General features: G+C 62.7%; 54 protein-coding genes and 1 riboswitch (2 of these 55 running past the window's edge). Of the genes, 15 read left to right on the plus strand and 39 right to left on the minus strand.

The genetic code is table 11. The features are described from left to right. From GSQ88_RS29435 to GSQ88_RS29460, 6 genes are all read right to left on the minus strand, one after another. A protein-coding gene (locus tag GSQ88_RS29435) for an ATPase domain-containing protein (protein WP_159011297.1) crosses the window boundary here: on the minus strand, positions 1-891 show its 5' portion. 609 nt of this gene lie to the left of the window's left edge; 891 of the gene's 1,500 nt are visible here — the first part of the coding sequence; its start codon is at positions 889-891; its stop codon lies off the left edge, out of view. Positions 892-969: 78 nt separating this feature from the next. Beyond that, the gene (locus tag GSQ88_RS29440; RefSeq protein ID WP_159011298.1) at positions 970-1,455 is read right to left on the minus strand and encodes a GFA family protein; all 486 of its coding nucleotides are present in this window, start codon (positions 1,453-1,455) and stop codon (positions 970-972) included. A gap of 114 nt (positions 1,456-1,569) precedes the next feature. Next, positions 1,570-2,343, minus strand: a complete 774-nt coding sequence (locus tag GSQ88_RS29445) for a thioesterase family protein (protein ID WP_159011299.1) — start codon at positions 2,341-2,343, stop codon at positions 1,570-1,572. A gap of 36 nt (positions 2,344-2,379) precedes the next feature. After that, positions 2,380-3,015: a uracil phosphoribosyltransferase gene (gene upp, locus GSQ88_RS29450; protein ID WP_159011300.1), complete on the minus strand. Its 636-nt coding sequence runs from the start codon at positions 3,013-3,015 to the stop codon at positions 2,380-2,382. Then, positions 3,012-4,085: an LLM class flavin-dependent oxidoreductase gene (locus tag GSQ88_RS29455; protein WP_159011301.1), complete on the minus strand. Its 1,074-nt coding sequence runs from the start codon at positions 4,083-4,085 to the stop codon at positions 3,012-3,014. The genes upp and GSQ88_RS29455 overlap by 4 nt, the downstream gene beginning before the upstream one ends. Before the next feature lie 34 nt (positions 4,086-4,119). Further along, positions 4,120-5,082: a LysR family transcriptional regulator gene (locus tag GSQ88_RS29460; RefSeq protein WP_159011302.1), complete on the minus strand. Its 963-nt coding sequence runs from the start codon at positions 5,080-5,082 to the stop codon at positions 4,120-4,122. Between the two features lie 118 nt (positions 5,083-5,200). Here GSQ88_RS29460 and GSQ88_RS29465 point away from each other — a divergent pair, with 118 nt between their 5' ends. Both GSQ88_RS29465 and GSQ88_RS29470 read left to right on the plus strand, forming a co-directional pair. After that, entirely contained in the window at positions 5,201-6,049 is an 849-nt protein-coding gene (locus GSQ88_RS29465) for an oxidoreductase (RefSeq protein ID WP_159011303.1), read from the plus strand. Between the two features lie 19 nt (positions 6,050-6,068). Then, complete coding sequence (locus GSQ88_RS29470) at positions 6,069-6,440, plus strand: nuclear transport factor 2 family protein (RefSeq protein WP_159011304.1); 372 nt, start codon at positions 6,069-6,071, stop codon at positions 6,438-6,440. Positions 6,441-6,447: 7 nt separating this feature from the next. On the opposite strand, the gene GSQ88_RS29475 is transcribed toward GSQ88_RS29470, so the two are convergent. The 4 genes from GSQ88_RS29475 to hisE all read right to left on the minus strand — a co-directional run bounded on the left by GSQ88_RS29475 (position 6,448) and on the right by hisE (position 9,430). Continuing rightward, positions 6,448-7,416 (minus strand): NAD(P)H-dependent flavin oxidoreductase, encoded by a 969-nt coding sequence (locus GSQ88_RS29475; RefSeq protein ID WP_159011305.1) that lies wholly within the window; start codon positions 7,414-7,416, stop codon positions 6,448-6,450. A 249-nt stretch (positions 7,417-7,665) separates the two neighbouring features. After that, the gene (locus GSQ88_RS29480) at positions 7,666-8,253 is read right to left on the minus strand and encodes a hypothetical protein (RefSeq protein ID WP_159011306.1); all 588 of its coding nucleotides are present in this window, start codon (positions 8,251-8,253) and stop codon (positions 7,666-7,668) included. Between the two features lie 69 nt (positions 8,254-8,322). Next, complete coding sequence (locus GSQ88_RS29485; RefSeq protein ID WP_174248145.1) at positions 8,323-8,922, minus strand: YqaA family protein; 600 nt, start codon at positions 8,920-8,922, stop codon at positions 8,323-8,325. Between the two features lie 94 nt (positions 8,923-9,016). Further along, positions 9,017-9,430 carry a phosphoribosyl-ATP diphosphatase gene (gene hisE, locus GSQ88_RS29490; protein ID WP_159011308.1) on the minus strand — a complete coding sequence of 138 codons (414 nt, stop codon included), beginning with the start codon at positions 9,428-9,430 and terminating at the stop codon, positions 9,017-9,019. 303 nt (positions 9,431-9,733) lie between these two features. On the opposite strand from hisE, the gene GSQ88_RS29495 reads away from it, so the two are divergent. From GSQ88_RS29495 to GSQ88_RS29510, 4 genes are all read left to right on the plus strand, one after another. Beyond that, entirely contained in the window at positions 9,734-11,560 is a 1,827-nt protein-coding gene (locus tag GSQ88_RS29495; RefSeq protein WP_159011309.1) for a glucan ABC transporter ATP-binding protein/ permease, read from the plus strand. Between the two features lie 195 nt (positions 11,561-11,755). Then, on the plus strand, positions 11,756-13,198 hold the full coding sequence (locus GSQ88_RS29500) for a serine hydrolase (protein ID WP_246785095.1): 1,443 nt from the start codon (positions 11,756-11,758) through the stop codon (positions 13,196-13,198). Between the two features lie 228 nt (positions 13,199-13,426). Next, entirely contained in the window at positions 13,427-15,109 is a 1,683-nt protein-coding gene (locus GSQ88_RS29505; protein WP_159011311.1) for a long-chain fatty acid--CoA ligase, read from the plus strand. A 222-nt stretch (positions 15,110-15,331) separates the two neighbouring features. Further along, entirely contained in the window at positions 15,332-15,817 is a 486-nt protein-coding gene (locus GSQ88_RS29510; RefSeq protein WP_159011312.1) for a peroxiredoxin, read from the plus strand. Between the two features lie 199 nt (positions 15,818-16,016). Here the strand turns inward: GSQ88_RS29510 and rnhA are convergent, their stop codons facing one another. Genes rnhA through ispH form a run of 3 tightly spaced genes read right to left on the minus strand, consistent with a single transcriptional unit; the run spans position 16,017 to position 18,417 of the window. Further along, positions 16,017-16,466 (minus strand): ribonuclease HI, encoded by a 450-nt coding sequence (gene rnhA / locus GSQ88_RS29515; RefSeq protein WP_159011313.1) that lies wholly within the window; start codon positions 16,464-16,466, stop codon positions 16,017-16,019. Next, positions 16,463-17,446 carry a homoserine kinase gene (locus tag GSQ88_RS29520; RefSeq protein WP_159011314.1) on the minus strand — a complete coding sequence of 328 codons (984 nt, stop codon included), beginning with the start codon at positions 17,444-17,446 and terminating at the stop codon, positions 16,463-16,465. The genes rnhA and GSQ88_RS29520 overlap by 4 nt, the downstream gene beginning before the upstream one ends. 5 nt (positions 17,447-17,451) lie before the next feature. Beyond that, entirely contained in the window at positions 17,452-18,417 is a 966-nt protein-coding gene (gene ispH, locus GSQ88_RS29525; RefSeq protein ID WP_159011315.1) for a 4-hydroxy-3-methylbut-2-enyl diphosphate reductase, read from the minus strand. A 221-nt stretch (positions 18,418-18,638) separates the two neighbouring features. Here ispH and GSQ88_RS29530 point away from each other — a divergent pair, with 221 nt between their 5' ends. Continuing rightward, the gene (locus GSQ88_RS29530; RefSeq protein WP_159011316.1) at positions 18,639-19,334 is read left to right on the plus strand and encodes a DUF1013 domain-containing protein; all 696 of its coding nucleotides are present in this window, start codon (positions 18,639-18,641) and stop codon (positions 19,332-19,334) included. Positions 19,335-19,608: 274 nt separating this feature from the next. On the opposite strand, the gene GSQ88_RS29535 is transcribed toward GSQ88_RS29530, so the two are convergent. The 8 genes from GSQ88_RS29535 to GSQ88_RS29570 form a co-directional block, all read right to left on the minus strand. Continuing rightward, complete coding sequence (locus GSQ88_RS29535; protein ID WP_159011317.1) at positions 19,609-19,899, minus strand: hypothetical protein; 291 nt, start codon at positions 19,897-19,899, stop codon at positions 19,609-19,611. A 217-nt stretch (positions 19,900-20,116) separates the two neighbouring features. Continuing rightward, complete coding sequence (locus GSQ88_RS29540) at positions 20,117-22,027, minus strand: propionyl-CoA synthetase (RefSeq protein ID WP_159011318.1); 1,911 nt, start codon at positions 22,025-22,027, stop codon at positions 20,117-20,119. Positions 22,028-22,144: 117 nt separating this feature from the next. Next, complete coding sequence (locus GSQ88_RS29545) at positions 22,145-23,500, minus strand: tetratricopeptide repeat protein (RefSeq protein WP_159011319.1); 1,356 nt, start codon at positions 23,498-23,500, stop codon at positions 22,145-22,147. 94 nt (positions 23,501-23,594) lie between these two features. Next, on the minus strand, positions 23,595-24,368 hold the full coding sequence (locus GSQ88_RS29550) for a tetratricopeptide repeat protein (RefSeq protein ID WP_246785096.1): 774 nt from the start codon (positions 24,366-24,368) through the stop codon (positions 23,595-23,597). 1,071 nt (positions 24,369-25,439) lie between these two features. Further along, complete coding sequence (locus tag GSQ88_RS29555; protein WP_159011320.1) at positions 25,440-26,243, minus strand: SDR family NAD(P)-dependent oxidoreductase; 804 nt, start codon at positions 26,241-26,243, stop codon at positions 25,440-25,442. Between the two features lie 124 nt (positions 26,244-26,367). Further along, positions 26,368-26,778 carry a DUF1850 domain-containing protein gene (locus GSQ88_RS29560; RefSeq protein ID WP_159011321.1) on the minus strand — a complete coding sequence of 137 codons (411 nt, stop codon included), beginning with the start codon at positions 26,776-26,778 and terminating at the stop codon, positions 26,368-26,370. Next, positions 26,739-28,847 (minus strand): TRAP transporter permease, encoded by a 2,109-nt coding sequence (locus tag GSQ88_RS29565; protein WP_159011322.1) that lies wholly within the window; start codon positions 28,845-28,847, stop codon positions 26,739-26,741. The genes GSQ88_RS29560 and GSQ88_RS29565 overlap by 40 nt, the downstream gene beginning before the upstream one ends. 195 nt (positions 28,848-29,042) lie before the next feature. Next, the gene (locus GSQ88_RS29570; RefSeq protein ID WP_159011323.1) at positions 29,043-29,990 is read right to left on the minus strand and encodes a TAXI family TRAP transporter solute-binding subunit; all 948 of its coding nucleotides are present in this window, start codon (positions 29,988-29,990) and stop codon (positions 29,043-29,045) included. A 164-nt stretch (positions 29,991-30,154) separates the two neighbouring features. Here GSQ88_RS29570 and GSQ88_RS29575 point away from each other — a divergent pair, with 164 nt between their 5' ends. After that, entirely contained in the window at positions 30,155-31,336 is a 1,182-nt protein-coding gene (locus tag GSQ88_RS29575) for a beta-propeller fold lactonase family protein (RefSeq protein WP_246785097.1), read from the plus strand. A gap of 718 nt (positions 31,337-32,054) precedes the next feature. Continuing rightward, positions 32,055-33,269 (plus strand): EAL domain-containing response regulator, encoded by a 1,215-nt coding sequence (locus GSQ88_RS29580; protein ID WP_159011324.1) that lies wholly within the window; start codon positions 32,055-32,057, stop codon positions 33,267-33,269. Positions 33,270-33,287: 18 nt separating this feature from the next. Here GSQ88_RS29580 and GSQ88_RS29585 read toward each other — a convergent pair whose 3' ends face one another. Beyond that, complete coding sequence (locus GSQ88_RS29585) at positions 33,288-33,767, minus strand: hypothetical protein (RefSeq protein ID WP_159011325.1); 480 nt, start codon at positions 33,765-33,767, stop codon at positions 33,288-33,290. Between the two features lie 246 nt (positions 33,768-34,013). On the opposite strand from GSQ88_RS29585, the gene GSQ88_RS29590 reads away from it, so the two are divergent. Beyond that, positions 34,014-34,313 carry a hypothetical protein gene (locus GSQ88_RS29590; RefSeq protein WP_159011326.1) on the plus strand — a complete coding sequence of 100 codons (300 nt, stop codon included), beginning with the start codon at positions 34,014-34,016 and terminating at the stop codon, positions 34,311-34,313. 152 nt (positions 34,314-34,465) lie between these two features. Here GSQ88_RS29590 and GSQ88_RS29595 read toward each other — a convergent pair whose 3' ends face one another. Both GSQ88_RS29595 and GSQ88_RS29600 read right to left on the minus strand, forming a co-directional pair. After that, complete coding sequence (locus GSQ88_RS29595; protein WP_159011327.1) at positions 34,466-35,659, minus strand: hypothetical protein; 1,194 nt, start codon at positions 35,657-35,659, stop codon at positions 34,466-34,468. A gap of 151 nt (positions 35,660-35,810) precedes the next feature. Continuing rightward, entirely contained in the window at positions 35,811-36,452 is a 642-nt protein-coding gene (locus tag GSQ88_RS29600) for an NUDIX hydrolase (RefSeq protein ID WP_159011328.1), read from the minus strand. Between the two features lie 77 nt (positions 36,453-36,529). Between GSQ88_RS29600 and GSQ88_RS29605 the strand changes: the two genes are divergently transcribed. After that, positions 36,530-36,955 carry a PaaI family thioesterase gene (locus tag GSQ88_RS29605; protein WP_159011329.1) on the plus strand — a complete coding sequence of 142 codons (426 nt, stop codon included), beginning with the start codon at positions 36,530-36,532 and terminating at the stop codon, positions 36,953-36,955. 44 nt (positions 36,956-36,999) lie between these two features. Next, complete coding sequence (locus tag GSQ88_RS29610; protein ID WP_159011330.1) at positions 37,000-38,013, plus strand: aldo/keto reductase; 1,014 nt, start codon at positions 37,000-37,002, stop codon at positions 38,011-38,013. A 17-nt stretch (positions 38,014-38,030) separates the two neighbouring features. Here GSQ88_RS29610 and GSQ88_RS29615 read toward each other — a convergent pair whose 3' ends face one another. Continuing rightward, a complete protein-coding gene (locus GSQ88_RS29615; RefSeq protein WP_159011331.1) occupies positions 38,031-38,768 on the minus strand; it encodes a CerR family C-terminal domain-containing protein in 738 nt (245 codons plus the stop codon). A gap of 172 nt (positions 38,769-38,940) precedes the next feature. Here GSQ88_RS29615 and GSQ88_RS29620 point away from each other — a divergent pair, with 172 nt between their 5' ends. The 3 genes from GSQ88_RS29620 (at position 38,941) to GSQ88_RS29630 (ending at position 41,524) form a co-directional block, all read left to right on the plus strand. Further along, on the plus strand, positions 38,941-39,714 hold the full coding sequence (locus tag GSQ88_RS29620) for a DUF3313 domain-containing protein (protein ID WP_246785099.1): 774 nt from the start codon (positions 38,941-38,943) through the stop codon (positions 39,712-39,714). A gap of 358 nt (positions 39,715-40,072) precedes the next feature. Beyond that, the gene (locus GSQ88_RS29625; protein ID WP_159011333.1) at positions 40,073-41,104 is read left to right on the plus strand and encodes a hypothetical protein; all 1,032 of its coding nucleotides are present in this window, start codon (positions 40,073-40,075) and stop codon (positions 41,102-41,104) included. A gap of 99 nt (positions 41,105-41,203) precedes the next feature. After that, a complete protein-coding gene (locus GSQ88_RS29630; protein ID WP_159011334.1) occupies positions 41,204-41,524 on the plus strand; it encodes a hypothetical protein in 321 nt (106 codons plus the stop codon). A 110-nt stretch (positions 41,525-41,634) separates the two neighbouring features. Here the strand turns inward: GSQ88_RS29630 and GSQ88_RS29635 are convergent, their stop codons facing one another. From GSQ88_RS29635 to GSQ88_RS29700, 14 genes are all read right to left on the minus strand, one after another. Then, entirely contained in the window at positions 41,635-42,642 is a 1,008-nt protein-coding gene (locus GSQ88_RS29635) for an SWIM zinc finger family protein (RefSeq protein WP_159011335.1), read from the minus strand. A 3-nt stretch (positions 42,643-42,645) separates the two neighbouring features. Continuing rightward, on the minus strand, positions 42,646-45,417 hold the full coding sequence (locus GSQ88_RS29640; protein ID WP_246785115.1) for a DEAD/DEAH box helicase: 2,772 nt from the start codon (positions 45,415-45,417) through the stop codon (positions 42,646-42,648). A 128-nt stretch (positions 45,418-45,545) separates the two neighbouring features. Continuing rightward, the gene (gene uca / locus GSQ88_RS29645) at positions 45,546-49,094 is read right to left on the minus strand and encodes an urea carboxylase (protein WP_159011336.1); all 3,549 of its coding nucleotides are present in this window, start codon (positions 49,092-49,094) and stop codon (positions 45,546-45,548) included. A 4-nt stretch (positions 49,095-49,098) separates the two neighbouring features. Continuing rightward, on the minus strand, positions 49,099-49,734 hold the full coding sequence (locus GSQ88_RS29650) for an urea amidolyase associated protein UAAP2 (RefSeq protein ID WP_159011485.1): 636 nt from the start codon (positions 49,732-49,734) through the stop codon (positions 49,099-49,101). Positions 49,735-49,745: 11 nt separating this feature from the next. Next, complete coding sequence (locus tag GSQ88_RS29655) at positions 49,746-50,582, minus strand: urea amidolyase associated protein UAAP1 (protein ID WP_159011337.1); 837 nt, start codon at positions 50,580-50,582, stop codon at positions 49,746-49,748. A gap of 41 nt (positions 50,583-50,623) precedes the next feature. Beyond that, positions 50,624-51,415 carry an ABC transporter ATP-binding protein gene (locus tag GSQ88_RS29660; protein WP_159011338.1) on the minus strand — a complete coding sequence of 264 codons (792 nt, stop codon included), beginning with the start codon at positions 51,413-51,415 and terminating at the stop codon, positions 50,624-50,626. Next, positions 51,412-52,230, minus strand: a complete 819-nt coding sequence (locus GSQ88_RS29665; protein WP_159011339.1) for an ABC transporter permease — start codon at positions 52,228-52,230, stop codon at positions 51,412-51,414. The genes GSQ88_RS29660 and GSQ88_RS29665 overlap by 4 nt, the downstream gene beginning before the upstream one ends. A 37-nt stretch (positions 52,231-52,267) precedes the next feature. Further along, positions 52,268-53,299, minus strand: a complete 1,032-nt coding sequence (locus tag GSQ88_RS29670) for a putative urea ABC transporter substrate-binding protein (RefSeq protein WP_159011487.1) — start codon at positions 53,297-53,299, stop codon at positions 52,268-52,270. Positions 53,300-53,416: 117 nt separating this feature from the next. Further along, a riboswitch (guanidine-I (ykkC/yxkD leader) is annotated at positions 53,417-53,528 on the minus strand. Between the two features lie 196 nt (positions 53,529-53,724). Continuing rightward, on the minus strand, positions 53,725-54,009 hold the full coding sequence (locus tag GSQ88_RS29675) for a hypothetical protein (RefSeq protein WP_159011340.1): 285 nt from the start codon (positions 54,007-54,009) through the stop codon (positions 53,725-53,727). A gap of 150 nt (positions 54,010-54,159) precedes the next feature. Next, positions 54,160-54,417, minus strand: a complete 258-nt coding sequence (locus GSQ88_RS29680; RefSeq protein WP_159011341.1) for a GlsB/YeaQ/YmgE family stress response membrane protein — start codon at positions 54,415-54,417, stop codon at positions 54,160-54,162. Between the two features lie 227 nt (positions 54,418-54,644). Further along, positions 54,645-55,514 carry a PhnA-like protein gene (locus tag GSQ88_RS29685; RefSeq protein WP_210253920.1) on the minus strand — a complete coding sequence of 290 codons (870 nt, stop codon included), beginning with the start codon at positions 55,512-55,514 and terminating at the stop codon, positions 54,645-54,647. 57 nt (positions 55,515-55,571) lie between these two features. After that, on the minus strand, positions 55,572-55,898 hold the full coding sequence (locus GSQ88_RS29690) for a CsbD family protein (protein WP_159011342.1): 327 nt from the start codon (positions 55,896-55,898) through the stop codon (positions 55,572-55,574). Between the two features lie 72 nt (positions 55,899-55,970). After that, on the minus strand, positions 55,971-56,153 hold the full coding sequence (locus tag GSQ88_RS29695; RefSeq protein WP_159011343.1) for a CsbD family protein: 183 nt from the start codon (positions 56,151-56,153) through the stop codon (positions 55,971-55,973). A gap of 113 nt (positions 56,154-56,266) precedes the next feature. Further along, positions 56,267-56,310 carry the 3' portion of a PAS domain S-box protein gene (locus tag GSQ88_RS29700; RefSeq protein ID WP_159011344.1) on the minus strand. Its footprint extends 1,414 nt past the window's final position, so the window shows 44 of its 1,458 coding nt (coding positions 1,415-1,458); its start codon lies off the right edge, out of view; it ends in the stop codon at positions 56,267-56,269.

Here is a 56,310-nt window from a genome sequence, read left to right on the forward strand (position 1 = left end):
CGCGATCGCCGCAACGGCGAACACGATCGACACCAGGGATTTGCCGGTACCTGCCGGCCCGAGCACCAGGGTACTTGATCCCTTGTCGATGCCGCCGCCCAATAGCTGGTCCAGTTCGGCGATGCCGCTCGTCAGCCTGCCGCGTGTGAACTCCGTGCGATGCTCCGACGCCACCAGCCGGGGAAACACATTGAGACCGCCGGTCGTGATGGTGACATCATGATAGCCGCCGCGAAATTTCACGCCGCGATACTTGATGATGCGGACGCGGCGTCGCTCCGCGCCGTACGACGGCGCCAATTCTTCCAGACGTAAAACGCCGTGGGCGACGCTGTGTACGGTCTTGTCGGCCAACTCAGCCGTGAGATCATCGAGCAGCATCACGGTGGTGTTGAATTTTGCGAAATAATGCTTGATCGCAAGAATCTGTCGCCGGTAGCGCAGTGAGCTCTGCGCCAGCAACCTGATTTCGGAAAGGCTGTCGAGCACGACTCGGTTCGGCTTGGTACGCTCGACCGCCTCAAAGATCTGCTTGGTGGTCTCGCCAAGCTCCAGATCGGACGAGTACAACAGGCTCTGCTGCTGCTCGGAATCGAGCAGGCTTTCGGGCGGCAACAATTCGAAGACTTCGATTTCATCGCCCAACACCCAGCCGTGCGAGGCGGCGCCGTCGCGCAATTCGCGCTCGGTCTCCGAGAGGGTGATATAGAGACACTTCTCACCGGCGCGCGCGCCTTCCATCAGGAACTGCAACGCGATGGTGGTCTTGCCGGTACCGGGCGCGCCCTCGACCAGAAACAAGTGGCCGCGCGACAGTCCGCCCGACAAGATATCGTCCAGGCCCCAAATGCCGATTTTGGCCCGGCCTTCCACCTTTTCTAGAGAATTCATCGTAACCCTGCCCTCATCCCCATACGAAAACCCGTGAGGGACCATCGGGTTCCCTGAAAAAATTACCGGGATCCGGAACTATTCGTCGGGGAAGAATTCAGGCCACATCGCGCGCCATTTTTTGGCGAGGGGGCGGAAATCATCCGGTCCGACCTCGTGGCATTCGGCGTCTGCGGCCGGCGATGCCCGAGGAGCGACCCAAGGAGCCACCCAAGGCTGTGCGCTCCTCATGAACATATGCGCGGCCGGCGTGAGCCAGCTTGTGTCGTCCAGCGTTCCGGCGCGAACGTTCATCGATTCGGGGCGGCTCTTGCGCGATCCGTAAATTCGCGCCCCGCAGTCGCCGCAGAACCATGATGCGACCTCCGCCCCTGAAGGCGATAAATGGTGCCATCCCTTGGGCTCGCCTTTGGCGATGCGAAAACCCTTGGTCGCCACTGGCATATTAAGCGCAAACGCGCTGCCGGACGCTGGCTGACAATTGGTACAATTGCAGGTGTAGAGCAGCAGCGGAAACGACGTAATCTCGTAGCGGACCGCACCGCACGAGCAGCCGCCGGTCAAGGGAAGCGTCGGACGTCTCTCACCCATGATCACCTCCGGCCGAAGATGCGGCCGGAGTGTAGCCCAAAACGATCGCCCGGCGACGTCGATCTTTCGCCGGAACCCGTTGGCGATCTATCGCTTCTCGATCACCAGGCTCTGCACGGCGCGGCCGAAATAGCCCCTCACATCCGCGAGCCGCGCCATCGCAAGCCCGGCGCCATCAGGGCCGATCCACGATTCCGCATCGAGCAGCATCCAGTCGCCCACCGGCTCGCGCGCCATGCTCACCGTGAGGTCGGCATTGAGAAAGGTCCATTGCTCGAAATCCAGCACGGCGGAGGTGCCGTTGCAGAAATCCGCCGCGACGACCGCGCGCATGGCTTGCGAGACCGCCGCGCCCTCGACCAAAGGACGGTCTGCGCGGTACCAGATCGCACCGGGACCGGGCACGCCGAAGCGGCCGCGTGCGGCGCGCATCGATACACCCGTGACGAAAGCGCTGGAGGAAAAGCTCGGCTGCTCCTGGCGCGCCTGATCGGGCCCGGGAAGCTCGACCGCGATGTCACCAGTTTCGGATGGCAATTGCAGCGCCTGCGTCTTGATCTTGAGCACATGGGCGCTGACCACGACGACATTGCCGGCGCGCAGCCGAATGGCGCACAACTGAATCTTGCGCCCCTCGCGCAGCACCTCGCTCTCTAAGGTCAACGGCGCCACCGGCACCGGCCGCATCAGATCGATGGTGACGCGCGCGATGCGCATCGGCACCGCCGTCGGGATCGCCTCGGCGGCCCAGACCGCCAAAGCGGCCGGCGCGGAGCCATGCTGCATGCTGGGGTCCCAGGGACCGGCGGCGTTCGGGCTCGTGGTGACGCGATGGCCCTCAACGCGATAGATGGCGTCCATTCAGCAGCTTTCTCGAAGCGATTTTTGTGCGGGATATTATTTGGTGCCGAACATGCGGTCACCCGCATCGCCAAGACCCGGCACGATGTAGGCGTGATCGTTCAGTCTTTCGTCGATGGCGGCGGTCCAGATCGGGACGTCGGGATGCTCGGCCTGGAATTGCGCGATGCCTTCCGGCGCAGCGAGCAGGCAGACGAACCTGATATCGCGGGCGCCGCGCGCCTTCAGAAGCGCGGTCGCGGCGCAGGCGGAATTGCCGGTCGCCAGCATCGGGTCCATCAGGATCACCAGGCGGTCGGACAGATCGTTCGGCGCCTTGAAGAAATATTCGACCGCCTGCAACGTCTTGGGATCGCGATAGAGCCCGATATGCGCGACGCGCGCCGACGGCACCAGCGCGAGCATTCCATCCAGGAAGCCGACCCCGGCGCGCAGGATCGGCGCGAATGTCAGCTTCTTGCCCGCGATCATCGGCGCCTTCATCGGCGCCAGCGGCGTCTCGATATCCACCAGTTCGAGCGGCAGATCGTGGGTGACTTCGTAGCACAGCAGCATTCCGATCTCGTTCAGAAGCTCGCGAAAGCCCTTGGTCGACCGGTCGCGCTCGCGCATCAGCGTAAGCTTGTGCTGCACCAAAGGATGGCTGACGAGATTGACGGGCGTGGCGGTCATGGAAGGCTCTCTGATACAGGGTTGCTATCGTGCGTCTCTTCGGCGAGCAACTTTCGTACCAGCGGGATCACCTTGCTGCCATAGAGATCGATGCTGCGCATTAGTTTCTCGTGGGATAGCCCGCCGGCGCTGTATTTCAGGTCGAACCGGGCCAGACCCAGCGCCCGCACGGTCGATGCGATCTTGCGCGCCACCGTCTCCGGCGAGCCGACATAGAGCGAGCCGGTGGCGGCTTCGCGGTCGAATTCGGCCCGTTGCATCGGCGGCCAGCCGCGCTCGGCGCCGATCCGGTCGCGCATCTTTTTATAGTCCGGCCACAGCTCCTCGCGCGCCTGTTCGTCGCTGCCGGCGACATATCCCGGCGAATGAACGCCGATCGGTAGCACCGGCTTGCCGAGCTGATCGAGCGCGCGGTGATAGAGATCGACATAAGGCACAAAGCGGTCCGGCTCGCCGCCGATGATGGCGAGCATCAGCGGCAGGCCGTAGCGGGCGGCCCGCACCACGGATTCCGGGCTGCCGCCGACCCCGATCCAGGTCTTCAGCGTCCCGGTTTCGATCGGCGGAAAAACCCGCTGGTTATGCAGCGGCGGACGCAGCGTGCCGCGCCAGGTGACGGCCTGCTGGCCGATCAATGCCGCGAAAAGATCGAGCTTCTCCTCGAACAGTTTCTCGTATTGGTCGAGCTCAAACCCAAATAAGGGAAAGGATTCGGTGAACGAGCCGCGCCCGAGGATCACTTCGGCACGTCCGTTCGAAACGGCGTCCAGCGTGGCGAAGCGCTGAAACACCCGGATCGGGTCGTCCGAACTCAAGACCGTCACGGCGGACCCCAGCCGGATGCGCTTGGTGCGCGCCGCGATCGCCGCGAGCACGACCTCCGGAGACGACACCGCGAAGTCGGCGCGGTGATGCTCGCCGAGGCCGATGAAATCGATGCCAAGCGAATCCGCCAGCACGGCTTCATCGATCACGTTGCGGATGACCTGCGCGTGCGACAGCGGCGTGCCGTCGGCGCGGGCTGTCACGTCGCCGAATGTATCGAGCCCGAGTTCAAGTTCAGTCGCCATGTCGGTGGAATGCCTTTGTTGGAATGCCGATGATTCAACGGCCCGTCCCGGCCGGAGCGGCGCGTTCTCGGCCGGATTTCGCGCTTGTCTTGACGGCGACGGCCGATTTTCGTTCTTCCCGAATCAGATCGACGAACGCGCGAAGCCCGGCGGTCATGTGCCGATGACCGGGATAATACAGGCACAGCCCCGGGAAGGGCGGCGTCCAGTCCTCCAGCACCGCCTGCAAGCTTCCAGCGGCCAGTTGATCCGCCACCCACCAGTCGCTCACAAACGCCAGCCCGAGACCCTCAAGCGCCGCCTCGATCATCAAGCCGTCATTGTCGAGTGTCAGCCGGCCGGGCACGTCCAATGCCATCTCCTCGCCGCGCTTTTCGAATTCCCATCGATAAAGCTTGCCACCCGGCATCCGCCGGCGAATGCATTCATGCGCCAGCAAATCCGCCGGCGATCGCGGCACCGATTTGCGTTTGAAATAACCGGGCGCGCCAACCACGATAAACCGTGAATCCGGCCCGCAGGGGACAGCAACCATGTCTTGCGGCACCGATTCGGCGAGGCGAATGCCGGCGTCGAAGCCTTCCGCGACGATGTCGATCGGGCGGCCTTCCACGGTCAATTCGACCTGCATGTCGGGATAAAGCCTGAGATACTTTGCGACCACGGGCCGCAGGATCAGATGGCCAGCGCGCTCCTTGAAGTTGATCCGCAGCGTGCCGGTCGGCGTCGCGCGAAACGCATTGACGTCTTCCATCGCGCCGGCGATCTCGCGCAGCGCCGGACTGACCCGGGCCAGGAAGCGTTCGCCGGCCTGCGACAACGATACGCTGCGCGTGGTGCGATTGATCAGGCGGACGCCGAGCCGCTTTTCCAGCCCCGCGATCGCGTGACTGAGCGCCGACGGCGAAATACCCAATTCGGTCGCCGCGGCGCGAAAACTCCGATGCGCCGAAATCGCCGCCACCGCGTTGAGTTCGAACAGGCCCGTTTCCAGCATTATGCGATATCCTGCATCAGGTCATCTCATTTTATACTGATTGTTGCATCAATCAAGACCGCTTATTTCCAGTTCGACGAGTTCAATCTGGCGAGATCAATCTGAAAAGGCAGCGGCCATGGCGCAGACAAACGCAAAGACATTTCTCATCACCGGTGTTTCCTCCGGATTCGGCCGGGCGCTGGCCCAAGCGGCGTTGCGTGACGGCCATATCGTCGTGGGCACCGTGCGCCAGGAAAGCGACCGAGCGGATTTCGAGAAGCTCGGTCAAGACGCCCACGCGGTGATCCTCGACGTCACCCACACCGCGCAGATCGCGCCTGCGGTCGCCGCAATCGAGAAGAATATCGGCGCCATCGACGTGCTGGTGAACAACGCCGGCTACGGCCACGAGGGCATTTTGGAGGAATCCTCGATCGACGATTTGCGGCGGCAATTCGAGGTCAACGTGTTCGGCGCGGTCGCCATGATCCAGGCGGTGCTGCCCGCGATGCGACAGCGCCGCGCCGGGCACATCCTCAACATCACCTCGATGGGCGGCATCATTACCCTGCCCGGCCTCAGCTACTACCACGGCAGCAAGTTTGCGCTGGAGGGCATCTCCGAAACGCTTGGCAAGGAAGTGAAAGATCTCGGTATCCACGTCACCGCGATCGAGCCGGGCGGCTTCCGCACCGATTGGGCCGGCCGCTCGATGGTGCGCGCCGCACGATCGATCGCGGACTACGACGCGCTGATCGAGCCGATCCGCAAGCGCCGCATGGAAGCCAGCGGATGGCAGATCGGCGATCCGGCCAAGGCCGCCGCAGCGATGCTGAAGATCGCGCACTCGGACAACCCGCCCGCGCATCTTTTGCTCGGCAGCGACGCGGTGCGGCTGGTCGGCGAGAAGATGAAATCGCTGCAAGCGGACTTCGATGCCTGGAACAGCGTTTCGCTCTCCACCGACGTGACACCAAACGCCTGAATCAACCGGAGCAACTGTCATGAGCCACGACCGATCCACCATCGAAGCCCTGATTGCCGATTATTTCGACGGCGTCTACGAAGGCGATGTCGACAAGCTCTCCGCAGTCTTCCATCCCTCCGCCGATTTGCGCGGGCTGGAGAACGGCGAGTTGCTGGTTCGTACCGTGCCCGATTGGCTGGATCGGATGCGGAAGCAGCCCTCGGCCAAGGCCGAGGGCAAGCCGCGCGAGGATTTCGTCGTCACCATCGATCGCTCGGACGAATCCACCGCCTTCGTCAAGCTGCGTTGCCAAGTGCCGCCGCGTTATTTCACCGACTATCTGGTGGCGATGAAACTTGGCGACGGCTGGCGGATCGTCTCGAAATCCTACCGCTACGATCTGCGTTAGTAAGCGATCACAACGCGGGATCGACGGCTTCGTCATATTCCTTCTTGAACCGCGCGATCAATTCGGCGGCCGGTTCCACCTTGCCGATGCTGCCGACGCCCTGGCCCGAGCCCCAGATTTCCTTCCAGGCCTTCGGCTTGGCGCGCTCGCCGGAGGCATCGGTGCCGAAACTCATTTTCGAGGCATCGGATTGCGGAAGATTATTCGGGTCCATGCCGGCAGCTATGATCGACGGCTTCAGATAATTGCCGTGCACGCCAGTGAAGAGGTTGGAATAGACAATATCCTCGGCGCCCGAACTCGTGATCATCTGCTTGTAGCCTTCCACCGCGTTGGCTTCCGCGGTCGCGATGAAGGCCGAGCCGATATAGGCGAAATCGGCGCCGAGCAGCCGTGCGGCGCGAATCGCGCGGCCGTTGGCGATCGCACCCGATAGCGCGATCGGCCCGTCGAACCACTGCCGGGTTTCCGCCACGAAGGCGAAGGGCGATATTTCGCCGGCATGGCCGCCGGCGCCGGCCGATACCAGGATCAGGCCGTCGGCGCCCTTCTCGACCGCCTTGTGCGCGAATTTCTGGTTGATCACGTCGTGCATCACGATGCAGCCCCAGCCATGCGCAGCCTGGTTGAGTTCTTCGCGCGCGCCGAGCGAGGTGATCATCATCGGCACCTTGTGCTTCTCGCACACCGCCAGATCCTGCTCGAGCCGGTTGTTGGACTTGTGCACGATCTGGTTGACCGCGAACGGCGCCGACGGCCGCTCCGGATGCGCCTTGTCGTAGGCGGCAAGCTCTTCCTTGATCCGCACCAGCCATTCGTCGAGCAGCGCCGCCGGCCGGGCGTTGAGCGCCGGAAACGATCCGACCACGCCCGCCTTGCATTGCGCGATCACTAGGTCGGGCACGGAAATGATGAACAGCGGCGCCCCGATCACGGGAATCGACAGACGGCCCTTGAACAGAGCAGGCATGGACATTCGAAGGCTTCCTCTTGTGTTACCGGGGCTGTGCCCGCTTGGTTGGTCGAAAGATGCCAGACATCATACCAACAAGGCAACCGGTGATCCTTGCACCAAGGAATTCGTCATGCCCGGGCTTGACCCGGGCATCCACGTCTTTGCTGAACTAAAGCAAGATAAAGACGTGGATGGCCGGGCATAGGCGAGCGAAGCGACGCCGTCCTTTGGACGACTATGCCCGGCCATGACGATGGGGATTCTTCCGCGCTACTGGCAGAACGCGCGGGTGACGTAAGTATCGGTCCGGCAATCGTCCGGCTTGCGCGCGCGGCCGGGGATCAGGACTTTCGCCGAGCAGCTCTCCGCCGAGTCGGTGGTGAGGCTCTTGCCCGCCTTGAAGCCCTTGCTCTGGCACAATTTGTCGGTGGCGGCCTGACAGTCCGGGGCGCCGTTTGCCGACGCCGGACACGCCAGGCGCCCGGTCACCATCGACGGCGTCGCGAGCCGCGACAGCGTGTCGGTGGCGTCCTTGGCCGCATCCTTGGCGCGCGCGTTGAGATCGTCGATGGTCTCGCCGGGGCTTTTCCACGCCGGCAGCTTGTCGAACATCTTACCGATTTCGTTGATCAGGCCCGGGTTTTCTTGCCGTGCGGGAGGATTGGTCGGCGGCGCGGCCTCGCTCGGCGCGGCGGCGGGCTGCTCGGGGGTGGCCTGCTGCGCGCCAGGCGAGGCTAGCGGCGGCGCATTCTGGCACAAGGCGGCGCCCACCGCGATCGTCAGCACCAGCATCGCGGCGCCCGCGGGCGCAACAAGCCTCGCAGGTCGCGCGAACCAGGGACTGGATCGATCAAGCATGGATCGCAGGCTACCCCTCAAGCCGGTGGCCGGCAAAGCACGTCAGGCCGCGACTAAACCACGCGGGTGTTAGAGCAGTCGAAGCGCGACGATAAAACCGAGCACGAGGACGATCGCAAACAGCGCCACCCACAGCGTCAGATGCCGCTCGATCCTGACGCGAATCCACTCGCCGTAGCGGTTGAGCAATATCGCGACCACAAAAAACCGGCCGCCGCGCGCGATGATCGAGCACAGTACGAACAGCCAGATGTTGTACCCGGCAAAGCCGGAGGCGATGGTCACGAGCTTGAACGGGATCGGCGTCAGGCCCTTGCCGATGATGATCCAGGCGCCCCACGCCGCGTAAGAAGCCCGGAAGCTATCGACCTTGCCGGCCAGGCCGTAGAGGTTGATCAGCCAATGCCCGACGGAATCGTAGAGCAGCGCGCCAATGGCATAACCGAGAATGCCGCCCAGCACCGAGGCCACGGTGCAGATCCCAGCGTAGAACCACGCCCGCTGCGGCCGCGCCAGTGACATCGGGATCAGCATCACATCCGGCGGCACCGGAAAAAACGAGCTTTCCGCGAACGCTACCGCTGCCAGAATCCACACTGCATAGGGCTTGTGGGCGGCGTCGATACACCAATCGTAAATTCGTCTCAGCATGGCGCGATGAACCACCATAAGACGGATTTGTCCATGCCGGGATTTTGGGAAATTCGGATTGCCTCGCCCTCGCGACAAACGCGACGCGTTTGCGCGGAGATCACGGTCAACTCTAGTGCCGCTTGCGCAGCGACCGGCTCTCGAGCGCGACAATTGGCCGCCGCGAGGCTTGACGTGCCGCCGGGGACTGGGAGGCCTTGGGCAGCTTGACCGCCGATTTCGGCAGCTTCTCGGCAATTCCGAGCAGATGCTCGCGCCGCGCCATCTCGCGCCAAACGTCTTCCGGCTGAATACCGGCCGATACCCACAAGACGGTCAGGTTATAAAGCAGATCGGCGCTTTCGCGGACCACCGCGTCCGACTTGCCGTTGACAGCGTCGATCACGACCTCGACGGCTTCTTCGGCCAACTTCTTGGCCATCTTTTCCGGCCCGCGCCGAAACAGCCGTGCGGTTCGCGAAACCGCCGGATCGAGATCCTTGGCCGCGACGACCGCCTGGTAAAGCCGCTCGAGCGAATCACTCATTTTTTGATGCTAATCGAAACCGATGGCCAGCGTGTTAACGGCTGGCCGCAAAGCCTAATTGTCATAAAAGCTTCGTCGGTCGCATCCGACGGCCGGCGAACGACTTAACTCAGAATTGGAAACCACCTCCCGGGTTGGAATCGCCGTGGAAATACCGGACGCCGGCTCGATATCCCGTTCGCCCCTCGTACCGTGCTCGGCGAGGATAGGCTGCCGGCGCCGTACGTCCCGGACTTGTGGCATCCGCTTTTCCGGATCATGCTCCCTCTGTTGTTTCTTAGCGTTACCTTGAGCATCGGTTTCATGTCCCTGCTTCGCCTTTATGCGCGCGTTCTTGAGCTGCTCGGCAAAGAGGCGCGGCTGGGATGGATCCTGGCCGGCGCCAATCTCCTGCTGGCCGGCGCGCAATTCGCCGAACCGGTGCTGTTCGGTCGCATCGTCGACGTGCTCTCCGGCAAGCCGGCCGGCGGCACGCTCGGGACATCGCCGGCATGGCCACTGCTGGCGGCCTGGGCGGCGTTCGGCCTGTTCACCATCCTGTGCAACGCCGCGGTGGCGCTGCACGCCGACCGGCTGGCGCACCGCCAGCGCCAGGCGGTGCTGACGAATTATTTCGAGCACATCATGCAATTGCCGCTGACCTTCCACACCGGCACCCATTCCGGCCGGCTGATGAAGGTGATGCTGAACGGCACCGATTCATTGTGGCGGCTGTGGCTCGGTTTCTTCCGCGAGCATTTCGCCGCCATCATGTCGGTGGTGGTTTTGCTGCCGCTGGCGTTCTACATCAACTGGCGGCTCGCGATCCTGCTGTTCGTGCTGTGCATCGTGTTCACGGTGCTGACCACGCTGGTGGTGCGCAAGACCTACGGCATGCAAAGCGAGGTCGAGGCGCATTACAGCGACCTCTCGGCGCGCGCCTCGGACGCGCTTGGCAACGTGGCGCTGGTGCAGAGCTTCGTGCGGATCGATGCCGAGGTGCAGGGGCTGCGCTTCGTCGCCGACAAGCTGCTGGCGGTACAGATGCCGGTCCTGTCGTGGTGGGCGCTGGTCACGGTGATCACCCGGGCTTCGACCACCATCACGGTGCTTGCGATCTTCACTATCGGCATCGTGCTGCGCGAGCAGGGCCTCACCTCGGTCGGCGAGATCGTGATGTTCGTAAGTTTCGCCACCATGCTGATCCAGAAGCTCGAGCAGGTGGTCGGCTTCATCAACAGCGTGTTCATGGAGGCGCCTCGCTTACAGGAATTCTTCAACGTGCTCGATGCCGTCCCGGTGGTCCGCGACCGGCCCGATGCGATCGATACCGGACGGCTCTCGGGGCTGGTCGAATTCAACGACGTGTCGTTCTCCTATGACGGCAAGCGGCCCGCGGTCGAAGACCTCTCCTTCACCGCACTGCCCGGCCAGAGCATCGCGCTGGTCGGCCCGACCGGCGCCGGCAAATCCACCGCGATCGCGCTGTTGCACCGCGCCTTCGATCCGCAGTCCGGCTTCATCAAGATCGACGGCATGGATGTGCGCGGCCTGACCTTGACGGCGCTGCGGCGAAATATCGGCGTGGTGTTCCAGGAGGCGCTGCTGTTCAACCGCTCGATCGCGGACAATCTGCGCGTCGGCAAACCCGATGCCAGCGAGGAAGAAATGCGGCTTGCGGCGAGCCGCGCCCAGGCGCTGGAATTCATCGAGCGCGGCGAACTGAAATTCGACACCAATGTCGGCGAGCGCGGCCGGATGTTGTCCGGCGGCGAGCGGCAGCGGCTGTCGATCGCACGCGCGCTATTGAAGGATCCGCCGATCCTGATCCTCGACGAAGCCACCAGCGCGCTGGATGCCGTGACCGAGGCCAGGGTCAATGCCGCTCTCGACGAAGTGATGAAGGGACGCACCACCTTCGTGATCGCGCACCGGCTTTCGACCATCCGCAACGCCACGCGCATCCTGCTGTTCGATAGCGGGCGCGTGATCGAAAGCGGAACGTTCGACGAATTGGTGGCAAAAGGCGGCCGTTTTGCGGAACTCGCAAGAGCCCAGTTCATGGTGCAAGAAAATGGCCAGCAGAACGCCCCGCCGAATATCCCGCAGAGCGTTGCGCCGAACGCCGACAGCGCCGCTGTCAAGATTTAGGCATTACCGGAATTTGGCCTTTTTCGTCCACGATTTAATCCCATAAGCTCTGTTCCGGACCGACAAGCCGGTATAGGTTTGCGGCCGCCGTCAGCGACGGTACAGGACATATTTAAGCCACCGCACGCTTGAACTGAAAGTCATAGCCAGGACCATCCCTTGATGGGGCGGATCTCAAAGGACCGGAATCGGATAGTGCATTTTCTTCGCCCGTTGCTTCGCAGATCACCCTTGAACTGGATCGTTGTTGTCGCGGCAGTCGCCGCCGTCTACGCGGCGCTTGCCGTCGTGACGCCACGCGTGGCGCAGGCGGAAGCGCTGCTGCTGATCGAGGCCGATACCGGCAAGGTGTTGCAGGCCGATAATGCGACCATGCCGTGGTATCCGGCCTCCTTGAGCAAGATGATGACGGCCTATGTCACGCTCAAGGCGGTCAAGGAGGGGCGTATCACGCTCGATACGCTGTTCTCGGTCTCGGCGGTCGCCGCCTCGCAGTCGCCATCGAAGATGGGCTTCAAGCCCGGCACCCAGCTCACGGTCGACAACGCGCTGAAGATGATGCTGGTGAAGTCGGCCAACGACATGGCCGTGGTGCTTGCCGAAGGCGTCGGCGGCTCGATCGACGGCTTCGCGGTGCAAATGAACGAGGCCGCGCAGCGCCTCGGCATGACGCAGACCAGCTACGTCAATCCGAATGGCCTGCCCGCCGACGGCCAGATCACCTCGGCGCGGGATCTGGCGATCCTGGCCCGCGCGATCATCCGCGAACTGCCGGAATACGAATATTTCGTCCACATTCCCGCGATCAAGTTCGGCCGCAAGGTGACGCAGAATTTCAACAAGCTGATCGGACGCTATCCCGGCGCCGACGGCTTCAAGACCGGCTTCATCTGTGCGTCCGGCTACAATTTGGTCGGATCGGCTACCCGCGACGGCAAGCGGCTGATCGCCGTGGTGCTCGGCGCGTCGTCCGGCACGATGCGCGCGGTCAGGGCCGCGCAATTGCTCGATCGCGGCTTTGCCGGCAATAATCTGTCGTGGCTGCGCCCCTCGCTGGGCACGGTCGATCAGCTGGCCCCGATCGACGCGTCACCGCCGAACCTGCGCGAGGAAATGTGCAGCGGCAAGCACAAGCATCAGGGCACCGACGCGGATGAGGAAGCTTCTGCCGGCAGCGCCGACGGCTCGGCCACTGGCACGACCGGCCTGACCTTCTTTGCCGCCGGGCTGCAACCGCCGATGGTGAAGCCTGCGGACCTGATGGCTGCCGCTCCCGCCGCGGCCGAACCGATCACGGTTTATACCGGTCCGACGCGGACAGGCGCGGCATTGATCGCCGCGGTCGCAGCAGACACCGACCAGCAGAACGTGCGGCCGAAGGGCAAGAAGGGGCGCCACGGCGCCAAGAAGGCTGACACCGAGGCCACGGATGCCGGCGAGAACGCCAAATCCGATGCCGCAGCCAAACCGGCCGGCGCCAAGCATGCCAATGCCAAGCCGGATGCCGCGGCCAAATCCACCGACAAATCCACCGACCTGCCCGCCGCGAAGAAGCCCACCAAGCCGAAGTCGGCGGCAAAGCCGTCAGCCAATCCGGCCCCCAAGAGCAGCAACGGCGACGCCAAGCCCGCCGGCTAAACCAATCGGCGAAGACCGGCCGGGACTAGCCAAGGCTAGCCAAGACCAACCAACGCCGACCAAAGCTGACCGGGACCCGCCAAGACGGGCCGGCCATGCGCCGGCGTGCCCCCGCCGCTTGCCATCGGCGGCTTCCTTGCTCAATACTGACCGGAACAAGGCGTCCCGTCCCAAGACATTGGCAAGAAGCGGGAAATAAGCTGACAACGAAACCAGAGGGGAAATACCATGGAGCGGATCTGGCTCAAGCAATATCCGGCCGGCGTGCCCGCCGATATCGACGTGACCCACTATTCATCGCTCGTCGAGTTGCTGGAAGAAAGTTTTGCGAAGTTCGCGGATCGCAAGGCCTTCATCTGCATGGACAAGTCGATCAGCTACCGCGATCTCGACGAGATGTCCCGGGCGCTCGGCGCCTATCTGCAAGGCAAAGGCCTGAAACAGGGCGCCCGCGTCGCGCTGATGATGCCGAACGTGTTGCAATATCCGATCGCGACCGCCGCGGTATTGCGCGCGGGCTACGCCGTCGTCAACGTCAACCCGCTGTATACGCCGCGCGAGCTCGAGCACCAGCTCAAGGATTCAGGCGCCGAGGCGATCATCGTTCTGGAGAATTTTGCCACCACCGTGCAGAAGGTGATCGCCAGCACCGCGGTCAAGCACGTCATCATCGGCAGCATGGGCGATCTGCTCGGCCTGAAAGGCATGATCGTCAATCTGGTGGTGCGCCGCGTCAAGAAAATGGTGCCGGCCTATTCGCTCCCCGGCGCCGTGCTGTTCAATGACGCGGTGACGTCCGGCCGCGGCATGAAGTTCAACAAGCCGAAGATCTCCCCCGACGACGTTGCGTTCCTGCAATATACCGGCGGCACCACCGGCGTCTCCAAGGGCGCGACGCTGCTTCATCGCAACATTCTCGCCAACGTGCTGCAGAACGACGCCTGGCTGCAGCCGGCGCTGGTCCAGCCGCCGCATGTCGAGCAGCTGTTCATCGTCTGCGCGCTGCCGCTCTATCACATCTTCGCATTGACCGCCTGCTACCTGCTGGCGATGCGCGCCGGCGGCGTCAACCTGCTGATTCCCAACCCGCGCGACATGGGCGGCTTCATCAAGGAGCTGACGAAATACCAGGTCAACAGCTTCCCGGCGGTCAACACGCTCTACAACGGCCTGCTGCATCACCCGGAGTTCGGCAAGATCGATTTCTCCAAGCTCAAGATCTCGAACGGTGGCGGCATGGCGGTGCAGCGCCCGGTCGCGGAACAGTGGAAGAAACTGACCGGCTGCAGCATTGCCGAGGGCTACGGCCTGTCGGAAACCTCGCCGACGCTGACCTGCAATACGGCGGACTCGGCCGAGTTCAATGGCTCGATCGGCATTCCCGTGCCCTCGACCTACATTTCGATCCGGGATGATGACGGCAACGAAGTGCCGCTCGGCGAGCCCGGCGAAATCTGCGCCAAGGGCCCGCAAGTGATGGCGGGTTACTGGAACAGGCCGGACGAGACCGCGAAGGTGATGACCCCGGATGGCTATTTCCGCACCGGCGACATCGGCGTGATGACGGCGGATGGCTACACCAAGATCGTCGATCGCAAGAAGGATATGATCCTGGTTTCAGGCTTCAACGTCTATCCGAACGAGATCGAAGAAGTGATCGCCAGTCACCCCGGCGTGCTGGAATGCGCCGTGATCGGCGTACAGGACTCCAGGTCCGGCGAGGCGGTGAAGGCCTTCATCGTCAAGAAGGACCCCACTGTCACGGCCGAAGAGATCATCAAGTTCTGCGGCACCCAGCTCACCAACTATAAAGTGCCGAAGCAGATCGAGTTCCGGACCGACCTGCCCAAGACCAATGTCGGAAAGATCCTGCGCCGTGAATTGCGCGACGAGAAGAAAGCTGCCGCTTAAGCTACGGCAGTTACACAATCGTCATTGCGAGGAGCGAAGCGACGAAGCAATCCAGAGCAACCGGCGATGCCCGTGTGGCATGGATTGCTTCGTCGCTTCGCTCCTCGCAATGACATGCAAATAATTGCGGCATCGCGCCCCCTCAAGCGGCGGTGAGGATGGCTTTCCTCCAGGCCGCAAAATGGGCTATGACATGCCCGCACATTGTAAGGAGAATTGACGATGACCATCCAAGTTGGCGACAAGCTGCCCGAAGCGAAATTCCGCGTGATGACGGCGGAAGGTCCGCAGGTCAAAACCACCGACGACATCTTCAAGGGCAAGAAGGTCGCGCTGTTCGCGGTGCCCGGCGCCTATACCGGCACCTGCCACAAGATGCATCTGCCGAGCATCTTCCTCAACGCCTATGCCATCAAGGACAAGGGCGTGAACTCGATCGCGATCGTCTCGGTCAATGACGCCTTTGTCATGAACGCCTGGAAGCGCGACACCGACCAGCGCGACGAAGCCACCTTCCTCGCCGACGGCAACGCCGAATTCACCAAGGCCATCGGCATGGAACTCGACGCCTCCGGCAACGGCCTTGGCATACGCTCCAAGCGCTACTCGATGCTGGTGGAAGACGGCGTGGTCAAGAAGCTCAACCTCGAGCCGGCCCCCGGCAAGGTCGAAGTTTCGGGCGGCGACACCCTGCTCGGGCAGCTCTGAGTTAGAGCTTTCGGCGACTATCGTTGTCGTCACATACTGTCGTCATCACCCGCGAAAGCGGGTGATCCAGTATTCCAGAGCGTTTGTGCTTAGCGCCGGCGCTCTGGAATACTGGATCGCCCGGTCCCAGTGCGCAATTGCGCACAAGGCCGGGCGACGACGGTGGTGATTAAATCAATCGCCTCGACCTTACTAAACCCTACTTCAACCTCGCCATCGCGACGCCCTCGCGCGCCAACTGATCGGCGCGTTCGTTTTCGTCGTGGCCGGCGTGGCCCTTGATCCAGTGCCAGCGCACCTCATGCGGCTTGAGGGCCGCGTCCAGCCGTTGCCAGAGGTCGACGTTCTTGACCGGCTTCTTGTCGGCGGTGCGCCAGCCGTTCTTCTTCCAGCCATGGATCCAGCCGGTGATGCCCTGGCGCACATACTGGCTGTCGGTGACGAGGTCAACGACACACGGCTTCTTCAACGCCTCCAGCGCCGAGATCGCCGCCATCAGCTCCATGCGGTTGTTGGTGGTGTGCGGCTCGCCGCCCTTCAATTCCTTTTCGACATCGCCGAATTTGAGGATCGCGCCCCAGCCGCCCGGCCCCGGATTGCCCGAGCAGGCGCCGTCGGTGTGAATGACGACCGTGGGATGTTCGCTCACGCTACCAGCCCTGAAACCGCGATGCCGTAATCGCGCGCGCTCGTTACGCTCTGGTGAAAGCGCAGCTTGCGGACATATTCCAGTGGATCCTTGGGCCGCACCAGCGCGCCCGGCGGAACGTTGAGGAAGTCCACCAGCCGGGTCAGCAGGAAGCGCAACGCCGCACCTCGCGCCAACAGCGGCAGCGCGTTCTGCTCGGCCTCTGACAACGGCCGTTCGCGGCCATAGGCGTTGAGGAAAGCGCGCGCCTTGGTGACGTTGAACGAACAATCGCTCTCGAAGCACCAGGCGTTGAGGCAGATCGCAACGTCATACGCCAGCATGTCGTCGCAGGCGAAGGTGAAATCGATGATGCCGGAGAGCTTGTCGCCGAGAAAGAACACATTGTCCGGAAACAGATCGGCGTGGATCACGCCCGACGGCAGATCCTTCGGCCAGACATTGCTTTCCAGATAATCCAGTTCAGCGCCGATGAAGCCGCCGAGACCGTGCTGCACTTCATCGGCCCGAGGGACTGCCTGTTCGAACAGCGGACGCCAGCCGGACACCGACAGCGCGTTGGCGCGCGACATCCTGAAATCGCGCCCGGCCAGATGCATTTTCGCCAGCGCCTGGCCGACGCCGGCGCAATGCGCCGCGTTCGGCTTGCGCGGCCAGACGCCTTCGAGAAAATTGATGATCGCCGCGGGCCGGCCGGCCAGCGTGCTCAGCGCTTCGCCCGATTTGTTCTTCAGCGGTTGCGGGCAATTGATGCCGTGCGCGGCCAGATGGGTCATCAGACCGAGAAAGAACGGCAGATCGTCCCTGACGACGCGCTTCTCATACAAGGTCAGGATGAACGAGCCGGCCGACGTGTGCAGCAGGAAGTTGGAATTCTCGACGCCCTCGGCGATGCCCTTGTAGGACAGCAATTCGCCGATGTCGTAATGGCTCAGGAACTCCGCAAGCTCGTCGGCGGCAACGTCGGTGTAGACCGCCATGGAGATTACTCGGCGGCGTCGGGCCGCAGCGAACGCGGCAGCGGGAAGAATTCATTCTCTTCCGCGGCCGAGACCGTCTCCACATGCAATTCGTAGCGTTCGGCGAACGCGCCCATGATCTCCTCGACGATCACTTCCGGCGCCGAGGCGCCCGCGGTAATGCCGAGGCTCTTGATGCCTTCGAAGCGCGACCAATCGATGTCGGCGGCGCGCTGCGCCAGCACCGAAACCGGGCAACCTTCGCGTTCGGCGACTTCGCGCAAGCGCTGCGAATTCGAGGAGTTCGGCGCGCCGACCACGATCAGGGCGTCGACCACCGGCGCCACCTTCTTGACCGCGAGTTGGCGGTTGGTGGTGGCGTAGCAGATGTCTTCCTTGTGTGGCCCGGAGATGTTCGGGAACCGGCCCTTCAGCATCGCGACGATCTCGGCGGTGTCGTCGATCGACAGCGTGGTCTGGGTCACGAAGGCGAGGTTATTCGGATCCTTCGGCGTGAAGGTCTTGGCGTCTTCGTTGGTCTCGATCAGCGTCACCGCACCCTGCGGCAATTGGCCGAGCGTGCCGACCACTTCCGGGTGATGCGAATGCCCGATCAGCAGGATTTCGCGGCCGCGCTTGAAGTGGATCGCAGCCTCGCGGTGCACCTTGGTGACCAGCGGGCAGGTGGCATCCAGCGAAAAGAAATTGCGCGACTTGGCGTCCGCGGGCACCGATTTGGGAACCCCGTGGGCCGAAAACACCACCGGCGCATTGGTATTGTCGGGGATTTCGGCGAGTTCCTCGACGAAAATCGCGCCCTTGGCCCTCAGGCTGTCGACCACATAGCGGTTGTGGACGATCTCGTGGCGCACATAGACCGGGGCGCCATAGATGGTCAGCGCCCGTTCCACGGTGTCGATGGCCCGTACCACGCCGGCGCAAAAGCCCCGGGGAGAACAAAGCACGATTTTGAGCGCTGGTTTGGCCTGCATGGGAGCTATCTCGGGACCGAATCACCCCTCGCCGACGGGCCAAGGAACGGTCATTGCAAAGCTACGACTTGGGACTGCTTTCGGGCGCTGTCAAGGCCGTTTAGCAGGCCCATTGCGCGGTTAGCCTCGGACGGCTTATATAGGGCGTAATTCCCGTCATCGCTGATGACTACCGACTTCGCCTCCGAAAAGAGGTGGGCGAAGCACTAAGGAGATTTGCCATGAGCAATGCACCTCTGATGCCAAAGGCGACCGCCGTGTGGCTGGTCGACAATACCGCGCTGACCTTCGATCAGGTGGCCGATTTCACCAAAATGCACCCGCTCGAGGTCCGCGCCATCGCCGACGGCGACGCCGCCCAGGGTATCAAGGGCATGGACCCGATTTCGAACGGCCAGCTGACCCGCCTGGAGATCGAAAAGGGCGAGGGCGACCCGAACTACCGCCTCAAGCTCGAGGAGAGCAAGGTGACCCTGCCGCCGGCCGCCAAGAAGAAGGGCCCGCGCTATACGCCCGTTTCGCGCCGCCACGAGCGGCCGAGCGCGATCCTGTGGCTGGTGCGTAACCACCCCGAGTTGAAGGACGCCCAGATCATGCGGCTGGTCGGCACCACCAAGACCACCATTGCCAGCGTGCGCGACCGTACCCACTGGAACGCCTCGACCCTGACCCCGATGGACCCGGTGACCCTCGGCCTGTGCTCGCAGATCGAGCTCGATTTCGAGGTGCAGCGCGCCGCCAAGGAAAAGCCGATCGATACCGCCTATGGCGGCGCCACTTTGCTGCCGGCCTCCGAGACCACCCGCAAGGACGCGGAATTCGAGCCGTCCGAGAAACAGCGCGACGACCTCAACGTCGATGCCGTGTTCGCCAAGCTGAAGACGATCGGTGGCAAGAAGGCGGAAGACGACGAATAACCGCAGGCGCCAGCACGAGACCATTGCAACGCGGCGGATCAAACCGCCGCGTTTTTGTTTGCCCGGATGGAATTGCCGCACCAACCCGTAGCGATACGGATTGTTTTTCCGCGGGGAAAAATGGCATGTGCCCTCTTTCTGAAGAGAGCGCATCTACCGCAGGAATCTCTTGGCTACGCGCGCGGCTGCTTGGGGGAGCGGCATTCCTGTTTCGACAAGCGGCCGGCGAGTTCAGGAGCGGAACATCCCGGGCGACAAGCGTGAAGCGTTCGCGTCACCGCGAGTTGTTGTTGGGGATGTTCGGATGGTTCGCCATGTCTTCGCCGAGATCGCGCTGGCGGCGATCGGCACGCGCGTTGGCGTTGTTGGCCTGGACGTCGCGGTCCTTGCGGCAGGCGATGTATTCCGGCGAGCCTGGCTTGACGTTGTTGCGCTGGCAGAACGCATCGTCGTCGTTGCCATCGACGTTGACCAAAGTCGGCTGTCCCTTGTCAAGGAAGCAGCCGCCCAGGACCGGCGAAATCAGCGCCAGCGCGATGAGATAGGCTGGAAGGTTTAATCGCATGCAAAATTCCGTTTACTTCCGGCAGCGTTGTCATTGCCGGGCTTAGTAGTCTGCTTTGTGCAGACTACGTACACTTGTCTGCGCTCCCGGCAATCCATCAAAAACAAGGCTTTTCCTTGAAGATGGATGCCCGGGTCAAGCCAAGTCTGGATTAGATCTGGCATGACGGTTGAGGGTCTGGGGCACCGTACGCTATCCCCGGCCCTTCCCCGCCCCCTCACACCCTGCCCTTCAGCGCGTCGCCGATTTCCTCCAGCACCTTGGGGTCCTCGATGGTCGCGGGCATGGTCCAGGGGGCGCCGTCGGCGATCTTCTTGATGGTACCGCGCAGGATCTTTCCCGAACGGGTTTTTGGCAACCGGCCCACAACGATCGCGAGCTTGAACGCCGCGACCGGGCCGAGTTTCTCGCGCACCAGCGCCACCACATCCTTTTCCACGTCCGCCTGATGGCGCGTCACGCCCGCCTTCAGCACCAGGAAGCCGCAGGGCACCTCGCCCTTGATCGCATCCTTGATGCCCAGCACGGCACATTCGGCGACATCCGGATGCGAGGCCAGGATCTCTTCCATACCGCCGGTCGAAAGCCGGTGGCCGGCGACGTTAATGATGTCGTCGGTGCGGCCCATCACGAAGACATAGCCGTCCTCATCCTTGTAGCCGGCGTCGGAGGTTTTGTAATAGCCGGGAAATTCGTGGAAATAGGCTTCCTTGCAGCGCGCGTCCTGCTCCCACAACGTCGGCAGGCAGGCCGGCGGCAGCGGCAATCTGATCACGATCGAGCCCATGGTGCCCGCGGCGACCGGCTTGGCGGCCTCATCGACCACGTCGACCTGATAGCCCGGCATCGGCACCGTGGGCGAGCCATGCTTGACCGGCAGCATCCCAAGGCCGACCGGATTGCCGGCGATGCACCAGCCGGTTTCGGTCTGCCACCAGTGATCGATCACCGGCACCTGCAATTGCGCTTCGGCCCATTGCACCGTCGGTGGATCGGCGCGCTCGCCGGCCAGAAACAGCGTGCGGAATGCCGACAGATCGTACTGGCGGATGAGTTTCCCTTCCGGGTCTTCCTTCTTGATGGCGCGGAACGCGGTCGGCGCAGTGAACAGCGACACGGCTTTGTGTTCGGAAATCACCCGCCAGAAGGCGCCTGCGTCGGGCGTGCCGACCGGCTTGCCTTCATACATGATCGAGGTCGCGCCATGAAACAGCGGCGCGTAGACGATGTAGCTGTGGCCGACCACCCAGCCGATGTCGGAGCCGCACCAGAACACCTCGCCAGGCTTGATGCCGTAGAGATTGAACATCGACCATTTCAGCGCGACCAGATGCCCGCCATTGTCGCGCACCACGCCCTTGGGTACGCCGGTGGTACCGGACGTATAGAGGATGTAGAGCGGATCGGTCGCGAGCACCGGCACGCAATCGGCGGATTTTTTGGCGGCGATGGCCGCAGCGCGCAGCTCAGCCCAATCATGATCGCGACCGGAATCAAGTTCGCAAGCCTGCCGCGCCCGCTGCAGGATGATGCAAGCCTGGGGCTTGGCGCTTGAAAGCCGGATCGCCTCGTCGAGCAGCGGCTTGTACGCCACGACGCGGCCGGGCTCGATGCCGCAGCTTGCCGAGAAGATCAGCTTTGGCTTGGCGTCCTCGATCCGGGTTGCGAGTTCCTTGGCGGCGAACCCGCCGAACACCACCGAATGCACCGCGCCGATGCGCGCGCAGGCCAGCATCGCCACCACGGCTTGCGGCACCATCGGCATATAGAGGATGACGCGGTCGCCCTTGGTGACGCCGAAATCGGCCATCACGGCGGCGAGCGTTTTGACCTCGAGCAGTAGCTGCGCGTAGGTGAATTTGGTGACGCCGCTGTCGAGCGGCGAATCGTGGATCAGCGCCAGTTGATCGGCGCGGCCGCCGGCGACATGACGGTCGAGCGCGTTGTAGCAGGTATTGACCACGGCACCGGCGAACCAGCGGCCGTAGAGCCCCAAGGAAGGATCGAAGACCTTCTTCGCCGGCTCGATCCAGTCGATCTCACGCGCCGCCTCCCCCCAAAAGCCCTCTGGATCCGCCAGCGAGCGGGCATGAACCTCGCGATACCGGCTGTTGTCCTGGATGTTCATGGCGCCTCTCCCGCGACTTGTTGGGCGCTATTGTCACGGGAAGCCGAGCCAGATCAAGCCGGAACCGCTCGGCCGTTCGGCCAAGCCCAAGCTTAAGTCTAAGCCCGAGCCCAACGCCTACCGCAATGCGATGGTGTTGAGCTTGTCCAGTCGCGCTTCCATCGCCTGGCGCAGATCGTAGCCGCGGCGGCCAAAGGACGCGTTGCGCGTGTCGATGAAGTCGCGCTGCTGCCGGGTCAGCGCCAGCGCCGCGCGATGGCTGTCGGCTTCAGCGTTCGCGATCAGCCGCAGGAACACGTCGTTGATATCGCGGTCGAGCTGGGCGAGGCCGGGATCGGCGCAGATCGCCTTTTCCACCGGGCGGGTCGCGGTGGCGCAATTGAAACTCGGCAGGTTCTTCTCGCCCGCCACCGTGGCCAGCCGCTCGAGCTGCTCCGCAATCTTCTGGTGATTTTCGGCGGCATTCTTGTCGGAAGGATTGAGGCGGACGGCCTCGGCATAGTCCTGCAAGGCGCGCTGGCGATCGCCCTTGGCCTGCCACAACGCGCCGCGGTTATTCCAGGCGCGCTGAAATTTGGAATCGGACTTCAGCGCGGCATCGTAGTCGGCGACCGCGTGGTCGAAATCCCTGAGGGACTGATACGCATCGCCGCGGTTGGTCAGGAAATTGGCATCCTTGGGGGCCAGCTTGATCGCCTCATTGTAGTCGGCAATCGCGCTCGTATAATCGCCATTGGCGGCGAGATGCAGGCCGCGATTGTCGAAGAAGGCCGGATCGGTCGGATCGATCCGGATCGCCGCGGTATCGTCATCCAGCGCCCGGTCGGTGCGGCCGATCTTGCGATAGGCCGAGCCGCGGTTGGTGTAGGCCTTGGCGTTGTCCGGCTCCAGCTTGATCGCTTGATCGTAGTCGGCGATCGCCTTCTGGTATTCGCCCTTGAAATACCAGGCCGCGCCGCGATCGGAATAGGCCTGCGCGAAATCGGGCTTCAGCCGCAGCGCCTCGTTGTAATCCTCGATGGCACGATCGTATTTCTTGGTATTGTTGAAGGCGTTGCCGCGGCTTTCAAAGGCCACGGCATTTTCGGGATCGAGCTTGATCGCCTGATCGAAAGCCTCGAACGCAGCATCGTACTTGCCGAGCCGCCGGTCGAGTTCGCCACGGGCGCGGAACGCCCGCGCGAAATGCGGATCCTTGGCAATGACCGCGTCGATCTCGGCGGTCGCCTTGTCGCTCTGGCCGCTATTCTGAAACGCGACCCCGCGGGTGACCACGGCGTCGAGGCGATCGGCCTCCGATGTCGTCGCATTGTCGATCACGGCCGTGCAGCTTTCGATCAGTTTCGCAGGCGGCGCTTGGCTCAGCGCAACACAGCTAACCGGGGTATCGGTTGCGGTTTGGGCATTGGCGAACGACATCGTCGCAACGGCCAAGGCCGCCGTGGCGGCAGAAATCAGAATGGTGGAACGCATGATCGGCTCTCGGAAAATAAGGCGGCCTTCGCAGCGAAGACGCGAGGCTGCATTGCTGTGTCGCCTGATCTATCCCAAAGGTTCGAATGCGGCGCTAACGCCCGATCGCGAGCAGATGATCGAGCCGCTCCCGCATCACCTTTTGGAGGTCATAGTCGGGGCGGCCGTAGGCGGCATTGCGGCCCGTGATAAAATCGTCCTGCTCCCGCTGCAAGGCACGGCCGGCGCGCGGATCGGTGCGGCTCGCATCGTGAACCACCCTGGTATTCACCGCGTTGATCTGGCGATCCAGACTGGTCCATTCGGGATTGCCGCAAATCGCCTTGTCCACCGCGCGTCTTGCGGTCGCGCAATTGAAGCCCGGTTTGTCGTTGACCGCGAGCAGCGCGCCGAGACGCTCCAGCTCCAGCGCCAGCGATTTGTAATTGCCCTTCGCCGCCGGGTGATCCGGGTTCAGCTTGAGCGCCGCCTCGAAATCATGCAATGCCTTGGGACGATCGCCCTTCTTGCGCCACAGCTCGCCGCGCGCATTGTAGATATCGGCGAGCGCAGGGTCCAGCCGCAGCACCGTGCCATAATCGTCGATGGCGCGATCGATCATGTCCTTGCGGATGTAGGCGGTAGCGCGCGCGACCAGCGCCTTGATCCGGTCGTCCTTCAGCGTCTTTTCGTTGTCGATCAAGGTTCCGCACACCGCGACGATCCGCTCGTCGTCGCTGGCTGCCGCCGCCGCCGCACAAGGCGCCGGATCGATCCGCGCGTCCTCCGGCCCCCCGGTGCCGGTCGCGCCGGCGCCATCCGGCAGCGCCGAGCACAGCGCAGCGGCGAAAGCCGCGATACGGATCATTTGCGCCCCACCACGCAGCATCGGCCTATCCTCGAATCCCTTTGATTGAATCACGTTAATTGTTCGCGCGCGGTCGTACGCGATCATAGCGCAGATCAGGACAAAGGTGGAATTCGCGTGATGCTGCCAGTCGATTTTCGGTACTTACGCATCGTCATTGCGAGCGATAGCGAAGCAATCCAGGGGCGGCGGCCTTTCAGTTTTCGTCGTCCCGGCCTTGCGCCGGGACCCATAATCCCTGGCCTTGGTTGTAAAGAAAAGGCGTCCGCTTCACTGCCGAAACGAGAGCACACGGCGTATGGGTCCCGGCGCGGAGGCCGGGACGACGTGGGTTCATCAAACACGACGCGACTCACACACACCTCCGCATTCTCGCGGCACGACGCGCCCGAGTTTTTGCAAATTCGTTCGCCCTCAAAAATAGAGGGCGCAGGGAAGACCGGGTGCGCGCTGCACCCGCGGTCTCATGTGCCAAGATGCGCATAGCAAAAAGCGCACACGAGCATACAGGTTCAGCGGAAGCAGTCCGGCCTTCCCTGCGCAATGGTTTTACAGCTTATATCGTGCTCTCCCCGGTGAGACCGGGCTTGTTTGTCACCGTCGTTCCCAAGAAGCGTGAGCTTCCCAAGAACTTGACACCAGCCATTGGGGCGTCAGGACCACACGACTTTGCCGTCCGCTTGAGCTGCGCTCGTCAGTCGCAGCTCTCGCGTCCACCGCTCCCCGCGCCCAACGTCCGTGACGATCGCGATACGCCCCTCTCATGGGGCACGGGATGGCTTAAGATGTGAAGGTGATTTGCCTTCGCGATCAAGCGCGAACGCTGCGACACATTGGCACGACGGGCAACTCAGCAAAATGCTGTCAAGATTTATTTGATGGCTCGACGGTAAGGAGCGCGGGGCTTAGTGCTGCGTCATCCCCGGGATGAACGCAATTGCGTTCACCCGTGAAGTGCGAGCCCTTGCGAGCCTCGAAGGATCGCTGCACGCACTGCGCGGAACAGCATCCTTCGAGGCGCGCAAGAAAGTGCGCGCACCTCAGGATGACGGTGTCGGTGCTGTTGGCGGCTCCTCACCATGTGGAAACCGCCTACCCCACCTTGAGCGTGATCCCGCCATCGACCACGAGTTCGAGCCCGGTGACGTATTTCGATTCGTCGGAGGCGAGAAACAGCGCGGCGTTGGCGACGTCCCAGGCATCGCCCATATGGCCCATCGGCACCTGCGCGTCGCGCGCGCGCCACATCGCCTCGACATCGCCCGCGGCATAGCTCGTCGCGAGGCCAGCCGAGTGCTCGACCATCGGGGTCTTCATCAGGCCGGGAAGGATCGCGTTCACCCTGATGTGCTGCGGCGCATATTTGACCGCGGTGGTGCGCGTCATCTGGTTCATCGCGGCCTTGGTGGTGGCGTAGGTGACATAGGAAATGCCGAGATGGCGGATCGAGGCGATCGACGAGATGTTGATGATCGAGCCGCCGCCCTGTTTCGCCATCACCGGAATGACGTGCTTCATCGAGAGAAATGCGCTCTTGAGGTTGATCGCGAACACCCGATCCCATTCCTCCTCCTCGACTTCGACCACGCAGCCCATCGACGCGATGCCGACATTGTTGTCGAGCACGTCGATCCGGCCATAGGTTTTCAGGCAGGCTGCCACCATCGCCTCGACGTCGGCGGCGCGGGAGACATCGGCGGTGAAGGCCACGGCCTTGCCGCCTTCGGATTGGATGATCTCAACCGTTTGCCTCGCGGCGGCGGCGTCGCGATCGACGCAAAACACTTGCGCGCCGTGGCGCGCAAAGGTGGCCGCGGTTGCCTTGCCATTGCCCCAGCCGGGGCCGATCGAGCCCGCGCCGACCACCATCGCAATCTTGCCCTTGAGCCGTTCCATTGGTTGTTCTCCTTTTTGTTGTTGTCGTAGCCGTTGTTGTTGTAGCCCGGATGAGCTCTTGCGACATCCGGGGCGGCGCCGCTTATTCCCGGATATCGCAAGAGCTCATCCGGGCTACGGCTGGCTACGGTTCGCAGCCACGCATGACCGTGACATTAACACCGATCGGATGTCCGAAAATATCCGACAAGGCCCGGCATTTGCCATCATGGCACAATCGCCATTCTCCGGCGGCGCCGGAATTGGCCAGCGCGACCTCGGGCATCGGCGCACGCCGCGGCTGCCATTGAAACCAGCCGTCGACCAGCCGCGCCTCGGGCGGCGGCTCCATGCCGGCGCCCGAACCTTTGACCCGCGCCTGCACCAGCTCCAACCCCTGTGGCGTGATGCGCCAGTCCTCCTGCCAGTCGATCCTTTCGACCGAATGGGTCCATACAAGCGTGAAAGCCGCGAGCGACAGCGTCTTCACGACGCCGGCCGAGATGAGACACAGGCTCAAGCCGCCGCCGCCACACCGCGCGGGCGCTGCCGCCATTGCCGGAGCAGACAGACCGTCGCGAGGATGAAGCCGGTGCTATCGCTGAAGCGAAAATCGCCGATCAGGCATAACGCCGCGAGGCCCCCAATGACGCGGTCGAGCGGCGTCAGCGGCACGAACAGGAAGCCGATCGCGACCATGCCGGACAGGCCGATCGCAACCAGCGCCTTCAGGATCGCGAACGCCACCGCGCCATAGAATCCAAGTTCGGCCGCCATCGGGTCGCCGGGCTGCAGCAGCAGCGCCGGCGAATAGACGAAGATGAACGGCAGCAGATAGCCGGCAAGCGCGATGCGCATCGCCTCCCAGCCGATCTTGTTGGGGTTTTCCTTGGCGATCGCCGCCGCCGCCAACGCCGCCAGCGCCACCGGCGGCGAGAGATCGGCCATGATGCCGTAGTAGAAGGCGAACATATGGCTCGCGATCAGCGCGACGCCGAGCTTGGCCAGCGCGGGCGCGGCCAGGGCGGCGGTGATGATGTAGGTCGGAATCGTCGGGATGCCGGCGCCGAGCAGAATCGACAGCAGCATCGTCATCACCAGCGCCAGAAACAGGCTCTTGTCGCCGAGGGTGATGATCCAGTCGCCGAAGGCAGCACCAGCGCCGGTCTGCGACATCATGCCGATGATACTGCCGACGATGGCGCAGGCCATGCCGACGGTGAGCGCCGACTTGGCGCTGTCTGCCAGCGAATCCCGGCAGGCCGCCAGCGTCGCCCGCCCGCCGCGGGTGATCGCGGCGATCAACAGCAGCACCCCGATGAAAGCAGCCACCGGCGCAATCTCCAGCCCATTATGCGAGATCGCCGCAGCGACCAGCGCCAGCGCGATCCAGAACACATAACGCAGCACATTGTTGGAGAAGCCGAGCGTGATGCTGGCGCCGAGGATCAATATCACCGTCAGCGCCAGACCGATGCTGCCGGCATAGAGCGGCGTGAAGCCCTGGAAAAGCATGTAGACCAACGCGCCCAGCGGCAACACCAGGTACCAGCGCGCCACCAAAGCCTGCCAGGCGCTCGGAATCTCCGCGCGTCGGATCCCGACCAGGCCCTGCTTGCCGGCTTCGAGATGCACCATCCAGAACGCGGAGGCGAAATACAGCAGCGCAGGGAGCAGTGCGGCCTTGACGATGACGGAATAATCGACGCCCAGCGTCTCCGCCATGATGAAGGCGACCGCCCCCATCACCGGCGGCATGATCTGTCCGCCCATCGAGGCGGTGGCCTCGACGCCAGCCGCGAATGCGCGCCGATACCCGAACCTGATCATCAGCGGGATCGTGAACTGGCCGACGATGACGACATTGGCGACGCCGGAACCCGAGACTGTTCCCATCATGCCGGAGGCGAGCAGCGCGACCTTGGCCGGGCCACCGCGGCTGCCGCCGAACAGGCCGAGCGACACGTCGGTGAACAGCCGGATGATCCCGGCGCGCTCCAGGAACGAGCCGAACAGGATAAACAGGAAGATGTAGGTCGCCGAGACGTAGATCGGCACGCCATAAAAACCTTCGGTGCCGTAGGCGAGATCGCCGATGATCTGCTCGAAATCATAGCCGCGATGGTTGAACGGCGCCGGCAAATGCTGGCCGAACAACCAATAGAGCATGCATGCGCCGCACAGCAGCGGCAGCGCCAGGCCCATCAGCCGCCGCGCGCCCTCGAAGATCAACACCGCCAGCAGCGTTCCGATCACCAGATCGAGCCGGGTCGGATCGCCATCGCGCGCGATCAGGTCGGCATAGAAGATCCATTGATACAGCCCGCAGAGAAATCCGGCGATGCCGATCAGCCAGCCCATGGCGCGGCCGGCGTTTCCCTTGGCGGTGAAATTGCCGACCAGTCCAAACGTCATCAGGATCAGGAAGCCGACGTGAACGCCACGCACCACCTGGGTCGGCAGCACGTTCCAGGCCGCGATGACCAATTGAAAGGCCGCGAAGGCGACGCCGATGGCATAGGCCAAATGGCCCCAGCCACCCGGGCCAAACCCTTCCGGAAATCCGTGCTCGAAATGATCGAATTCGAGTTTGACGGGCGCTCTCGCGCCCTCAGCCTCAACCATCCACCCCGCCCCCGCGTCCCGTCCCCGCGACGCTTATAATCTCCGGCGGTGGTCCGGGCTACGGCACCACCGGAGATTGCGCTTGTCTTGCACAGATCTCGTCTTGCACGGATGCTGCAGACTTGACCGCGCAATTACCCAGATCGAGCTACGCGGCCGGCCCGTCGAAGTTTCAAATGCGCGCGCGAAAACGCGCTACTTGAGCAGGCCTTTTTCTTTGTAATATCTGACAGCGCCGGGGTGCAGCGGTATCAGATTGCCGGTTGCCGCGGTCTCGAGCCTGATCTCCTTGCCGGCGGCATGCGCCTTCGCCAATTCCGGCAGGTTCTCGAAAATCAATCGGGTCATCTGATAGGCGAGATCGTCGGACACCGCCGAACTGGTCACCAAATAATTCGCCACCGCGGCGGTCGGAACATCCTTGTCCTGGCCGCTATAGGTATTGGCCGGGATCTTCACCGGCACGAATGGCGGGCCGATCTTATCGACCACCTCCTTGGGCACCGACACCAAATGGATGTCGATCGAGGCGCTCAGATCCTTCAGCGAGGCCACCCCAAGGCCGGCCGATTGCAGTGTCGCGTCGAGCTGGCGATTTTTCATCAGCTCGACCGATTCGGCGAACGGCAGAAATTCGACCTTGCCGATATCCTTGTAGCCCAGTCCGGCCGCGGCGAGGATGGCGCGCGAGTTAAGTTCGGTACCGGACTTCGGTGCGCCGACCGAAAGCCGCTTGCCCCGGAGGTCGGCCAGCGTCTTGATGTTGCTGTCGGCGGTGGCGACGACCTGGATATAATTTGGATAGATCGCGCCGACGATGCGCAGCCGGTCCAGCCTGCCCTTGAAGCCGGCCTCCTCGTCACCGTCCCAGGCGGCCTTCAGCGAGTCCCCCATCGCAAATGCAAGCTCGCCGCGGCCCTGTTGCAGCAGGATCAGGTTCTCGACCGAGGCCTTGGTGGCCTGCACCTGGACCCTCACGTCAGGAAGCTTGGCGCTGTAGATTTCTCCGATCGCGACGCCGAGCGGATAATAGACGCCGGAGGTGCCGCCGGTGAGCACGTTGATAAATTGCTCGGCCCGCACCGACGGCGCCGGCCACACCGCCGCCGTGGCGATGGCGGCGGCAATCAATTTCGAACCCATGAATATTAGTCCCCGAGCAATATGGCGGAAAGTGACCGCACGACGTCGCTAGGTCAAGCCGCATCAAATCTGTCGGCGGCACTGGCAGCATCGCGGATGAACGCGTACGGTGCGGCCCGCGAAACCGGCCCATCAGAGGCCGGCGCTATCCGGGAGAACACCAAATGCCTGCCAGTCGTGCCTTTCAACTCAACCTGGTGACCGTGGGAGCGGCAATCCTGCTCGCCAGTTGCAGCCTCGATCTTGCTTGCGCCAAGCCGTTCATGATCGTCGGCCTCGACGAGAAGGCGTTGTGGGACGCCGACGGAAAAGTAATTCTCGCCCCCGACGGCAAGGACGCCGTGCTGATCGTCGATCTCGCCAATCCCGAAAGCCCCAAGATAGCGGCAAGCCTGCCGCTGAAGAATTCGGTGGTCGGCCCACCCGTCAATGTCGACATCGACCCGACCGGCTCGATCGCGCTGGTGGCGGATTCCATCGACGTCATCAAGGATGGCGACACGCTGAAGCAGGTGCCCGACAACAAGATTTACGTGATCGACCTCAAGGCCAATCCGCCGAAACTGGCGTCGACGATCACCGGCGGCAAACAGCCCTCGGGATTGAACATCAGCCCGTCCGGAAAAATGGCGCTGGTCGCCAACCGCGGCGATAATTCGATCAGCGTGCTGTCGATCAACGGTACCGACGTCAAGATCACCGACACCGTCGCGATGCCCGACAGCGTCGCCCATGTGATGTTCACACCTGATGGCAAGCGGGCGCTGGCCGTGAGATTCCCGGCGCACAAGATATCGGTGCTCGACATCACCGGCGACAAGGTGGCTTACAACAAGATCGACCTGCCGACCGGGCAATGGCCTTACAACGTCGTGGTGACGCCGAACGGCAAGATCGCGCTGACCTCCGACAATGGCGGCGCCGGATCATCCGACGGCAGCGTCGATACGTCGAGCGTGATCGACCTCGAAGCCAATCCGCCACGCATCATCGATCGGGTGGTGGTCGGCGACGGCCCCGAGGGCCTGGCGATGTCGCCAAAGGGCGATCTCGCGGTCTCCGTCATCCTGCGCGGCTCCAACATGAAGAATGCGTTCTTCTATCAGAAGAACGGCAGCGTCTCGGTGCTGAAGATCGACGGCAAGAAGGTGACCAAGATCGGCGACGTCGAGGTCGGCGGCCTGCCCGAAGCCGCCCAGTTCACCCCCGACGGCAAGTACATCCTGGTTGGGAACTATCTGGATCAGGATTTCTCGATCCTGAAAGTCGACGGCACCAAGGTCACCGATACCGGCAAGCGCTTCAAGGTGCCGGGACATCCGGCATCGGCGCGTATGAGCCGATAGCGCGTGATGATTATTGACTGAATTGGCCGCAATTTCCCTTCACCTCTCCCACCCAACTCGGGTTTACCCGAGTTGGGCATCATATCGATCGAAGTCGGATATATCCGACTTCGATTGGGAGAGGTCGGCGCCAACGGGTCGCGCGAATGCGCGCCCGATGACAGGCTCCGCGCCGGGTGAGGGGTTACAGCCTCTCGTTAAGCGCCCCTCACCCGATTTGCACCGGACGATGCTTCGCATCGCCGGGAGCAAATCGACCTCTCCCCGGCGGGGAGAGGTGAAGGGAAGCGCACGGATAACCCCGACTCATTCCAATCTCATCCCGCGCCGGAGGCCGCAAGGCTGGAGTCTGATTGCCAAATCAGGCTCCAGCTTCGGCCCAAACGATCCGCTCGAAAATGTGAACTGTGGATAGGCCGACAAGCGACCACAGGCATTAACGCGCGACGCCGCCGGCGCATCGTGTCGCTGCAACCGTCAGTATGTTGCCGCGGGTTCGGCCTGTCAGCGAACGACAGCGGCAGCGACCGCAGTCGATTGAATGCCCTTCACTATTGTCATGTCATTGTCATCGGACACTCTTTTCCGGACTACAATTTTATTCACATTGGCGCCTTTAACCTTACCGGGGCAATCATCGCGGGGTCGACGAAACTCCATGATTGTCGCGCCGCGTGGATATACGACTGCTGCCCAACCAATCTGCAAAGGCGGCGGCATGAAGAACATCAACCCGAACGACGTGATGCGGCCAACTGGTTTCGGGCAGCGAAAGATGATGCCGCGGGCCTGCGTTACCGACGGCAAGAAACACCTTCGACTGTTCCTGGCCGAGGCGCTCGAGGAGCTTGGCTTCATCACCAGCGAATGCGATCAGGCCAGCGAGTTGGCCGGTGTGCTGGACATGCATCAGCCGGACCTCGTCGTGCTCGGCGTCTCCGCCAATGGGATCGAAGTCGGCGAAATCCTCGAAGCACTGGTCCGGAAGAGCTTCAGCGGCAAGCTGCTCGTGATCGGCCAGCCGGAGTCGATTATAGTAAAGGCGGTCCGGCAAATTGGCGAGGAATACGGCATCGCGATGCTGCCCTCGCTGCCGACGCCGTTCAGCGCCGGAACGCTGCGCGCCAGCGTCGCCACGCTGCTGCCTGCCGAACCCGCGCCTAGCCCGGCGGTGGACGTCGCCGAGGCGCTGAAGGCCGGCTGGCTCGAACTATGGTATCAGCAGAAGATCAATGTCCGCACTTTGGCGCCCTCCGGAGCGGAGGCGCTGGTGCGGATGCGCCATCCCGCCTGGGGCGTGGTGCCGCCGGCCTACTTCATCCCCGACGACAAGGACCCGTGTTTTCGCAGCCTGTCCGAATTCGTGGTCGGCCGCGCCGTCGAGGATTGGCGCTATCTGCTGGAGCAGCAGGGGCCCGTCGACCTCTCGATCAATCTGCCGGTTTCATTTCTTGGCGACCGCCAGGCGGTGCGCAATCTGTGTCTCGCGATGCCCAGCCATCCGGCGTTCGCCGGATTGCTGATCGAGATCAACAGCGCCGAGGTGATCGACAATCTGGATCTCGTGATCGATGTCGCGCGACAGTTGCGGCTGCATAATATCGCGATCTCGATCGACAATGTCGGCGTGGAGTGGCCGGCGCTGATGGGGCTTCGCAGCTTCCCGTTCGTCGAACTGAAGGTCGATCATCAATTCGTCACCGGTTGCGCGGATGACCGGTTGAGGCAGACGGTGTGCCGCCACATCATCGCACTCGCCCAGGACCATGGAGCGCGCGCGCTTGCCCAGGGCGTCGAAACCCGCGCCGATTTCGTCACGGCCCACGGCCTCGGTTTCGATCTGGTACAGGGCTATCTGTTCGGCAAGCCGATGGGTATCAAGAAATTTGCGAGGTCGCGCCCCTTGCTGGCGACCAGCGAGCAAAAGGCTTAGACGCCGCGCCGATCCGGCTCACTGGAATGTCATGTCCAGGCATTTCGAGATGTCCGAGCCGAGGCCGGAGCTGATGGTGATGCAGCCGCGGGCTTTCTGCGCGGTGGTGTCGGCAACCCACATCGCATAGCCGCCGGGGCCGAAGAACGAATTCGTATTCGGCGCTTCGGTCTCGGTGGCGTCGAACGAATAATGCGAGTCGGTCTCGAAGATTCGCGGTTTCTTGACGCAGCCGCCGTCGGTCTGGACGTTGATCACTTCCTTGTTGTCCCGCGTCAGCGCCAGGCTGACCTGGCAGCGGAAATATTCCGAGGTCTTGGTGTTGAAGATATAGGCGTAGGATTTGCACGTCGCGGTGTTGAGCTTTCCCGCGCTGAGGCCCCGGCTGCATGCGATCCGCTGATTGTGGCTGAGTTTGAAATCATCGGCATGAGCGACAGGGACCAGTGTCAGCAGCGACAGCGCGGCGTAAGCCCAAATCTTCATGACGAGGTTCATCCGAATCATCCCTATGAACAGTTTTGCCGAGTAAGGTTTCTAGACTGAAACCGGAAGATAGTCGCGAAGCGCGATCCGGGAAATCATTAAAGTCGCAGGAAAAACTTATGAAAAACCGTAACGCCCGTGATACCGGCGTTATATTGACGAGCGAATATTGTTCGTGTTTTGTTCAAAGGCGGCGTGGGGACGCCGGTTCAGATTTCAAAGCCATGACCTTTTCAAAGCCAAGACCGGAGAAGACGGATGACCAGACGATCCACGAAGACCCTTTTGGTGGCCGCCGCAGTCAGCGTGTTCGCGACAGCCGCATGCGCGCAAGCCGCCACGCCTTGGGTGCTAAGTCCTGACATGGGCTATGGCTACGACAAGGACGGCAAGACCTTCTCCTACAAGATGGGCACCGACAACGCCGCCTCCTTGCTGAAGGGAGCCAGGAAGGTGCCAAAGGGGACGCTGTTTTTCATCGGCCACAACGGCCAGCTCTACATGCGGACCGGGCCGTACCTCGAAGGCGACGGCAAGTTCATGTTCGGCCCGAATTGAGTGGGCTGCCTTTTCCTTCTCCCCTTGTGGGAGAAGGTGGCGCGAAGCGCCGGGTGAGGGGTCGCAACACAACGAGAGGCTGCGACCCCTCACCCGTCTCGCATCTACGATGCGAGCCACCCTCTCCCACAAGGGGAGAGGGGAAAAGCAACCTAAAACGCTGCGGCGAGATCCCTGGCGCCTGGCAAATTGCTGTTGCTGTCCATCCGGGAGTCGGTGACCGCCAATAGCTTGGCGACCGTGTTGTGGCGGATCGCGACCGGATTGCGCTCGTAGCCGTTGCGCTGGAAGAAGTTCGAGGTCGGCACCTGCTCGCGCAGCGCCTGCGGCATCGTCACCATGTCCAGACCGGTGCCGTCGCCGGTCAGGTTCATCATCTCGAGTTCGGCCGCGGTGAGCGGGCGGTTATAGCCCTTGGTGCGCGCGAAGATCACCGAGGTCAGGAGCTTGTGGGTTTGCAGCAGTGGGCCGACGTCGATATCCAGCACCATCGCATGGATCGCCCAGCCCGCTTGGGTATCCGCGATCTTGCCGTGGGCCGACCATTCATCCGGCACCGAACGCGCCATGGCCACCATCCGTTTCAGCACCGAGAGCTTATAGTCCATCGCCTTGCGCGGGGCGCCGGACAATTGCTCGGCCTTCGCGGTCAGCGCCCGCACCAGTTCGGTGCCCTGCTCGGCGACCAGTTCGACGCTGTTGGTGGTGAGGAGCTGATTGTAACCGATCGCGGTGGAAATCGCGCGCGTGCCGCCATGCTCGATGCCCGACTGCACGTCGTAATTGCCGGTACCGCCGGTCTCGAACGCATAGACCCGCACCGCCTGCTCGCGCGTCAGCCCGGCTGCCGCCGCGACGCGGGCATAGGCGCGCTTGAATTCCATCTCGCTGGCCGGCAGTTGCGGCTTGAACTGGAACTGCTGCGCGGCCGCCTGCAACAGATCGGCGACCACCGGAATGGCCTTGTGTTCGCGCGGCGGATGTCCGGGTTCGGGCTCCGGATTGATCGGCCGCTTCGGCCCGGTATAGACCGGCGGCTGGGTCAGCACATAGTCGTCGGCATCGATCGGCTGGTGATCGCGACGTTTGGCGTTGCGGCCGCGCCGCTTGTCGGAGATCGCATCCCAATAGGCGCCCGCTTGCTGGTCGAACGCGCCGCGGACTTCCTGATATTCGGCCAGCTTGCGGCGATATTCTGCGATCGCCTGCGGCGAGGCCGCCTGCGCCATCGCGTTCGCGCTCGAAGCCGGCAGCGTGGCAGCCTCCATCGCGCCCGCCTGCGGCACGGCCGAGAGCAGCGCGAGCGCGAGACAGGCGGAACCAATGCGAATCAATGGATGGCGCATGGTCCCGTTGTAGCAAGCAGCCGCGTGAAGTCAGCCCCGAAACGGCGCTAGAGTCTTTTGTTTTGACGCGTTTTCTTCACGCGAACCGGTGCCCACGGAGCCTGTCATCGGGCGCGCATTCGCGCGACCCGTTGGCTTGAAAACGCTTTGGTTACTTCCACGCAAACACCGGCTGTTCCAGTTCGGCCACGCGGGTGATGCGGCCGGCGAGCACTTCGCGGAACTGGTAGATCAACGCCGCCGTGGGCGCGTGGATCAGTTGACCGCCGAGACGAAACCGGATCACACGCCGTTTGCTTTCGGGAATGAGCGTAAAGTCGAAGGCCTCGCTGCGCTCGATATCCTCCAGCGCGATCCGATGCACCGAGGCGACCTCGTCCGGACTGGGCGTGATGACGGCATCTTTCTCCGACCACAGCACCACCGGCGTAATCAGATAACCCGACCGCGTCGGATAATCGTCGAGCAGGCCCAACACATGGTCGGGCCCAAGCTTGAGGCCGAGCTCTTCGTGCAATTCGCGCAATGCGGCTTCGACCGGCGTCTCGCCTTCATCGCAGCGTCCGCCCGGCAACGCCCATTGCCCGCCGTGACTGCGAAGGCCGGACGCGCGCCGGGTCAGCAGCAGCGCGGTGCCGGCATCGTCCGCTTCGACCAATGCGATCGCGACCGCGGCGCGCTTCAGCCGAGGCTCCGGTCCCGGCTGCGCCGGCGCGCGCTCCGGCAGGCGGGTGAACGCCGCGCACAGCTCTGCGATATTCCGCCGGGTGGTATCAGCAAATGGCCGGTTCATGTGCCTTGACTACATCACCGCGGCGTTTGATGAAACGGCCTGCACCACAACACATCCCCTGACCGGAAAGACCTGACATGACCGATGCGGCCGCGGACCAACTGATCTCCGACGGCTGGACCATCGTCGACACCACGGGCTTCCTCAATCTGGTCGGGCCGCTGTGGCAGCGGATGGTGAATGGCGAGCCGGAATATGCGCTGGTGTCGCAGGACAAGCACCATAACCGCCGCGGCCTGGTGCAGGGCGGGCTATTGATGACCTTTGCCGACCGCGCTTGCGGCATGGCCGCCCGGTTTGCCTCGGGCCGGCCGACGATGGCGACGGTTCAGCTCGACGTGCATTTCGTCGATGGCGGGAAAATCGGCGAAACCCTGATGACCCGGCCGCGCGTCATCCGCACCACCCGCAGTCTCGTTTTCGTGACCACCGAAGTGAAGGCGAATGAGCGTACGATCATCACGGCCAACGGCGTGTTCAAGATATTGAAGGACGGCAGCTGAGGCTGGCGTCCCGACAAATCACACCGGCGCAAAAGGACCATCCGATGCAATATCGTTCCCTCGGCCGCAGCGGCCTGAAGATCTCGCCGATTTGTCTGGGCACCATGATGTTCGGCGGACCGGCCGACGAGGCGAGTTCGGGGCGGATCATCGCGAAGGCGCGCGAGGCCGGCATCAACTTCATCGATACCGCCGATGCGTATAATGGCGGCAATTCCGAACAGGTGGTGGGCCGCGCGATTTCCAACAGCCGGCAGAACTGGATCCTGGCGACCAAGCTCGCCAACCCGATGAGCGACGATCCCAACCAGGGCGGCCTGTCGCGGCGCTGGGTGTTGCAGGCCGCCGAGGACAGCCTGAAGCGGCTCGGCACCGATTTCATCGACATCTATTATCTGCACAAGGAAGATCATGCGACGCCGCTGGAAGAGACCGTGCGCGCGATGGGCGATCTGATCCGCCACGGCAAGATCCGCTATTTCGGCGTCTCGAATTATCGGGCCTGGCGCGTCGCCGAGATCTGCAACATCTGCGACCGGCTCGGCATCGACCGCCCAGTGGTCAGCCAGCCCTATTACAACGCGATGAACCGGATGCCCGAAGTCGAGCATTTTCCGGCCTGCGGCTATTACGGCCTCGGCATCGTGTCCTATAGCCCGCTGGCGCGCGGCGTATTGACCGGCAAATACCGGCCCGATGCCGCGCCCGACAAGGACACCCGCGCCGGCCGCGCTGACAAGCGCATGATGCAAACCGAATGGCGGCCGGAATCGCTGCAACTGGCGCAGGACATTCGCCAGCACGCGGAATCAAAGGGCATCACCGCTGGACAGTTCGCGGTGTCGTGGGTGCTGAATTCTTCCTTCGTCAACGCCGTGGTCGCAGGGCCCCGCACCGAAGCGCAATGGGACGATTACCTGCGCGCACTCGACTATCGTTTCACGGCCGAAGATGAAGCGCTGATCGATCGCCTGGTGGTGAGCGGCCATCCGTCGACGCCGGGGTTCAACGATCCAGCGTATCCGATCGAAGGACGACGGGCGCGAACCGGAGCGTGACGTTCCGAGTGCGAGAATCAAACGGCTTCGTCAGAGGCCAACCGATGCTTCAAGATGGCGTGGGTCTGCGAACGCAGGATCTCTTTGAGCATCTGCAGCCGCTCGCCATAGAAATCCGGCCACCCAAGTAGAGCCAGGGAGCTGTCACGCCGGAGATGAAACGCGGCGAACTGGCCGATAATAGCGATGGTCTGCAGCTTCGTTCGCACATCGTCGGCCGCACGGCCGGTCGCGATCGAGACAAGACGGGTGCACTCCGATTGGATCTTGGCGTTCATGCTCTGCCGGAAGGCACTATTGCCGGGACTGCTTTCTTCTGTTTGACGCTGCGCGGCGGGCTGTGAAGAAACCCCTGTTTGGCTCTGCGCGATGAACCGTGACCAACCTTCCCCCTGCGCTGAGCCGAGAAGGAGATCCGCGAGGGTGTCGATGATATTGCATAGAGCGTCCACTGCCGCCGCGGCGTCATCCGGCTTGACGGCAGCCGCGACGGCATAGGCTGCTTCCAGCCTCTGGGAGATGTGGTCCGCAATGTACTGGCCACAGGCTTGGTGAAGTCCGTCTTTTCCGTCGAAATAGTATTGCAGCGCTGGCGGATTGACGCCGGCCTCGGTGGCGATTTGGCGGGTGGAGGCGCGTTCGTATCCGTTCTCCCCGAATACCCGAAGAGCCGCCTCGATAATTCTCCGCCGAACCTCGTCGCCACGGGCATAGCCGCCTGCGGTGGGTCGCCGGCGAGGGCTTGCCTGCTCCATTCTGTCGCTCCTGCTCACTAAACCGGAAATGTATTCCGCTTGACAAACATTTCAAATGCCCTCAATGTATTCCAATTGGAATACTTTCAAAAAGGCCTTTCGGTTGCGCGTTCTGTCCCCGACAATTCCCGTTGTAGCAGTGTTCTTGTTGTCGGGATGCGCCACCGCCCCGATGACATCAGGAAGTTCGCTTTCATCCTACGATGACTTGTCGACATCGGACGGCATGCTCACCAAATCACGCGTTCACGTGAACAAGGACAAGGTCCTCGCGGCGAAGACCATACGGATCATGCCCACTGCGTTTTTGCCGACAGCGTCGCCTGCGCTCTCGGACAACCAGCGCAAACTCGTCGCCAATACAGTCGACCGCGCATTGTGCATTGGCCTGAGTGAGCGGTTTCAGATTGTGGCGAGCGATACGTCTGCGGATCTGACGGTTCATGCGGTGGTGACCCATGCCGCAACCACAGATGAAATAGCCGCGGGCGCGTCTCAGGTAGCGGGCATTGCCCCGGCCGTTTTAGGAATACGGGCGCTGGTTCCCCGTATCCCGATCGGACTGGGCAGCCTGACGGTCGAAGCGGAGACGCAGAGCAGAGAAGGCAAACCACCGGCCTCCATGATATGGGCGCGTGGCGCTGATTCATTCACGAGTTCGCCCAGGGTCTCATCGGCCGGCGATGCCTACGATCTTGCTACGGCGTTCGGCAACGACTTCAGCCAGTTGCTGGTGACAGGCAGCAGCCCATTCGGGGCGATGCCGAGCGCGCCGTCGCTGCAAAAGATTAGCGCGTCGTTCGGCGGAAAGGCTAAATATGCCGCTTGCGAAGCGTTCGGGCGTGGTCCCGGCGTAACCGGGATGGTTGCGCAACGTGTCGGCATGCCGCCTGAATGGACCGACGATGGAGCCGCGCCAGTGAATGGGCGCGGGCCGTCCGAATAGTCATTTGCAGGCGCCTCTAGCCGGACGAGCCTATCGCCATCGCCCTCACCAGGTGTAGCGGATCCGTCCGGTGCCGGTTTACGATCGGAAAGTTCGCCATCGAACTTCGCCATCAGCGAGACGCCGTTGGCGAGCCGCCATTCGGCGCCCCGCTGAGCAGCGCGAGATCGTGCGACGGCGCCGCGCCGTTGACCACGAAACTCGCCACTGCGTCAGCCCGATGAAGCTCGTGGTGAACTCGGGATCACTGACCTCGTCATGCGCCCATGCGGCCTTATCGCCCGAAGGTGCATAACCTGAGGGGTTGCCGCTTTGGTTGAATTGCGGAATCATGTCTCGGGAAATGGGGGGGACGGGCATGTACCGGGGATTTGCACTTCTGTTTGCGCTTGCGGCCTTGATCGGCCTAACCGCCTTGCCGTCAGGGCAAGCGGCGCAGTTGAAGCATTTCAAGGTCGGCTCGTGGGACAGCGGTGCCTATTCCGACGATGGCCTGCGCAACAAGTTCAGCCACTGCGCCGGTTCGGCCAGTTACAAAAGCGGCGTCATCGTCACGCTGATCATCAACCGGCAATACAAATGGGGCGTCGCGTTTGCCAATCCGGCCTGGAAGCTGACACCGGGCGCCAACATCGATCTGGCCTATGTCGTCGACGGCGGTGAGGCGCGGGCGACAACCGCGAAAGCCGTATCCGCCAACCAGGCCCTGATCGGATTCGGCGACGACGGCGCGCGCTTCAAGGAATTCAGCCGCGGCAATCAGCTTCGCATTGCCGCCGCCAACCAGGTCTTTGCCTTCGACCTGACCGACACCGCAAAACTGCTGCCCGCGCTGCTCGACTGCGTCACGCAGCAGATCAACCCAATCGCGGTGACGGCTTCCACGCCAACCGCGGCCGCGGCGCCGGCCCCACACAGCCCCGAACTGAGGGCGGAGGCGACCGTGATCGCCGCCAATCTGTTGTCACAAGCCGGCATCAGCGGTTTCCGGATGGCAACGCCAGACGAGTTTCCGGAGTTGAAAGCCGACGCCGTCTGGGCTGCGCCCGACGTGATGGGCACCATCAACATCATGGCGGCGGCGGCGCCCAAGGACCTCGACAATATCAGGTCGATGGTGATCGGCAGCGAAGCCAAAGGCTGCAAGGGAATGTTCTTCTCGGGCTCCATCCCCGACGACGGCAAGGAACAACTGATCCGCGTGTTCACCACCTGCCAGGAGAAGGAGGCTCAGGCCACGATCTACACCCTCGCGGTGCCGCGCAAGGCCGGCGGCATCTATATCTTGCGAACCATGACGGCGGCCGGCGCGACGGTGCGATCGGAAAAGCCCGCCAAGGACGCCGACGCCGGTATCCGGAAGGCGGTGTTCACCGCCGTGCCGAAGTAACGATGGGAATTTACGTGCCGGAAGGCTTAGAACGAGAAGGTTTGGAACGAATTGAGACGCGCCCCATTGGTAAGATCAAACTCGCCAAAGGGAAAGCCGATGAAACTCTCACCAATCGTTCTGGCCGCGGCGTTCGCTGTTTCCAGCTCTTTCGCATTTGCGCAAAGCGGTAGCAGCGCGGCGGGCTCGGCCGGCTCCAACACCGGCGGTTCGGTGGACTCCGGTGGCATGGGCAACAGCGCTACCGGTTACGACGGGAATGGCGCGGGAATGTCCACCAGCGGAATCGGCTCGGGCGCGCGAACGAATACCGAGATGAACTCCGGCAGCCGAAGCAATACCGGCGGCACCGACGTCAACACAAGCACCACGCCTTCCGCCACCATTGGTTCAGGCAGCCCGTCAGGCACGTCACGCTAACCGAAGGCGAGCCGCTGGTTTTTCTTATCGGCGTCTAAAGTAATGAGTTAGAGGCTGGATGGTCCGCTATTCAGAACAAAATTGCGAACTCTTACACTGTTGAAACGACTCTATGATTCTTGCCTCGACCGAGGCTGGGTTTCGGGCCGGGCGTTGAGTTGTGCTGCACCAATCGGTCGCGACTCTTTTTTCGCCGCGCCAGATCGAGTCGCCTTCTTGCTCTTCGACCGGGTCGGCCCTGCGAGGGGCCGGCTATTCTTCTTTTTGAATGCAGTCTTCTTCACAACCGGGATCTTGCTTTCTCCCGGCGTGCCCGTTGCGCGCGACGTGCCCGAGCGCAGACGCTGTTTCGGGACGGCGGGAACGGCAGCATCGGGAACAGCGGCCTCGGGAACAGTGGCCTCGGCCATGTCCAGCCCGAACAGCGCGGCGACGTCGCTGTTATCGAGGATGTTCGCCGCGCCGGGCGGCGCTTTCGTCAGCGCAAGATCCTGCCCGGCATGGGCGAGCAATTCGTTTTCGTCGACGCCGCGCAGCTTGAAAAGAAGTTGCGGCCGTTCGTCGAGCCTCGCGCCAACGCCATAGAGCGCCGCCGCGACGTGCTTGCACATCTTGGCCGAGTCGGGACAGTCGCAAGACAGCTTGATTTCCTTAGGTGATGGAAACAGCCCGTCGCCCTGTTGACAGACCCGGTCCATCACGCCTTTGGCCAGGCGACCTTGAAGAAGCTCGACCACCGAGTTGATCTCTCCTGCGCAATCCCGACAGATGGCCTTCCAGCGCGCAGCCGTGACGGGCGCAACGGTGATCTTGATCTTGTAGAGCAAAGAACCCGCGACCATCGCCGCGACCTCGCCCTTGGCGATTTGCAGGTCAACCACTGAGCCGTTGCGAACATAGGTCCGGCCGCGCGGCATCCGGCTCTCGAAGTCGCTATAGCGCTCGAGGTTGGTGCACCAGGACTTGCCCCAGAAACTCTTTGCAATCGTGCGGCCCTCGATCGTCACCGGAGCGGCGGATTGCCCTCGCTTCTTGAGCTTCCTCAGTTCGCGCGCCGCCTGCCGCAGTCTCTCGGCCACCGGCACATAGGCGGGCCACTCATCATCATAATAGCTCATCCCTCAACCCTCCTTCGTCGCGGCGCTCAAGTCGAGAGCCACGAGCTTCAGCAGGTCTTCATCCTTCATCTCGGTCAACACCATTTCAGACCCGCCGCCCAGCAAATCTCCAGCAAGTTGCTGCTTCGACTCGATCAGCTGATCGATCTTGTCCTCCACGGTGCCGCGGCAAACGAATTTGTGCACCAGCACATTCTTATTCTGCCCGATTCGAAACGCTCTGTCGGTAGCCTGATTTTCCACCGCCGGGTTCCACCAGCGGTCGAAATGCACGACATGCGAGGCCGCGGTCAAATTGAGCCCGGCGCCGCCGGCCTTGAGAGAGAGCACGAAGAACGGAATGTTCTCGTCTTCCTGGAACTGGCGCACCAGGTCCTTGCGCTTCTTGATCTCGGTCTCGCCGTGCAGGACAAGCCCGGCCCGCCCGAACAGGGAGCCTGCGAACGCGGCCAGCGGTGCCGTTGTTTCCCTGAACTGGGTGAAGATCAGAACTTTCTCCTGCCGGGCCGCGATCACCTCCAGGATGTCACGCAGACGCGCGAACTTGCCGCTGTCTTCCTCCGCCCATGCGCCGTCGCCGAGCCACTGCGAGGGATGATTGCAGATCTGCTTCAGCCGCATCAGAAGCGCGAGGACCAGGCCCTTTCGCTGCATTCCATCGGCGTCTTCCAGCTGGCGCGCCAGTTCCTGAACCGCTTGCTGGTAGAGCGCGGCCTGCTTGCGGCTCAGGGAACAGAAGGCTTTCACTTCGGTCTTGTCGGGCAAGTCGGCAATGACGCTCTTGTCTGTTTTCAGGCGGCGCAGGATGTAGGGACGCACCAACTCGCGTAGCGGTTCATAGGGGTTGCGCGGTCGATCGGCGAGACCTTTGACAAAAGATGAAAACTGCTTCAGCGATCCCAGCAGCCCGGGATTGATGAAGTCGAAGATCGACCACAGGTCGCTGAGCCGGTTCTCGATCGGCGTGCCGGTCAGTGCGATACGGGTATCGGCGCGAAGTTGCTTGACCGTTTTGGTCTGTTTGGCGGCGGGATTCTTGATGGCCTGGGCTTCGTCAAGCACCACCAATCGCCACGACGCGGTGCCGAGCCGGGGCGAACGCGCCAGAAAACCGTAGCTGGTGATGACCAAATCCACATCCGCCAGATGGCTCTCGTCCGCGCCCAGCATCTCCGCCGGCGCGGCCGAGGGATGGGCCACGGCCGTTTTGAGGCCGGGCGCAAATCGGGCGATCTCGGACACCCAGTTGGCGAGCAGCGAGGCCGGAGCTACCAGCAGGCATGGCTTCCGCTCGTGTGCCGCATGGCTCTTCAACACCAGCAGCAACGACAAGATTTGGATGGTCTTGCCGAGCCCCATGTCGTCGGCAAGGCAGGCCCCAAGCCTGAGCTGGGTGAGCAAATAAAGCCATTGCACGCCCGCCAGCTGATAAGGCCGCAATTGGGCCTGAAGCAATCGGCCGGGATCGATCCGTGCGAGTCCATCGGGGCGACGCAGCGCAGCCAACGTTTCCGCCAGCCAGGGACCGGCCACGGTCTGGCTCCAGTCGATATCCGCCTGCTCTCCGGGACCCGTGCCGGCTATGGCCGCCCCGGCCAGCATGCGCATCGCCTCGCCGAACGACAAACCGTCGGCGGCGGCACGCTGCTCGATCGCTTCAAACTTATCGAGTGTGCGGCGCAGACGTTCATGGTCGACCTGGACCCACTTGCCGCGGATCAGGGCCAACCCGTCCGAATGGGCCAGAAGCCGCTTGATCTCAGCCGCCGAAAGTTTCTCCCCGTCGAGCGTCACATCCATCTGGAAGTCGAGCAGCGCATCCATTCCCAGTTTCGACGGTGCATTTTTCCCGACGGTTGCCTGTACTTTCGGACGCGCGGGGCGGTTCATCGGCCAGTTAGCCGGCATGCGCACGGCGATGCCGGCGCCCTCGAGCGCGGGCACGTCGTTGAGGAATTGCAGCGCGTGTTGCGGGCTCCAGCGCAACGGATGAAAGATCTCGCCGGCGTCGACCATGGCCTTCAACCAGGCGCAACCCTCGGCGGCGCGCTGGACCGGCAGCAGCAGCGACAGCAGCCGCTCACGATTCTTCGCGCCGGCATATTCCTGCAAGGCTCTGCCGAGCGGCACATGCAGGGCTTTGGCCTGGGCCGAAAGCCGCGTGGTATAGGTGGCCAGGAATGCGAACGGCGCGGCCTCATCCTTCCTGTTCTCGGCAAGGTTGAAGTGCACGCGCCCGACCAGATTCCAGGCCGGATGGCGGCCCTGAAGGAACGCCTGCACCGGGAGCCTCGCAGCCGCCAGCTCCGCATCGAAGGCTGCGTCGATACCGCGCCAAAGCTCGGCCAGCACCACCGTCGTCAGATATTCCGCGCCGGTCATCGGCGGGACCGCCGCGGCCATCCTGTCCAGCTCGCCGTCTAAAGGAACCGGGACCGGCGGCTTGGTGCCGCCCTCCGCGACATCAGGCAGCGCGCAGAGCGCGGTGACGTAGTGAACCGCGAACTCCCGCCAGTACGACAGCACCGGAGGCAGAGCCGTCCCGACTTGGTCGGCGCCGAGGTACAACAATCCATGCCCGGGTCCGCGTGAGAACGCTTGCTCCAGCCGAACATCGGGCTGGGCCGCAAACGCTTCCTCGGCCTGCCGCAGGACCAGCGAGCCATGTGGGGTGAGAACCGGCGCAAGCATCATGATCGAGGCGCTCTCACGACCGCATGGAATGGAGATGGAGACGTTGCCGGTTGGACCGAGCCCCGCAGTGTCGGCTTGCACCGGCAAGGGTGCATTGTCCGCAACTTTATCCGAAGCAGCAGCAAAAATGGCGCGCTATTCAGAATAAAACTGTGAGCTCATATGTAATTGAAATTGCTGTGTCATTTTAGTACGCCATTCGAAACCAGCTAACCCTGCTTGATCAGGGCGATGACGTCGCCCGCGCGCAATGTCTGCCCCGGCTTGACACGTACCGACGATAGACGGCCGGCAACGGGAGCCAACACGCGGATTTCCATTTTCATCGATTCGATGATCGCCACGACGTCGCCCGCTGCCACTTCCGCGCCCACATCGCCGAAAATTTTCCAGACATTTCCTGGCACTTCCGAAAATACGCCGGAATAACCATCGGGAATGTCTTCGACGAGTGCCGCACTCGCGGTGGCGTCGTCCGGTACCTCGTCGATGCGTAGCTCCGCCCAGCGCCGGCGTTCGGCATCGAAGGCCGCCTGCTGCCCCCGCTTGAAGGCCACGATCGAGTCACGATCGCGGCGCAAGCCCTCGGCGTAGTCGGCGTAGGAAAACTCACCGGGCTCGATCTTGACCGGATAGCCGCCGTGCGGAAATGCCGTGCGCGCTTCCATCAGTTCTTCGGCGCCGACCGGGAAAAAGCGTATCCGATCGAAGAACCGCAATAGCCATGGATGACCCGGCGCGAACTCCGGCGTACTGCGCCAGGTGTTCCACATCTGGATGGTGCGGCCGAACAGCTGATAACCGCCCGGGCCTTCCATGCCGTAGATACACATATAGGCGCCGCCGATGCCGACCGCATTTTCCGGCGTCCAGGTACGGGCGGGATTGTACTTGGTCGTTACCAGCCGATGACGCGGATCGAGCGGGGTCGCGACCGGTGCGCCGAGATAGACATCGCCCAGTCCCATCACGAGATAGTCGGCATCGAACACGATCCGCTTGACCTCGTCCTCGCTGGCGAGCCCGTTGATGCGCCGGATGAACTCGATATTCGACGGACACCAGGGCGCGTCGGGCCGTACCAGTTCCTGATATTTCTGCATCGCCAGCACGATCTGCGGGTCATTCCACGACAGCGGCAGATGGACGATGCGGCTCGGCACTTTCATCGCATCGACCGCCGGCAGACCACGCTCCAGTTCGCGCAACATGTCGAGCAGGCGGCGGCGCGACAGCATTGTGCTGTCATAGTGAAGCTGCAGCGAACGGATTCCGGGCGTCAGATCGATCAGCCCCCGCAACTTCGCCTGCGCGACCGCTTGCGCCAGCACGTGGACCCGGAGCCGCAGCCCGATATCGAGCTCCATCGGCCCGTATTCGACCAACAGGTTGTCGTCACCTGCCCGACGGTAAACCACCGGCACCGGACCGTCATCGCTGCGGCCGACGATCGCCGATCCGAGCGGCGCGCCCGCGCGCGTGACCATGGGTCCCACCACGGGATCATCGTCGCGAAACACCGGCGCGAAGCGAACCTTGTCGCCGGGCTTGAGCTGGCCGATCTTCCAGAGTTCGTCGCGCGCCACCACGGCGGGACACACGAAGCCCCCGAGACTAGGACCATCGGGCCCGAGAATGATCGGCATGTCGCCGGTGAAGTCGATCGCCCCTATTGCATAGGCGTTGTCATGGATGTTCGAGGGATGCAGCCCGGCTTCGCCGCCATCGGCGCGCGCCCATTTCGGTTTCGGCCCGATCAGCCGCACCCCGGTTCGCGCGCTGTTGAAGTGCACCTCATAATCCGAGGTGAAGAAGGTCTCGATATCCTCATCCAGGAAGAAGTCCGGTGACCCGTGCGGACCATAGATGACGCCGATCTTCCACTCCCGCTCCAGCCTGGGACATTCCCCGGCAGCAAGCGCCCGCGGCATTGGTCGGTCGCCGGCCAAATTGCCGATATGCAGGACCTCGCCGACCTTCAGCGCGCCGGTGGCATGTCCGCCAAAGGAGCCCAGCGTGAACACCGCGCGGGAGCCCAACACTTCCGGCGCATCGAAGCCACCGCGGATGGCGAGATAGCAGCGCTGCCCCGGACCTGCGATCCTGCCGATCGCGAGCACCTGACCGGCGCGTATCGCAATGGGCACATTGTTGTCGACGACGACGTCATCGAGCTTGGCGGTCATCCGCGCTCCGACCAGACCGATCACGGCGTCCACGTTGAATCGCAAGGTTGGGCCGTTGGCGGTCAATTCCAGTGCCACCGTCGTTTCGGGATTGCCAACGATGGTGTTGGCAAGACGAAACGAGCGTTCGTCCATTGGGCCACTCGGTGGTACCCCGACGTGCCAGAGATGCAGCCGCCCCGGCAATTCCTGCAAGCCTGACTGCGCACCGGGCATCAGCACATCGATCGTGCGTGGCGCGAAAGATAGTGCCGCCAGAACATTGGTGGCGACGCGACCGCTGTGAAAGACTTCCGATCGAGCAATGGCGCGGAGATATTCGAGATTGGTCTCGATCCCTGCAATCGTCGTGGCATCGAGAGCCCGCATCAGCTTCGCAATCGCATCGGCGCGGGTATCGCCGGCCACGATCACCTTGGCCAGCATCGGGTCGTAGAACGGCGTCACCTCGACACCGGTCTCGATCCAGCCATCGACGCGCACGTCCTTGGGGAAATCGACGCGAGTCAGTCGCCCGGCGCTCGGCCGAAAGCCCGCACCCGGATTCTCCGCATAGATCCGCGCCTCGATCGCGGCGCCCTTCGGCGTCAGTACGCCCAGGCCTTCCAGCACGTTCTCGCCGGCCGCCTGCCGCACCATCCACTCGACGAGATCGATGCCGAACACCGCCTCCGTCACCGGATGCTCGACCTGCAGCCGCGTATTGACTTCAAGGAAATAGAAGTCTTGCCGCTCGACGTCATAGATGAACTCAACGGTGCCGGCGGATTCGTAGGCGACACTGTTGCCGAGCGCCACCGCGGCTTGATGCAGCCGCGCCCGCATCCCGGCGCTGAGCCCCGGCGCCGGCGTTTCCTCGACCACCTTCTGGTTACGGCGCTGGAGCGAGCAATCGCGCTCGCCGAGCGCCACCACGCCACCGTTGCCGTTGCCGAAAATCTGCACCTCGATGTGTCGGGCCTCCGCAACGAAGCGCTCGAGATAGACCCGCGCATCGCCAAAGCTCGCTTGCGCGGTGCGTTGCACCGTCTCGAAACGTTCACGCAGCGCTTGCTCGTCCCGACAAAGCTGCATGCCGATGCCGCCGCCACCGGCGGTGCTCTTCAGCATCAGCGGAAAACCGATCCGCATCGCTTCCGCGATCGCCTCGTCCATCGTCTCCAATAGGCCGGACCCCGGCAGCAGCGGCACGCCGCAGCCCTCGGCGATCTCGCGTGCCCTATGCTTCAGTCCGAACGCATCGAGATGTTCCGGACGCGGCCCGATGAAAGCGATCCCATGCCCGGCCAGCGCTTCGGCAAACCTGCGGTTTTCCGAGAGGAACCCGTAACCTGGATGCACCGCCTGGGCGCCGGTCTGCAGGCACGCCGCAATGATCGCCTCGACATTGAGATAACTCTCCACCGCGGCGGCAGGGCCGACACGTACCGCCTCGTCGGCATCGAGCACCGAGCGTGTGAAACGATCGGCATCGGAATAAACCGCAACGGAAGCGATCCCCATCCGGCGCAAGGTTCTGCCGATCCGCCCGGCGATTTCGCCGCGGTTGGCAATCAGGACTTTCTGGAACATCGCCTCAGCCCTCTTGCGCTTCGAAGATCATCACGCGGATCGGCGTCGGAAAGAAGCCGTTGCAGGGATTGTTGATCTGCGGGCAGTTGGATATCAGGCAGAGCACGTCCATCTCCGCGACCATGTCGATGTGGTCGCCGGGCTTCGAGACACCATCGACCACGGTGAAATTGCCGGACGGATCGATCGGCACGTTCATGAAGAAGTTCAGATTGGGAACGATATCGCGCTTCGACAGGCCGTGCTTGGCAGCCTCGATCAGAAAATTCTCGCGACAGGCGTGAAGATATCGGGTGCCATGGCCGAAGCGAACGGTGTTGCTTTCGCACGAACACGCCCCCGCCGAGGTGTCGTGCAGGCCGCAGCTGTCGGCGACCACACGCAGCATCGTACGCCCCTCATTGGACATGATGCGGGTGCCGGTGCCGACATAGGCCGAGCCCTGTGCCCGCAACGTGTCCTGGCCGCTATAGCGCTCCTGCGGATCGGAGGCGCAATAAAACAGCGTATCCACCGCTTGTTGGCCGTGGCTGTCGATGATGCGCAGAGTCTGCTCTTTACGAATAATGGCGGACCAGGGAGCGCGGGCGGCAATCTCGGTGTCGAGCACGATTCGGACCGAAGCCGGAAGGGGATTCATGGTCATGACGCTCACCCCTCTATGCCGTGGCCGGCCAGCAATGCGTTGTTCTCGAAGGCGCGGATCGCCTCCGCGCAGGCGGTTCGGCACAGGTCATCGACGCCGCCAGGTTTTGCCCGATAGCGGACCGCCTCCACGGCATCCGGCGCATACATCGGCGCCGGATCGAGCGGATGCGGGCAGTTCGACAGCGCCACCAGCAGATCGATCTCGGCACGCAGATCGACGAAGTCTCCGGCGTGGCGGCGGTTCGCCTCCCATTGAAAGCGTCCGTCGGTATCAACACTGACAGGCGCGAAGAAGCTGATGCACGGCGCGACGTCGCGGCGGCCAAGCCCGAGCTTGCCGGCGGCAAGAATGAAATTATCGCGGCTGTTGCGCGCCTCAGAAGCGCCGTAGCGAGCCGCATTGGTGGCCACACTGGAGCCACCCGCGAGGGTATCGTGGGCAGCGCAGGTGTCCTCGACGATGCTGAACAGCACGCGGCCCATATCGGACAGGATGACGCGGCCTTTGCGCAGGCTCGCAGCCCATTGCACCTTGATCGTATCGGCGTGGTTGAGCCGCTCGCTGGGATCGGCAGCACTCCACGCCAGCAGACTGACGCTGGATGCGCCTGAGGTGTTGACCAGCCGCAACGCTTCGCCGCGGTTGAGGCGCGTGGTCCAGTACCAGCCGCCGGGAATGGTCTCGCGATGAACGATCGCGGCGTCCGCGATCGGCGCGCCGTCGCGCGGCGTCGGCGGCGGCAGCGCGCGCGGCGCCTCTCCCTGGCCTGCCGCCTTCAAATCTTCATAACGCCGCCGGTGGGCGGCGATCTCGGCCTGCTGTTGTTCGGTGAGGATCATGGTTTGTCCTTTCTCAGACAAGCGCGCCGGGTCGTCCCGGCTCATGCTCCCTTTTCGGCTGGGTCGTCCCGGCCGGAGCGTTTCGTCGACAAATTCCGCACCTCGGCGGCGCGGCGTGGAAAGACTTCGAGGTCGCGCGAAATGGTCGCGCCATAGCGCTCGCGTTCCTCGGGCCGGTCGCGGTTGCGCTCGAACGCAATGACGCGGGTCGCCAGCCGGAACGCCTCGCTCAAATCATGTGTGACCATGACGACCGTCAGGTCCGTTTCATTCCACAGCCGCTTCATCAGCACGTGAATGTCGGCCCGGATGCCGGGATCGAGCGCGCCGAATGGCTCATCGAGCAGCAGGATTTTCGGACCGCGCATCACGGCCTGCGCCAGTGCAAGGCGCTGCTGCATGCCGCCTGACAGCGACGCCGGATATTTAGCCTCATGTCCGGCGAGACCGACCTCGGCGAGCAGCGCCATCGCCTCGTCCACCGCCGCGCGCCTGGCCGCACCGAATAGCCGGCTGACGAATTTCGCGAGCTGCAGCTCGCGCCCCAGCACCACGTTCTGCAGGACGGTCAGATGCGGGAAAACCGAATAGCGCTGAAAAACCACGCCGCGATCCGCATCCGGCTCGGGCTTGAGTGGCACGCCATCGATCAGGATTTGCCCGCGCGTCGGGGCTTCCTCGCCCAGCAGCATGCGCAGGAAGGTGGTTTTACCACAGCCGGACGGACCGACCAGCACGATGAAGGCGCGCGACACCACGTCGAGCGTGATCCGCTCCAGCACGATGTGGTCGCCATATTCCTTCCAGACGTTGTCGAAACGAACAGCGCTCATCCTGCCCTCACCGAGGCAAACCAGGGGAACATCTTGCGCTGAAGCAAATTGAGCGCGGCATCCATCAGGAAAGCGAGCAGCGTGATCCAGAACACGTACGGAATGATCACGTCCATCGCGAGATAGCGCCGCACCAGGAAGATGCGATAGCCGAGCCCCGAATCGGAGGCGATCGCTTCGGCGGCGATGACGAACAGCCAGGCCGGGCCGATTTGCAGCCGCAGCGCATCGATCAGGCGCGGCGCTATCTGCGGCAGCACCACGCGCAACGCCACCTGCCAGGTCGAGGCGCCCAGCGTCTGCGCCTTGATCAGTTGCTCACGCGGCAACTCCAGCACCTTCATGCTGAGATCGCGGATCATGCAGGGCAAGGTGCCGATCACGATCAGCGCGATCTTGGAGTTTTCACCGAGCCCCATCACGATGAACAGGATCGGCAGCAACGCCAGCGGCGGCACCATCGACATCACCCCGACGAACGAAGACAGCATGGCGTTGGCGCCTGGCAGCAGGCCAATCACGATGCCGAACAGCAGCGCCGCCGAGGTGGAGATCGCCAGCGCCGAGATCAGCCGGCCGAGACTGGCGATCGTATCCGACAGCATCAAATCGGTGCCGGTGCGCGGATCGATCTCGAAGGCCATGTGTTTCACCGCCTGCGCCATGGTCGGCAGCGCAGGCAGCAATTTGTCATTCGGATTTTCGGCAAGCCGCATGCCCGAACCGACGAGATAGGCGATCGCCAGCAATATGAACGGGAGCGCGGCGAGATAGAACCGCGCCTGCCTGTTCGGCTTGATGTTCATGAGCCGCATCGTCATCTCCGCTTCGAGAGCGAACCGCGAAAAGCGATCAGAGTTTACCCTTGGCGGCGGCGTCCATGAAGCTGGCATCGAAACGCAGCTTCACATTGTCCTTGTCACCGATGACTTGCTTGTCGCCGAGCTCAATGCCAACGGCATCGGCCGATTTTGCGTCTTTGCCGAGCAACGCCTTGTCGAACAGGAACTTGCGCACCCGGTCCATGGTGGTGCCGACGGCCGCGCTCTTGGTGAAGGCTTCCGCATCCGCCGCCTTGTCGAACAGCTTGGTGGAGGCGAGCTGGCTGTCGAAGCCGGCGAGATCGGTGCCCGAGGCTTTCGCCATGGCTTCCTTCGCCGCCTTACCCTCGACGCCGGCGGCGTTCATTTTCGCGATGGTCTCGTACCAGATGCCGACCAGCGCCTTGCCGAAATCGGGATTGTCCTTCAGCACGGCCGTGTTGACCACCATCAGGTCCATGATCTCGCCGGGTATCTGCGAGGAATCGAACACCTTCTTGGCGTCCGGCGAACCCAGGATTTCCGAGACGATCGGATTCCACGTTACGACAGCGGTCACGTCGGGCGTCTTGTAGGCGGCGGCCAGATCGGCATCGGAGGTGTTGACGACCTTGATGTCCTTTTCGGCAAGATGCGTGCTCTCCAGCGCCCGCGCCAGCAGGTAATGCGAGACGGAGAACTCGACCAGGTTGATCTTCTGGCCCTTGATGGCGGCGAGATCGGCGCTGTTCTTCAGGATGACGGCATCGTTGCCGTTGGAGAAGTCGCCGGTCACGACCGCCGTGGTGTCGACGCCGCCTGCCGCGGGAATCGACAGCGCATCCATATTGGTGATGGTTACCGCGTCGAACGCACCGGCGGTGTATTGATTGACGGATTCGACGTAATCGTTGAACTGCTTCACCTCGATGGTGAGGCCATATTTATCGGCCCATTTCTTGACGATGCCGGTGTCGGCGGCATAGCCCCACGGCATCCAGCCGACATAGATCGACCATGCGACCTTGAAGCTCTTTTTCGGCGCCGCATGCGCCGGCGCGGCAACAACGGCCGCCAGCGTCATGACAAAAATGATGGGTCGGAGCAGTGAATTGAGTTTGTTCATGGCAGATCCCTCTTGCAAAACTACAAAAAGGGACCGGCGATAGACCATCGCGTTGCCAATCCCTTGGCTCACGAGGTCTCCCGGGCTTTTATCCCGCCGTGCACCTGCGGGGATTTCTCCCCCGCAAGCGGCTGCTCTCGGACCAACACTTTGCAGGCGCAAAGCCGGAACCCTAGCAACCAACTCGGTATACAAGAAGCACGAGCCGTGCCAGATCCGCTTTCATTGAATCACAACGGCTTTTCGCGACGTCGCCGCGCGATCATTCGAGGTGTCAGCATTCCTGGCGGGCACTTGCCCACCAAATGGGCAATCAACGCGATCAAGCGAGCTTTCTTTCTTGGGGCGTGGAGCACCACGTGTCCGCACCAATTCTCAGCATCTTAATATCGCGCACCTCGATGAGCTGAAGGTTCCGGAACGGCCGGCTCTTCAAGCAAATCAAATTGCGCGCTGAGCCACTCTTGGGTTTCGATAGCCGCCCGGCGCGCTAGGTCGCGCTCTGCCGCACCAAGGTCTACAACCATGATCGACCAATTGCAGCCGGCCCGGTCGTCACGGATCGGACGAACCGTCACGTCGGCGACGCTGTCGCATCCCCGATAGGTTCTGATCTCCGCCAAAGCCAGTTCAATCAGCTCGCTGGCCGATTTCCGGATTTTTGGCATCACGCATTCCTCGCTTTGGGACGCCTTTGTCGCGTGGCTGGCCGTACCGCTTTTTTAACGCTTCGAACCATGGTGGAATATCGAATGTCCCGAGGAGGTAATCGATGGGCCTGCGTGGCGCATCGATTACCTCGCACCGAGTAGCACCAATCAATAGGCGCGCCGGCGTGAGATCGCGCCCCAAACAAACAGCACGATGACAGCTCCGACAACTGCGCCGATCAGTCCCGCGCCTTCAGCTGGTCCATACCAACCGAGTGCCTGGCCCAGAAAGTTGGCGACGACGGCGCCTATGATACCCAGAACGGTCGTCATGATGAAACCACTGGGTTCATTGGGACCAGGCATGATGAATTTCGCGATTAAGCCGGCGATAAAGCCGATGATGATCGTCCAGATGATACCCACTGTTTTATCCTCTTTGGAGACACCTTGAACGACCATCGTCCAAGATTGCGATTTTCAAGACTGGTATTTTCTCGGCTGATATTTTCGTTCGCAATCGTAGCGAGCCTGGCACCGCGGGAGCATGATCCGGAAAAGTGGAAACCGGTTTTCCGAAAAGATCATGCTCAAACAATAAACTAGAACGGGATGACGATTCGAAGATAAGTCATCCCGCTCTAGAAGCGGCGTCAGGAATCGCGAACGCTCGAGGGCGATCGAATGATCTGTCGATCGACATAATCCCGTAGCGATCGCGCCGCGCCGAGCCGTCCGCCGAAGCCTGCCGCTACCGCGCCCAGGGCCAGGGCCAGGGCCAAACATGCGATCAGCGCGGTACGGGAAGCCGCCTTTGCGGTGGTCTCAGCAACCTGAGCCGCCCTCGCCTTGGTGTCGGCAAGCGTTTGGGCGTACTGCTGTTGATATTGCTCTACCTGCGCCTTGGCCTGATCCACCGGGATGCCCTGGGCCTGCGCCAATGCCTGTGCCGCGCGATCGGTCGCCTGCTGCTGGGCGGCTTTGTCGCCCGTCAATGCAGCCCGAACGGCGTTGACGGCCGTATCCCGCAATTGCCCCGGGTCCTGGCCACCGCCGGACGCTCTAATTTGACCTTCGATATCCGGCATGACGTTGCCGCCGGACAAGGACGGCACGGCAGCTTGCACAGCGCCCCCGACTGCACGTCCGGCTCCGCCGAGCACGCTTGTCACGGCACCGAACGCGCCGCCGACGACGCCACCAGCAGCCGAGCCGAGAAGGAAGACGATAATAAGCGTGGTGACAGCCCACGACATCAGGCCATGATAGCCAGCCTTCGGCGTTGACGCTCTGTCGCAGAAGCGGCCTGCAATGTAACCGCCGGTTACCGATGCAACGATCCCGGACAAGATCCACCAGAGGCCAACCGCAAGCGACAGCGAAGCTGCATCCGGTGTGGCGCTTGACGCCGGGTTGATGCCGGCTAGTCCGATTCCAACGCCCAGGATCGACAGCGTGAGCTGCACCACGAGGGCTGCAACGGTGCCGGCAAGGATGGCTCCCCAGGAAACCTCGGAGATCACGCCGGTGGGCCTGGCAATACCGGCTTCATATGTTTCGTATGTCATGTAAATCCCCGATCAGCGGCGACGAAATAAGATGCCGGCGACAAAGCCGACGGCTCCGGCCAACAGCAGAGCGGGCAGCGGATGGTCACCGACTTTCTCGCCGATCTCGCGCGAACCCCGCTTCACATGGCGGCTTCCTTCGTCAAAAACCTGTTCCGCTAGATCCGCCGTATCCCGCAAACCATCTTTTCCGCGCCCGTAGAGATTCTGGCCTTTGCCTTCGATCTGCCGCGCAACGCCGTCGGCGCGAGTCTCGGGATCACCCGTGACGCGCCCAAACGTTTCTTGGATTTTGCCGCCAACCTCTTTGGCTGAACCTTCGATGCGATCGGAATTCATGTGTTGATCTCCAGAAATGGTTGGCCAATGCCGGGTTTGGCCGGCATTGGCGGGGACGATGGCGATGGCGGCTTATTTCTTCACGGCGTCGCGCACGGCGTCCTTGGCCTTGCCGACTTGCTCCTGGGTTTTGCCCGCGAGCTTGTCGGCTTTGCCCTCGACTTGAAGCCTGTCGTTGCCGGTAACCTTGCCGACGGCTTCCTTGATCGAGCCCTTGACCTGCTCCGCGGTGCCCTTGATGCGATCCTTGTCCATAGAGTCTCTCCTGTTGATGTTCACCCTGTAACGCTTGGGGAACTTAGGAGGGCGCGACTGTTCGACAATGGATCGATTGCACTAGTTCCGTAGTGTAAAAACACCAGAACCGACTATTTTTTCGTGATGTATCCGTGTTCCCGTCCCCAAATCACGG

The organism is Bradyrhizobium sp. S69 (genome assembly GCF_009766005.1).
In the GTDB taxonomy this organism is placed as follows: Bacteria; Pseudomonadota; Alphaproteobacteria; order Rhizobiales; family Xanthobacteraceae; genus Bradyrhizobium.

What these genes read in the sequence shown, in the direction of transcription:
- GSQ88_RS29445 (WP_159011299.1), bottom strand. Translation starts at nt 2,343, where the DNA reads ATGGACGCCATCTATCGCGTTGAGGGCCATCGCGTCACCACGAGCCCG.
- upp (WP_159011300.1), bottom strand. Translation starts at nt 3,015, where the DNA reads ATGACCGCCACGCCCGTCAATCTCGTCAGCCATCCTTTGGTGCAGCAC.
- GSQ88_RS29455 (WP_159011301.1), bottom strand. Translation starts at nt 4,085, where the DNA reads ATGGCGACTGAACTTGAACTCGGGCTCGATACATTCGGCGACGTGACA.
- GSQ88_RS29460 (WP_159011302.1), bottom strand. Translation starts at nt 5,082, where the DNA reads ATGCTGGAAACGGGCCTGTTCGAACTCAACGCGGTGGCGGCGATTTCG.
- GSQ88_RS29465 (WP_159011303.1), top strand. Translation starts at nt 5,201, where the DNA reads ATGGCGCAGACAAACGCAAAGACATTTCTCATCACCGGTGTTTCCTCC.
- GSQ88_RS29470 (WP_159011304.1), top strand. Translation starts at nt 6,069, where the DNA reads ATGAGCCACGACCGATCCACCATCGAAGCCCTGATTGCCGATTATTTC.
- GSQ88_RS29475 (WP_159011305.1), bottom strand. Translation starts at nt 7,416, where the DNA reads ATGTCCATGCCTGCTCTGTTCAAGGGCCGTCTGTCGATTCCCGTGATC.
- GSQ88_RS29480 (WP_159011306.1), bottom strand. Translation starts at nt 8,253, where the DNA reads ATGCTTGATCGATCCAGTCCCTGGTTCGCGCGACCTGCGAGGCTTGTT.
- GSQ88_RS29485 (WP_174248145.1), bottom strand. Translation starts at nt 8,922, where the DNA reads ATGGTGGTTCATCGCGCCATGCTGAGACGAATTTACGATTGGTGTATC.
- hisE (WP_159011308.1), bottom strand. Translation starts at nt 9,430, where the DNA reads ATGAGTGATTCGCTCGAGCGGCTTTACCAGGCGGTCGTCGCGGCCAAG.
- GSQ88_RS29495 (WP_159011309.1), top strand. Translation starts at nt 9,734, where the DNA reads ATGTCCCTGCTTCGCCTTTATGCGCGCGTTCTTGAGCTGCTCGGCAAA.
- GSQ88_RS29505 (WP_159011311.1), top strand. Translation starts at nt 13,427, where the DNA reads ATGGAGCGGATCTGGCTCAAGCAATATCCGGCCGGCGTGCCCGCCGAT.
- GSQ88_RS29510 (WP_159011312.1), top strand. Translation starts at nt 15,332, where the DNA reads ATGACCATCCAAGTTGGCGACAAGCTGCCCGAAGCGAAATTCCGCGTG.
- GSQ88_RS29520 (WP_159011314.1), bottom strand. Translation starts at nt 17,446, where the DNA reads ATGGCGGTCTACACCGACGTTGCCGCCGACGAGCTTGCGGAGTTCCTG.
- ispH (WP_159011315.1), bottom strand. Translation starts at nt 18,417, where the DNA reads ATGCAGGCCAAACCAGCGCTCAAAATCGTGCTTTGTTCTCCCCGGGGC.
- GSQ88_RS29530 (WP_159011316.1), top strand. Translation starts at nt 18,639, where the DNA reads ATGAGCAATGCACCTCTGATGCCAAAGGCGACCGCCGTGTGGCTGGTC.
- GSQ88_RS29535 (WP_159011317.1), bottom strand. Translation starts at nt 19,899, where the DNA reads ATGCGATTAAACCTTCCAGCCTATCTCATCGCGCTGGCGCTGATTTCG.
- GSQ88_RS29540 (WP_159011318.1), bottom strand. Translation starts at nt 22,027, where the DNA reads ATGAACATCCAGGACAACAGCCGGTATCGCGAGGTTCATGCCCGCTCG.
- GSQ88_RS29545 (WP_159011319.1), bottom strand. Translation starts at nt 23,500, where the DNA reads ATGCGTTCCACCATTCTGATTTCTGCCGCCACGGCGGCCTTGGCCGTT.
- GSQ88_RS29550 (WP_246785096.1), bottom strand. Translation starts at nt 24,368, where the DNA reads ATGCTGCGTGGTGGGGCGCAAATGATCCGTATCGCGGCTTTCGCCGCT.
- GSQ88_RS29555 (WP_159011320.1), bottom strand. Translation starts at nt 26,243, where the DNA reads ATGGAACGGCTCAAGGGCAAGATTGCGATGGTGGTCGGCGCGGGCTCG.
- GSQ88_RS29560 (WP_159011321.1), bottom strand. Translation starts at nt 26,778, where the DNA reads ATGGCGGCAGCGCCCGCGCGGTGTGGCGGCGGCGGCTTGAGCCTGTGT.
- GSQ88_RS29565 (WP_159011322.1), bottom strand. Translation starts at nt 28,847, where the DNA reads ATGGTTGAGGCTGAGGGCGCGAGAGCGCCCGTCAAACTCGAATTCGAT.
- GSQ88_RS29570 (WP_159011323.1), bottom strand. Translation starts at nt 29,990, where the DNA reads ATGGGTTCGAAATTGATTGCCGCCGCCATCGCCACGGCGGCGGTGTGG.
- GSQ88_RS29575 (WP_246785097.1), top strand. Translation starts at nt 30,155, where the DNA reads ATGCCTGCCAGTCGTGCCTTTCAACTCAACCTGGTGACCGTGGGAGCG.
- GSQ88_RS29580 (WP_159011324.1), top strand. Translation starts at nt 32,055, where the DNA reads ATGAAGAACATCAACCCGAACGACGTGATGCGGCCAACTGGTTTCGGG.
- GSQ88_RS29585 (WP_159011325.1), bottom strand. Translation starts at nt 33,767, where the DNA reads ATGAACCTCGTCATGAAGATTTGGGCTTACGCCGCGCTGTCGCTGCTG.
- GSQ88_RS29590 (WP_159011326.1), top strand. Translation starts at nt 34,014, where the DNA reads ATGACCAGACGATCCACGAAGACCCTTTTGGTGGCCGCCGCAGTCAGC.
- GSQ88_RS29595 (WP_159011327.1), bottom strand. Translation starts at nt 35,659, where the DNA reads ATGCGCCATCCATTGATTCGCATTGGTTCCGCCTGTCTCGCGCTCGCG.
- GSQ88_RS29600 (WP_159011328.1), bottom strand. Translation starts at nt 36,452, where the DNA reads ATGAACCGGCCATTTGCTGATACCACCCGGCGGAATATCGCAGAGCTG.
- GSQ88_RS29605 (WP_159011329.1), top strand. Translation starts at nt 36,530, where the DNA reads ATGACCGATGCGGCCGCGGACCAACTGATCTCCGACGGCTGGACCATC.
- GSQ88_RS29610 (WP_159011330.1), top strand. Translation starts at nt 37,000, where the DNA reads ATGCAATATCGTTCCCTCGGCCGCAGCGGCCTGAAGATCTCGCCGATT.
- GSQ88_RS29615 (WP_159011331.1), bottom strand. Translation starts at nt 38,768, where the DNA reads ATGGAGCAGGCAAGCCCTCGCCGGCGACCCACCGCAGGCGGCTATGCC.
- GSQ88_RS29620 (WP_246785099.1), top strand. Translation starts at nt 38,941, where the DNA reads ATGACATCAGGAAGTTCGCTTTCATCCTACGATGACTTGTCGACATCG.
- GSQ88_RS29625 (WP_159011333.1), top strand. Translation starts at nt 40,073, where the DNA reads ATGTACCGGGGATTTGCACTTCTGTTTGCGCTTGCGGCCTTGATCGGC.
- GSQ88_RS29630 (WP_159011334.1), top strand. Translation starts at nt 41,204, where the DNA reads ATGAAACTCTCACCAATCGTTCTGGCCGCGGCGTTCGCTGTTTCCAGC.
- GSQ88_RS29635 (WP_159011335.1), bottom strand. Translation starts at nt 42,642, where the DNA reads ATGAGCTATTATGATGATGAGTGGCCCGCCTATGTGCCGGTGGCCGAG.
- uca (WP_159011336.1), bottom strand. Translation starts at nt 49,094, where the DNA reads ATGTTCCAGAAAGTCCTGATTGCCAACCGCGGCGAAATCGCCGGGCGG.
- GSQ88_RS29650 (WP_159011485.1), bottom strand. Translation starts at nt 49,734, where the DNA reads ATGAATCCCCTTCCGGCTTCGGTCCGAATCGTGCTCGACACCGAGATT.
- GSQ88_RS29655 (WP_159011337.1), bottom strand. Translation starts at nt 50,582, where the DNA reads ATGATCCTCACCGAACAACAGCAGGCCGAGATCGCCGCCCACCGGCGG.
- GSQ88_RS29660 (WP_159011338.1), bottom strand. Translation starts at nt 51,415, where the DNA reads ATGAGCGCTGTTCGTTTCGACAACGTCTGGAAGGAATATGGCGACCAC.
- GSQ88_RS29665 (WP_159011339.1), bottom strand. Translation starts at nt 52,230, where the DNA reads ATGCGGCTCATGAACATCAAGCCGAACAGGCAGGCGCGGTTCTATCTC.
- GSQ88_RS29670 (WP_159011487.1), bottom strand. Translation starts at nt 53,299, where the DNA reads ATGACGCTGGCGGCCGTTGTTGCCGCGCCGGCGCATGCGGCGCCGAAA.
- GSQ88_RS29675 (WP_159011340.1), bottom strand. Translation starts at nt 54,009, where the DNA reads ATGCCAAAAATCCGGAAATCGGCCAGCGAGCTGATTGAACTGGCTTTG.
- GSQ88_RS29690 (WP_159011342.1), bottom strand. Translation starts at nt 55,898, where the DNA reads ATGAATTCCGATCGCATCGAAGGTTCAGCCAAAGAGGTTGGCGGCAAA.
- GSQ88_RS29695 (WP_159011343.1), bottom strand. Translation starts at nt 56,153, where the DNA reads ATGGACAAGGATCGCATCAAGGGCACCGCGGAGCAGGTCAAGGGCTCG.